At 34.0% G+C, this 57,671-nt stretch carries 41 protein-coding genes and 1 other RNA gene (1 of these 42 running past the window's edge); 14 read left to right on the top strand and 28 right to left on the bottom strand.

Annotation, left to right across the window (positions count from 1 at the left end; all coding sequences use genetic code 11):
• The 3 genes in view from ACE01P_RS11520 to ACE01P_RS11510 are tightly spaced (at most 34 nt apart) and all read right to left on the bottom strand, a layout consistent with a single transcriptional unit that may run on beyond the window.
• A protein-coding gene (locus tag ACE01P_RS11520; RefSeq protein WP_379697694.1) for a Ppx/GppA phosphatase family protein crosses the window boundary here: on the bottom strand, positions 1–781 show its 5' portion. 110 nt of this gene lie to the left of the window's left edge; the window shows 781 of its 891 coding nt (coding positions 1–781); its start codon is at positions 779–781; the stop codon falls past the left edge of the window.
• A gap of 34 nt (positions 782–815) precedes the next feature.
• Positions 816–2,894: a polyphosphate kinase 1 gene (gene ppk1 / locus ACE01P_RS11515; protein ID WP_379697691.1), complete on the bottom strand. Its 2,079-nt coding sequence runs from the start codon at positions 2,892–2,894 to the stop codon at positions 816–818.
• Positions 2,895–2,899: 5 nt separating this feature from the next.
• Positions 2,900–3,385 (bottom strand): SixA phosphatase family protein, encoded by a 486-nt coding sequence (locus ACE01P_RS11510; protein WP_379697688.1) that lies wholly within the window; start codon positions 3,383–3,385, stop codon positions 2,900–2,902.
• Positions 3,386–3,885: 500 nt separating this feature from the next.
• Here ACE01P_RS11510 and ACE01P_RS11505 point away from each other — a divergent pair, with 500 nt between their 5' ends.
• The 4 genes from ACE01P_RS11505 to ACE01P_RS11490 all read left to right on the top strand — a co-directional run bounded on the left by ACE01P_RS11505 (position 3,886) and on the right by ACE01P_RS11490 (position 16,310).
• Positions 3,886–4,434 carry a hypothetical protein gene (locus ACE01P_RS11505; protein WP_379697685.1) on the top strand — a complete coding sequence of 183 codons (549 nt, stop codon included), beginning with the start codon at positions 3,886–3,888 and terminating at the stop codon, positions 4,432–4,434.
• Between the two features lie 35 nt (positions 4,435–4,469).
• Entirely contained in the window at positions 4,470–13,295 is an 8,826-nt protein-coding gene (locus ACE01P_RS11500; protein ID WP_379697682.1) for a gliding motility-associated C-terminal domain-containing protein, read from the top strand.
• A gap of 138 nt (positions 13,296–13,433) precedes the next feature.
• Complete coding sequence (locus tag ACE01P_RS11495; protein WP_379697679.1) at positions 13,434–14,351, top strand: type IX secretion system membrane protein PorP/SprF; 918 nt, start codon at positions 13,434–13,436, stop codon at positions 14,349–14,351.
• Positions 14,352–14,363: 12 nt separating this feature from the next.
• A complete protein-coding gene (locus tag ACE01P_RS11490; RefSeq protein WP_379697676.1) occupies positions 14,364–16,310 on the top strand; it encodes an OmpA family protein in 1,947 nt (648 codons plus the stop codon).
• 116 nt (positions 16,311–16,426) lie between these two features.
• Here ACE01P_RS11490 and ACE01P_RS11485 read toward each other — a convergent pair whose 3' ends face one another.
• From ACE01P_RS11485 to pyrR, 7 genes are all read right to left on the bottom strand, one after another.
• On the bottom strand, positions 16,427–16,933 hold the full coding sequence (locus ACE01P_RS11485; RefSeq protein ID WP_379697674.1) for a CAP domain-containing protein: 507 nt from the start codon (positions 16,931–16,933) through the stop codon (positions 16,427–16,429).
• Between the two features lie 185 nt (positions 16,934–17,118).
• Complete coding sequence (gene pdxH, locus ACE01P_RS11480; RefSeq protein WP_379697672.1) at positions 17,119–17,763, bottom strand: pyridoxamine 5'-phosphate oxidase; 645 nt, start codon at positions 17,761–17,763, stop codon at positions 17,119–17,121.
• A 60-nt stretch (positions 17,764–17,823) separates the two neighbouring features.
• Positions 17,824–18,729: a ribonuclease Z gene (locus tag ACE01P_RS11475; RefSeq protein WP_379697669.1), complete on the bottom strand. Its 906-nt coding sequence runs from the start codon at positions 18,727–18,729 to the stop codon at positions 17,824–17,826.
• A 93-nt stretch (positions 18,730–18,822) separates the two neighbouring features.
• On the bottom strand, positions 18,823–19,155 hold the full coding sequence (locus ACE01P_RS11470; RefSeq protein WP_379697666.1) for a ribonuclease Z: 333 nt from the start codon (positions 19,153–19,155) through the stop codon (positions 18,823–18,825).
• A gap of 193 nt (positions 19,156–19,348) precedes the next feature.
• On the bottom strand, positions 19,349–20,275 hold the full coding sequence (locus tag ACE01P_RS11465; RefSeq protein WP_029273654.1) for an aspartate carbamoyltransferase catalytic subunit: 927 nt from the start codon (positions 20,273–20,275) through the stop codon (positions 19,349–19,351).
• 80 nt (positions 20,276–20,355) lie between these two features.
• Positions 20,356–20,997 carry a DUF6891 domain-containing protein gene (locus tag ACE01P_RS11460; protein WP_379697661.1) on the bottom strand — a complete coding sequence of 214 codons (642 nt, stop codon included), beginning with the start codon at positions 20,995–20,997 and terminating at the stop codon, positions 20,356–20,358.
• A gap of 80 nt (positions 20,998–21,077) precedes the next feature.
• On the bottom strand, positions 21,078–21,617 hold the full coding sequence (gene pyrR / locus ACE01P_RS11455; protein ID WP_144219125.1) for a bifunctional pyr operon transcriptional regulator/uracil phosphoribosyltransferase PyrR: 540 nt from the start codon (positions 21,615–21,617) through the stop codon (positions 21,078–21,080).
• A gap of 201 nt (positions 21,618–21,818) precedes the next feature.
• On the opposite strand from pyrR, the gene ACE01P_RS11450 reads away from it, so the two are divergent.
• Positions 21,819–22,754 carry a hypothetical protein gene (locus ACE01P_RS11450; protein ID WP_379697658.1) on the top strand — a complete coding sequence of 312 codons (936 nt, stop codon included), beginning with the start codon at positions 21,819–21,821 and terminating at the stop codon, positions 22,752–22,754.
• 138 nt (positions 22,755–22,892) lie between these two features.
• Positions 22,893–23,066, top strand: a complete 174-nt coding sequence (locus tag ACE01P_RS11445) for a hypothetical protein (protein WP_186296638.1) — start codon at positions 22,893–22,895, stop codon at positions 23,064–23,066.
• A gap of 46 nt (positions 23,067–23,112) precedes the next feature.
• On the opposite strand, the gene ACE01P_RS11440 is transcribed toward ACE01P_RS11445, so the two are convergent.
• The 3 genes from ACE01P_RS11440 to ACE01P_RS11430 all read right to left on the bottom strand — a co-directional run bounded on the left by ACE01P_RS11440 (position 23,113) and on the right by ACE01P_RS11430 (position 26,158).
• A complete protein-coding gene (locus ACE01P_RS11440) occupies positions 23,113–24,732 on the bottom strand; it encodes an ABC-F family ATP-binding cassette domain-containing protein (protein WP_379697655.1) in 1,620 nt (539 codons plus the stop codon).
• A 328-nt stretch (positions 24,733–25,060) separates the two neighbouring features.
• Complete coding sequence (locus ACE01P_RS11435) at positions 25,061–25,861, bottom strand: TlpA family protein disulfide reductase (RefSeq protein WP_379697652.1); 801 nt, start codon at positions 25,859–25,861, stop codon at positions 25,061–25,063.
• A gap of 66 nt (positions 25,862–25,927) precedes the next feature.
• Positions 25,928–26,158 carry a helix-turn-helix domain-containing protein gene (locus tag ACE01P_RS11430; protein WP_379697649.1) on the bottom strand — a complete coding sequence of 77 codons (231 nt, stop codon included), beginning with the start codon at positions 26,156–26,158 and terminating at the stop codon, positions 25,928–25,930.
• Positions 26,159–26,240: 82 nt separating this feature from the next.
• Between ACE01P_RS11430 and ACE01P_RS11425 the strand changes: the two genes are divergently transcribed.
• On the top strand, positions 26,241–26,471 hold the full coding sequence (locus ACE01P_RS11425) for a hypothetical protein (protein ID WP_379697646.1): 231 nt from the start codon (positions 26,241–26,243) through the stop codon (positions 26,469–26,471).
• A gap of 67 nt (positions 26,472–26,538) precedes the next feature.
• Here the strand turns inward: ACE01P_RS11425 and ACE01P_RS11420 are convergent, their stop codons facing one another.
• From ACE01P_RS11420 to ACE01P_RS11390, 7 genes are all read right to left on the bottom strand, one after another.
• Positions 26,539–27,237, bottom strand: a complete 699-nt coding sequence (locus tag ACE01P_RS11420; RefSeq protein WP_379697644.1) for a DUF3592 domain-containing protein — start codon at positions 27,235–27,237, stop codon at positions 26,539–26,541.
• A 58-nt stretch (positions 27,238–27,295) separates the two neighbouring features.
• A complete protein-coding gene (locus ACE01P_RS11415; RefSeq protein WP_379697641.1) occupies positions 27,296–27,985 on the bottom strand; it encodes a DUF3592 domain-containing protein in 690 nt (229 codons plus the stop codon).
• A 289-nt stretch (positions 27,986–28,274) separates the two neighbouring features.
• On the bottom strand, positions 28,275–32,999 hold the full coding sequence (gene chiA, locus ACE01P_RS11410; protein WP_379697638.1) for a T9SS-translocated chitinase ChiA: 4,725 nt from the start codon (positions 32,997–32,999) through the stop codon (positions 28,275–28,277).
• Positions 33,000–33,468: 469 nt separating this feature from the next.
• A complete protein-coding gene (locus tag ACE01P_RS11405; RefSeq protein ID WP_379697636.1) occupies positions 33,469–35,535 on the bottom strand; it encodes a beta-N-acetylhexosaminidase in 2,067 nt (688 codons plus the stop codon).
• 145 nt (positions 35,536–35,680) lie between these two features.
• Positions 35,681–37,618, bottom strand: a complete 1,938-nt coding sequence (gene nagB, locus ACE01P_RS11400; RefSeq protein WP_379697634.1) for a glucosamine-6-phosphate deaminase — start codon at positions 37,616–37,618, stop codon at positions 35,681–35,683.
• A 105-nt stretch (positions 37,619–37,723) separates the two neighbouring features.
• Positions 37,724–39,304, bottom strand: a complete 1,581-nt coding sequence (locus ACE01P_RS11395) for a RagB/SusD family nutrient uptake outer membrane protein (RefSeq protein ID WP_379697632.1) — start codon at positions 39,302–39,304, stop codon at positions 37,724–37,726.
• Between the two features lie 10 nt (positions 39,305–39,314).
• Positions 39,315–42,347, bottom strand: a complete 3,033-nt coding sequence (locus ACE01P_RS11390) for a SusC/RagA family TonB-linked outer membrane protein (protein ID WP_379697630.1) — start codon at positions 42,345–42,347, stop codon at positions 39,315–39,317.
• Between the two features lie 277 nt (positions 42,348–42,624).
• Here ACE01P_RS11390 and ACE01P_RS11385 point away from each other — a divergent pair, with 277 nt between their 5' ends.
• The 3 genes from ACE01P_RS11385 (at position 42,625) to ACE01P_RS11375 (ending at position 46,013) form a co-directional block, all read left to right on the top strand.
• Entirely contained in the window at positions 42,625–43,677 is a 1,053-nt protein-coding gene (locus ACE01P_RS11385) for a sensor histidine kinase (protein ID WP_379697627.1), read from the top strand.
• Positions 43,667–44,368, top strand: coding sequence for a LytR/AlgR family response regulator transcription factor (locus ACE01P_RS11380; protein ID WP_379697624.1), 702 nt, complete (start codon positions 43,667–43,669; stop codon positions 44,366–44,368). Before ACE01P_RS11385 ends, ACE01P_RS11380 begins: the two co-directional genes overlap by 11 nt.
• 175 nt (positions 44,369–44,543) lie before the next feature.
• Positions 44,544–46,013 carry an MFS transporter gene (locus ACE01P_RS11375; protein ID WP_379697622.1) on the top strand — a complete coding sequence of 490 codons (1,470 nt, stop codon included), beginning with the start codon at positions 44,544–44,546 and terminating at the stop codon, positions 46,011–46,013.
• 128 nt (positions 46,014–46,141) lie between these two features.
• Here the strand turns inward: ACE01P_RS11375 and ACE01P_RS11370 are convergent, their stop codons facing one another.
• The 5 genes from ACE01P_RS11370 to ffs form a co-directional block, all read right to left on the bottom strand.
• Entirely contained in the window at positions 46,142–46,639 is a 498-nt protein-coding gene (locus ACE01P_RS11370; RefSeq protein WP_379697620.1) for a hypothetical protein, read from the bottom strand.
• Between the two features lie 91 nt (positions 46,640–46,730).
• Positions 46,731–47,387: a fructose-6-phosphate aldolase gene (fsa, locus tag ACE01P_RS11365; RefSeq protein ID WP_274250812.1), complete on the bottom strand. Its 657-nt coding sequence runs from the start codon at positions 47,385–47,387 to the stop codon at positions 46,731–46,733.
• 230 nt (positions 47,388–47,617) lie between these two features.
• Positions 47,618–47,815, bottom strand: coding sequence for a hypothetical protein (locus ACE01P_RS11360; protein WP_379697618.1), 198 nt, complete (start codon positions 47,813–47,815; stop codon positions 47,618–47,620).
• A 5-nt stretch (positions 47,816–47,820) separates the two neighbouring features.
• Entirely contained in the window at positions 47,821–48,624 is an 804-nt protein-coding gene (locus ACE01P_RS11355; RefSeq protein ID WP_379697616.1) for an SDR family oxidoreductase, read from the bottom strand.
• Between the two features lie 174 nt (positions 48,625–48,798).
• Positions 48,799–48,896: signal recognition particle sRNA small type (ffs, locus tag ACE01P_RS11350), an RNA gene on the bottom strand.
• Between the two features lie 88 nt (positions 48,897–48,984).
• Between ffs and ACE01P_RS11345 the strand changes: the two genes are divergently transcribed.
• Both ACE01P_RS11345 and hutI read left to right on the top strand, forming a co-directional pair.
• Complete coding sequence (locus ACE01P_RS11345; RefSeq protein WP_379697613.1) at positions 48,985–50,037, top strand: glutaminyl-peptide cyclotransferase; 1,053 nt, start codon at positions 48,985–48,987, stop codon at positions 50,035–50,037.
• Between the two features lie 122 nt (positions 50,038–50,159).
• Positions 50,160–51,398: an imidazolonepropionase gene (hutI, locus tag ACE01P_RS11340; protein WP_379697611.1), complete on the top strand. Its 1,239-nt coding sequence runs from the start codon at positions 50,160–50,162 to the stop codon at positions 51,396–51,398.
• Between the two features lie 285 nt (positions 51,399–51,683).
• On the opposite strand, the gene ACE01P_RS11335 is transcribed toward hutI, so the two are convergent.
• Positions 51,684–52,562 carry a hypothetical protein gene (locus ACE01P_RS11335; RefSeq protein ID WP_379697608.1) on the bottom strand — a complete coding sequence of 293 codons (879 nt, stop codon included), beginning with the start codon at positions 52,560–52,562 and terminating at the stop codon, positions 51,684–51,686.
• A gap of 98 nt (positions 52,563–52,660) precedes the next feature.
• On the opposite strand from ACE01P_RS11335, the gene ACE01P_RS11330 reads away from it, so the two are divergent.
• Complete coding sequence (locus ACE01P_RS11330) at positions 52,661–53,698, top strand: formimidoylglutamase (RefSeq protein WP_379697605.1); 1,038 nt, start codon at positions 52,661–52,663, stop codon at positions 53,696–53,698.
• A gap of 134 nt (positions 53,699–53,832) precedes the next feature.
• Positions 53,833–55,080, top strand: coding sequence for a DEAD/DEAH box helicase (locus tag ACE01P_RS11325; protein WP_379697603.1), 1,248 nt, complete (start codon positions 53,833–53,835; stop codon positions 55,078–55,080).
• Here ACE01P_RS11325 and ACE01P_RS11320 read toward each other — a convergent pair.
• Both ACE01P_RS11320 and ACE01P_RS11315 read right to left on the bottom strand, forming a co-directional pair.
• Entirely contained in the window at positions 55,077–57,260 is a 2,184-nt protein-coding gene (locus ACE01P_RS11320) for a response regulator (protein ID WP_379697601.1), read from the bottom strand. The two genes, ACE01P_RS11325 and ACE01P_RS11320, sit on opposite strands and share 4 nt — an antisense overlap.
• Before the next feature lie 126 nt (positions 57,261–57,386).
• Positions 57,387–57,671: dicarboxylate/amino acid:cation symporter (locus ACE01P_RS11315; protein WP_379697598.1), on the bottom strand; the 285-nt coding region annotated here is incomplete at its 5' end.

Here is a 57,671-nt window from a genome sequence, read left to right as displayed (position 1 = left end):
TTGCATGGATAATAACGTCAGCACGGTCAGAGTTTAAACCTAATTCGGCAATTCTTTGCTCGTATGTCAACGAATTTAAGAAGGCATATTGCGAGTTAACATAAATGTACGAAAGTGGTTTTTCCTGCTGTTTTCCAGACATTTTAAACAACTTATTGATGTTTCCTCCAGAACCTATTAATGTTACTTCGTCATAATCGGCTGTATTGACTTTAATCCACTTTTCGATTTCATCCCAAACGACATCGTGCACCATATTGTTCAATAAACGAACCGTTCCTGCTTTGAAAGATCTTGAAGTAATCATTTTTCCGTCAGAGAAAAGGGTAAACTCGGTGCTACCGCCTCCAACGTCTACAAAAAGATACGTTTCGTCTGATTTAATTAAATGATGCAAATCGGTAGAAGCAATAATTGCCGCTTCTTTTTTACCGTCGATAATCTCGATTTTGATGTCGGCTTTTTTCTTAATTAAAGCCACTACTTCTTTTGCATTATAAGCCTCGCGCATTGCAGAAGTTGCAAACGCCATATAACGCTCTACTTTATGTACTTTCATCAAAAGGTTAAATGCTTTCATGGCATCAACCATTCGATCTATATTTTCTTGTGAAATTTCTCCAACTGTAAATGCATCTTGCCCTAAACGAATTGGCACACGAACAAGGGAACTTTTGTTAAACTGCGGTTCTTTTCCTTCTTGTTCCACAACGTTAGCGATCAAAAGCCTCATGGCATTCGAACCGATATCTATCGCTGCAAACTTCCTAATATTAATCATGCTCACTTTATGATTTGAAAATTGGTTTTTATTATTAATTTACTTTTTGAGGAACCTCTTCTAGTATTGCTACTTTATTCTGATAATATTTATACGTTTCAAATTGTGCTCTAAATGGGGCATGATGATTTTTCGGCTTATATTTATTATCTAATTTGTACGAATGATATCTTACTTTAACATTTCCTTTCCAGCCAATATTGAAGTTATCGATTAGTTCTTTCTTAATTTCAAGATCATAAATCGGACAGGTTACTTCTACCCTTGCATCAAGATTTCTAGTCATGAAATCGGCAGACGAAATGTAAACTTCTGTTAAACCAGCATTTCCGAAAATATAAACTCTCGAATGTTCTAAGTAATTATCAACGATACTTATTGCTTCAATGTTTTCGCTCATTCCAGGAATTCCAGGAATTAAACAGCAAATCCCTCTTACTTGAAGCTGGATTTTTACTCCTGCATTACTTGCTTCGTATAATTTATCGATCATTTTAAAATCAGATAAACTATTCATTTTTAACTTAATGTGTGTTTTTCTACCTGCAAGCGCATGAAGAATTTCACGATCAATCAGTTTTATGAATTTGGTTCTCGTATAATGAGGAGATACAATTAAATGTTTGTATCTGTGAACTCTATAATTGATATCGAAAAACTCAAATATTTTTGAGGTATCTTTTAAAATTCCTTGATGACACGTTAAAAGCGTAACATCGGTATAAATTTTAGCAGTCGATTCGTTGAAATTTCCTGTTGAAATGAATCCGTAACGACGATTTTTACCATCCTCCAATCTTTCTATCACACATATTTTACTATGTACTTTTAGGCCTTTCATTCCAAAAATAAGTTCAATTCCTTCCATCTGCATTTGTTCAGCATAAGAAATATTTGAAGCTTCATCAAAACGAGCTTGAAGTTCGATTTGAACCACTACTCTTTTACCATTTTTAGCCGCATTTATTAGAGAACTAATTACTTGCGAATTTTTAGCTAAACGATATAAAGTTATTTTGATGCTTGTTACTTTCGGATCTAAAGCTGCTTCACGCAAAAATTTAGTCAAATATGAAAAAGACTGATAAGGTGCGTGAACTAAATAGTCTTTTTTAGAGATTTTTTCTAAAATACTACCTTCCAAACTTAAACCTGGAACCGGCATAGGCTCATTTGGTTTATACAGTAAATCGTAACGTCCTAAATTTGGAAAACTCATATAATCGCGGCGATTATGATATCTTCCTCCCGGAATTATACTATCTGTTTCTACAATTTTCATTTTATCTAAGAAAAATTGCAGTGTATCTTCTTCAATTAAATTGTCGTAAATAAAACGAACAGGTTCTCCGATACGACGATCTTTTACAGAAGAAGCGATTTTTTCGAGCATACTTTTACTCAAATCACTGTCTATATCTAATTGCGCGTCTCGGGTAATTTTGATCATGTGAGCAGAAACACTCTTATAATCAAATATATTAAAGATGTTTTTCAGTTTGAAACGAATAACATCATCAATTAAAATAACATATTGTTTATCATCATCTGAAGGAAGGACGACAAACCTGTTGATGGTTTTTGGAATTTCTATTAAAGCATAGCGAACCTCATCATTAGCCAATTCTAAACGAACGGCCAAATATCCTAAAGTATCTTTTAGAATTGGAAAAACTGCCAAATCATTTAAGATAATAGTTACTAGTTCTGGACTTAATTTTTGGTTGTAAAAGTCTTTTAAGAAACACTCTTGTTTTGGGGTAATCTGTGTTTCGTTTACAATAAAAATATTTTCAGACTCTAACTCCGCTTCAATATTTCCTAGAATACGCAAACTTTCAGATTGTTGCTGAATTACGATTTCGGTGATATCTTTAATTAATTGGTGGGCAGAAATACCGCCTAAATATTTTTCGCCAGAAATACCCGAAAGGCTTAATCGCCGAATGGCTGCGTACCGAACTCTAAAAAATTCGTCTAAATTATTTGAAAAAATTCCAACAAAACGCAGTCTGTCTAAAAGTGGCACCGTACTGTCTGCAGCTTCCTGAAGTACTCTTGCATTAAATGCTAACCAGCTTTTTTCTCTATCGATATATTTCTGTTCGTACACTGTTATTATTTTAAATCTTTGGGGAAAATAGTTTTATGTGTTTTGCCCTTATGGATCGTATCCCAGCTTTCGGCGTCAAATTGTAATGACACAAAGCCTGAAGTTGGAACATTTTCTATAAAAACATCCCCAAATTTATTAACAAAATTTGTAATAGCCTCGTTATGTCCAAAAAGAATAACGCTTTCAAAACTATTATCACACGATTTGATAACTTTTTCGAGTTGCTTATCATCAAATGTATATAACTCGTCTTTGTAAACAATGCTTTCTATAGGATAAGAAATATTTTGTGCGAAAATCAAAGCTGTTTCTAATGCTCTAGCAGCAGTGCTACTCCAAATAATATACGTTTTAGGAAGATATTGTGAAATATTTAATGAAACGTCGTGCGCATCCAAAATTCCTCTTTTCATTAAAGGACGATCAAAATCTTTTAATGGTGCTTCCCAGCTAGATTTGGCATGACGAATTAAAATGAGATTTTTCATAAGCTGCAAAATTTAAAAACCTGACTTACAGGTTGCTTTTTTTAATTAAGTTCTAATTTACAAAAGATATTTTAAACCTTTTCTTTTTTTTATTTCTGTTAACATTCTAACGAAATTTTAACAGGAATACATTATTCGCAAAACCTTAACATTAACATAAAAAGAGAAACGCAAAAAAATGCTTTTTATGTAATTCATCCATTAAATCAGTATTTAGTCGATATTATGCATCTTTCTAAAATTTTAACTAAATACTTGATTTTTAATTATTTACAATATTCAAAACAAACTCATTTTCATTAAAAAAGCAAAAAAATGTACGAAAAAAATATACTTTTTTGAGTTAAAAAAAAGTGTTTTTGAGTCAATTTTTAATAAAAAAACAACACTTCAACGAGTTTTTAGGTTAGTTACAGATAAAAAAATCATATTAGAAAAACTCTAATATAACTTTGATTCTGTTAAAATTTCATAAATACTTTAAAATAAAATCTTAAGTTATGAAAACTAAATCTACTCTTGAAAAAGCAGTGAAATTTGTAAGCGATTGTATGTCAATTTTTTCTTGGAAGAATATTTTTGAGAAAAATTTATTGACGCTACTCATTCTTTTTGCGGCTACAATTTCATCAGCACAGTCAGGTTCGTGCAAGGCGACCTTGATTGTCGAAAACAACGGAAACATCAGGAGCACTCCTCTCGATGGAACTTACTACCCAATGGTCCTGACCAACAACAGCTCTTCTACAGACACTTTTGTTTTAAGCTCTAAGAACATTAATTCTTCTTGCGCGAATACTGACGGAAGCTCTACCGCTGGAAATGTTGCGGTCAATACTGATTTTATAGATTCTTCAAGAAGTTCTCTAAGTGAAATCACGCTTAGCGCTGGAGAATCTGTAAATTTTTATATCCACATTACGGTTCCTGCGGGTACCTCAGTAAAAAAATGGTCTTGCAACGAGATTACTGCAACTTCAAAAAACTGTAGCAACTATGCGGTTGATACTGTTTTACACACCTACATCATTAATCCGGTTAATGATTAAACGAGATATATCAAGTTCCTCTAAAATGATTTAAAATGGAAAAACAATTACTTTTTTTAAACAATTTTTTACGAGATATAAAAAAGATACAATTTCTTGTATTATTTCTTCTGTCATCATCAATAGGCTTAGCGCAAACGATAACTACGAACAAAACAGTAACAGCTAATGCAACTAATTGCGGCGTTGTAAATGTAAAAGTAGATATTACGGGTGCAAATCCTATTACCCGAAATTCGGATGTAATTTTGGCGATTGATGTATCAGGTAGTATGGGTAATACTATTTCAGGAGATTTTAAAACCTCGATGGATTACGCTAAAGATGCTGCATTGGCATTTCTTAATCAAGCAAAGGCAAATCCTCAAAACCGAATTGCCATTGTTGCTTATAGTACTACTGCTACATTAAAAATAGGTTTAACTTATTTGAATGCTGCTGGTGTAACACAGATAACAAATCAAATCAATTCTTTACAGGCTACAGATTTAACGAATATCTATGCTGGTATTGTAAGATCTGAAACAGAATTGGAAGCCAATGGCCGTTTTGATTGTAGTACTGCAAGAGCAATAATTCTACTTACCGATGGGGTTACAAACCGAACTGGTACGAACGGAAATACAAGTTGTAGTGTCAGCAAAAATTCTCAATGCGTTACAGATGCTATAAATGCAGCTACAAACGCTAAGACTACTACAAAAAATAGCGTTGTATACAGCAATCAAGTTTTTTCTGTTGGACTATTTGGAGGTATCAGCGGAAATATAAACACAAACAACAGCGATCAAAACATTGCTAAATACACTTTGGATGGTATTCAAGGAAGTGCTGCTTATATTACACAAAGCGGAGCTAATCTTACTACTATTTACAATCAAATTGCTACTCAAATCTCATGGGTTGCTCAAAGTTTGGTTGCTAAAGAAACCATTATTCCTGGCTTTACTATTAGCGCAATTACTACAACCAAAGGTACTGCTTCATTAGCTGGACAAGTGATTACTTGGAATACTGATTTCTTAAACTCAGAAACCATTACTTTAAATTATCAATTGACTCCAACAGGATCTGCTTGTGGAAATCAAACGGTTAGCACATCTACTTTGAATTATCAAAATTCATCGTGTGCCAATGATTCGAAAGCAATAACCAGTCCGAGTTATTTTGTTCCGTGTGCTCCTGTAATTACAGGAACTCTGACAGCATGTGGCTCTACTACTTTGACGGCTACAACAAATGCCGCTTCACCAACATATGTTTGGTACAAAGATAATTCAGTAATACCAAATGAAACTTCATCTACTCTTGTAGCTACAGCGAGCGGAGTTTATAAAGTGAAAGTGAAAAATGGCTCTACTAATTGCGAATTAACTTCTGCTGATGTAACTGTTTCAATTAGCCCAGCGGCTGCACTTGTAGCACCTGCTAATGCAAGTATTTCCGGATGCAACACTGCAGCAATAACAGGACTACCATTTAGCACTGCAAGCGCCAATATAACTCTTGCCCAATTAAACACTGCTGGTGGATCAATCTCTAATAGTGGTGCAATTGGATCTTACACAATATCTTATTCTGATGTTGCAACTGGAACTTGCCCAACTGTAGTTACTCGTACTTTTAAAGTTACGACAAGTTGTGGAAGTGTAACTGCCGTGCAGACTATTTCAATTAACGATACTACTGCGCCTACTTGGACAACTGCAGCTAATGCTCTAAATACGACTTTACAATGTAGTGATACAGCAGGATTGGCAACAGCACAAAATCAAGCGCCTGTTGCTACTGATAATTGCAGCGGAACAGTGACTTACACCAAAACAAGTGGAACATTCACAGCAGGAAATTGTATAAACTCTGGAACTTACACCAACACTTGGACTGCTAAAGATGTCTGTAATAATACATCTAACGTTTTCACTCAAGTAATCACTATTCAAGACAATACTGCTCCTACTTGGACAACTGCAGCAAATGAATTGAATGTTACTCTTCAATGCAGCGATACGGCAGGATTGGCAACAGCTCAAAATCAAGCTCCTGTTGCTACTGACAATTGCGGAGGAACTGTAACTTATACAAAAGTGAGCGGTGCTTTCTCAGCAGGAAGCTGTGCCAATTCTGGAACTTACACCAATACTTGGACTGCTAAAGATGTCTGCAACAATACATCTAGCGTTTTCACTCAAGTAATCACTATTCAAGATAATACTGCTCCTACTTGGACAACTGCAGCAAACGAATTGAATGTTACTCTTCAATGCAGCGATACGGCAGGATTGACAGCAGCACAAAATCAGGCTCCAGTGGCTACAGATAATTGCGGAGGAACGGTGACTTACACAAAAGTGAGCGGTGCTTTCTCAGCAGGAAACTGTGCAAATTCTGGAACTTACACAAACACTTGGACTGCTAAAGATGTCTGCAATAATACATCTGCTGTTTTCACTCAAGTAATCACTATCGAAGATACTACTGCGCCAACTTGGACAACTCAAGCAAATGCATTGAATACAACTCTTCAATGCAGCGATGCGACAGGATTGACAGCAGCTCAAAATCAGGCTCCAGTAGCTACAGACAATTGCGGAGGAACTGTAACTTACACAAAAGTGAGCGGTGCTTTCTCAGCAGGAAACTGTGCAAACTCTGGAACTTACACCAATACTTGGACTGCTAAAGATGTCTGCAATAATACGTCTAGCCTTTTCACTCAAGTAATCACTATTCAAGACAATACTGTGCCAACTTGGACAACTGCAGCAAATGAATTGAACGTTACTCTTCAATGCAGCGATGCGTCAGGATTAACGGCAGCCCAAAATCAAGCCCCTGTTGCTAGTGACAATTGTGGTGGAACTGTAACTTATACAAAAGTGAGCGGAACTTTCACAGCAGGAAACTGTGCAAATTCTGGAACTTACACCAACACTTGGACTGCTAAAGATGTCTGCAACAACACTTCTTCTGTTTTCACTCAAGTGATCACTATTCAAGACAATACTGCGCCAACTTGGACAACTCAAGCAAATGCATTGAATACAACTTTGCAATGCAGCGATGCGGCAGGATTGGCAGCAGCTCAAAATCAAGCGCCTGTGGCTGCTGACAATTGCGGAGGAACAGTGACTTACACAAAAGTGAGCGGTGCTTTCGCAGCAGGAAACTGTGCAAATTCTGGAACTTACACCAACACTTGGACTGCTAAAGATGTCTGCAATAATACATCTAGCATTTTCACACAAGTGATCACTATTCAGGATAATACTTCACCAAACTGGACAACTACTGCAAATGAATTGAATGTTACTCTTCAATGCAGCGATGCAGCAGGATTGACAGCAGCTCAAAATCAAGCGCCTGTGGCTACAGATAATTGTGGCGGAACCGTAACTTACACAAAAGTGAGCGGTGCTTTCGCAGCAGGAAACTGTGCAAATTCTGGAACTTACACCAACACTTGGACTGCTAAAGATGTCTGCAATAATACATCTAGCATTTTCACACAAGTGATCACTATTCAGGATAATACTGCACCAAACTGGACAACTACTGCAAATGAATTGAATGTTACTCTTCAATGCAGCGATGCAGCAGGATTGACAGCAGCTCAAAATCAAGCGCCTGTGGCTACTGACAATTGCGGAGGAACGGTGACTTACACAAAAGTTAGCGGTACTTTCACAGCAGGAAACTGTGCGAATTCTGGAACTTACACCAACACTTGGACTGCTAAAGATGTCTGCAACAATACATCTGCTGTTTTCACGCAAGTGATCACTATTCAGGATAATACTGCTCCTACTTGGACAACTGCAGCAAATGAATTGAATGTTACTCTTCAATGCAGTGATGCGGCAGGATTGACAGCATCTCAAAATCAAGCACCTGTTGCTACTGACAATTGCGGAGGAACAGTAACTTATACAAAAGTGAGCGGTGCTTTCACAGCAGGAAACTGTGCAAATTCTGGAACTTACACCAACACTTGGACTGCTAAAGATGTCTGCAACAATACATCATCAGTTTTTACACAGGTAATCACTATCGAAGATACTACAGTACCAACTTGGACAACTCAAGCAGGCTCTCTAAATGTTACTTTACAATGTAGTGATACTGCAGGATTGACAGCTGCCCAAAATCAGGCTCCTGTTGCCAGTGACAACTGCGGAGGAACAGTGACTTATACAAAAACAAGCGGAATTTTTAGTGTTGGCACTTGTGCAAATTCTGGAACTTACACCAATACTTGGACTGCTAAAGACATCTGTAATAATGCATCTGCTGTTTTCACACAAGTGATCACTATTCAAGATACAAGCATTCCAACTTGGACAACTCAAGCAGGTTCTTTAAATCGTACAGTTGAATGCAGCGACCAACAAGCTATAGCTTCAGCTCAGGCTTTATTTCCAACTGCTTCTGGAGCTTGCGATATTGATTTAACAAACATCACTAAGGTAAGCGGACAGTTTGTTGCTTCTCAAGGATGCGCAAACGCTGGAACATATACCAATACTTGGACTGTAAAAGATGATTGCGGTAACACTTCTGAAACTTTTACACAAGTAATTACAATTCAAGATACTACTGCTCCTACTTGGACAACAGCTCCAACAGCTATAAATGTAACTGTAGAATGTAATGACGCTTCAGGACTTGCAAATGCTCAAGCGATGTTCCCAACGGCTTCTGATTTATGTGATACTGATGTTTCTAACATCACTAAAGTTAGTGGACAGTTTGTTGCTTCTGAAAACTGTGCAAATGCAGGAACATACACTAATACTTGGACAGTAAAAGATGATTGTGGAAATACTTCTAATACTTTCGCTCAAATAATAACAATTCAAGATACTACTGCTCCTACTTGGACAACAGCTCAAACAGCTTTAAATGTAACTGTAGAATGCAGTGACGCAACAGGATTAGCGAATGCTCAAGCAATGTTCCCAACTGCTTCTGATTTATGTGATGCTGATGTTTCTAACATCACAAAAGTAAGCGGACAGTTTGTTCCTTCTCAAGGATGCGGAAATTCTGGCACATACACTAATACTTGGACAGTAAAAGATGATTGTGGAAATACTTCTAATACTTTCACTCAAATAATTACAATTCAAGATACTACTGCACCAACTTGGAATACTGTTGCTGGAACTTTAAATGTAACTTTAGAATGTAGCAATACTGAAGGACTTGCAGCAGCTCAAGCTCAGTTTCCAACAGCTTCAGATTTATGTGATGCTGATGTTTCTAACATCACTAAAGTAAGTGGACAGTTTGTAGCTTCTGAAAGCTGTGCAAATGCAGGAACTTATACCAATACTTGGACAGTAAAAGATGATTGTGGCAATACATCTGCAACTTTCACTCAAGTGATCACCATTCAAGACACTACTGCTCCAATGTTTACTGGCAATCTTCCTTCAGATATTGAAGTATCTTGCGATGCAGTTCCTGAGCCAGCAGAAATGCATGTTTCAGATAATTGTAATGAAGATATACCAATTGTATATTCAGAAACAAAATCAGGTATTGAAAATGATTGTCCTTCTAATTATACTTTGACTCGCACTTGGAAAATTAGTGACTGTGGAGATAATATCACAACTCATGTTCAAGTTATCACTGTAAGAGATAAAACAGCTCCAACTGGAACAGCTCCTCAAAGTGTAACCGTAGCTACTATTGATGCAATACCAGTAGGAAATCCATCAGATATTACAGATGAAGCCGATAATTGCAGCCCAACTGTAAATGTTACTGTTGCTGACACAAACAATGGAGGAAATGGTTGTGATGGAACACCATATATCTTAACCAGAACTTACACTTTAACTGACTGTTCAGGAAACAAAACAGAATTGGTTCAAACCTTTACAGTTGAAAGCAAAGTTACCGTTAGCGGAGTTCCAACAAACACAAGCTGTTTTGGAGGTACAGATGGTAGCATTGCTGTAACAAGTAGTCCTGGTTCAACTGTAGTAATTACAAATGAAAATAATAAAGTTGTAGGAAATACTAATTTGCCAGCAGGAACTTATACATTAACTGCAACTGCACCAGTAAACGGCGAAAATCAAGTTTGTACTGCAACTGCAACAGTTGTGATTACACAACCTACTTATACAGTAAAAATTTCTGGACAAATTATCAATATAGATACTAACACTCCAATCCCAAATGTACCTGTTACTTTAATTCCTCAAGGAACAACTCCAGGGCCAATACAAATGGTTATCACAGGTGCAGACGGAATGTACAGTTTCTCTGGAATGCCTGCAGGAGATTATTTAGTGCAAGTACAAGATGCTAATTTAAATAGTGCTTACCAATTATACCCAGTTGATTCTAGCTTGTTCTTTACAACTCTAGAAGATTGTAAAATCCAAACTCATAATTTCGAATATGGAACTTCAAAACTTCCTGTTCTTGGAGATTACGTTTGGTACGATACCAATAGTAACGGAATTCAAGATGAATGGTATGATGCCAATAATGATGGAGTTATAACTAAAAACATTCCAGATTCAAATGGAGCCGTTGATTACAGCTTATGGGAATGGATAGATCTTAATGGAGACGGAAGCTATACTGGCCCTCTAAATGTTGGAGAATTAAATGCCGGTGGTTTCGGAAATGCACTTAGTCCGAATGTAATTGTTGATGGTCCAAATGGATATCATAAAGAAGTTATTATAGGAATTGCAGGATTCTGGAGAGACCGTCCAGAAAGCGAAAATCCATATGGAGAATACACTGTAAAATTAGTTCGAGATGCAAATTTCGACACAATGGCTGCTAACTTAGGATTTACTGGCTTAGTGAAAGTTATTCCTTCAATGTCTGGAAAAAACATAACTGGAAAAACAAATAAAACGCAATTACATACCGTTTGTAAAACAACAACAGATAGCGGATATGTCGTAAATGTGACTCCAGAAGATTTGGTTCATTTAGATCTTGATTTCGGTGTAAGCTGTAAAGAATACAAAGATATTGTTGCTAATGATGACGCTGCAGGTCCAATTGCAGGAGTAAATCACACTACAACTAATGTTTTAAATGTATTAACAAATGACACCTTAGAAGGAAATCCGATAACTGCATCTGAAGTAATTATAACAACAGTAACACCAAATGAATTTTTACAATTAAATAGTGATGGATCTGTTGATGTATTGCCAAATGCTCCAATTGGGACTTTAACAATGGTATATCAAATCTGTGAAGCCGATCAGGCAGACAACTGCGATACTGCAACTGTTACTGTTACAATCGAAGCTCCTGTAATGACCGTTACTGCAAACTCAATATGCGTAAATGATGTTCCTTACATCGATTATGTGGTAACTCCTGTAAACTTTACTCCTGTAAATGGCGTAACAATTGCTTGGGCTGACAGTAACAACAATGTCGTAACAACAATGGAGAATCAGCCATTAAGTGGTCGTGTATTATGGCCAGGAGCAGTTGTAGACGAACAAGGAAAAGGAATTGACTGGCCAGGCTGGATTTTTGAAAACAACAGATGGGTTGAAGGAGCGGATGGATTTGAAAAATTACGTCCAACCACTAATGTAACTTTCACTGTTAATCCGAGTCAGACTATTACAATTAATTATCCACCGGCAGATCCTTATTGTACTGCAAGACCAACATTTGCAATAGTTGCTAATGATGATAATCCTGCACCGATAATAGGAGGTCCAACACAAACTACGGTAGGGAACGTTTTAACAAACGATACATTAAATGGTACTCCAGTAAATATAAATGATGTAACATTAACTACAACTGTACCTGATCCTACAGGATCAATAACAGTTAATACTGACGGAACTATAAGTGTTGCAGCAAATACACCAGGCGGCACTTATACATTGACTTACCAAATTTGCGAAAAGGCTGATTTTGGCAACTGTGATACTGCGATAGTGACTGTTATAGTGATTTCTCCTATAGTAGCAAATGATGATACCTTCAGTAATATTGGATGTAACTCTTTCGGAATAGTAGGTAATCTATTAAGCAATGACTTAATAGGAAGAACTCCTATAACAATAGATTTAGTAAACTTCACCCTTATTGCAGAAGGAAACAATACCAAAACAGATCCAAATATTACTGTTGATGGTTCTGGAAATCTAAATGTATCTAGCTTGACACCAGCGGGAACTTATACTTACAGCTATACAATCTGTGACAAATTAAATGCTGAAAATTGTGATTCTGCAACGGTTACAATTATAGTGATTCCAAAAGGTGTTGTAGAAGTTAGAGGCTCAGCATGTAACGATGATTCAACATTGGTTAACTTAAGTAGCCTGCTTCCTGAAGGAAGTCCTTTAACAGGAGTTTGGTTAGATAGAAACAATACCAATGCTCTTCAGGGAGGCATTCTTAATCCGTTTGGTTTAGCATTAGGCAATTACGCTTTTGAATATGTGATAGCCGATGAAAGATGTCCAAGAAGTGTAGTTTTAAACATGGAAATCAATGATGATTGTAAAGTCTTAGCTTGTGGTAATGTGTTAGTTCATAATGCTTTCTCTCCAAATGGTGATAACATAAACGATTTCTTCAAAATTGACAATATTGATGAAACAACTTGTTATCCAGGAAATACTGTCGAAATATATAATCGCTGGGGAGTTTTAGTTTTTGAAACTACAAATTACAACAATACAACAAATGCTTTTGATGGAACTTCAAGAGGAAGAACCACTGTTAAGCAATCTGATGGACTACCAACTGGAACTTATTTTTACATTATTACCTATAAATCTCTAGATGGAAACAACAATGTTCAAGATCACAAATTAAACGGGTATTTATATCTATCAAAATAACAATTAAAAAATACGCTGTAAAAGCTCTTTTACAGCGTATTTAAAAAAGTTGATTTTTTGACTAATCGCGATTAAGAACACATTGAAATTCAATGTTATAAAAAGTCAATAGTAATTATTAAATTAATAAAATCTACTATGAGAACAAAATTATTTTTCTTCGTCATTCTGTTAGTTACATGTTCAGGGTATTCACAGCAAGATGCACAGTATACACAGTATATGTATAACACAATAAATATAAATCCTGCCTATGCAGGTTCTCGTGGAGCATTTAGTGTTTTTGGCCTTTATCGTACCCAATGGGTAGGACTTGATGGAGCACCAGAAACAAGCAGTTTCTCAATCAATACACCAATAAACAATAGCAGACTTGGTGTAGGAGCCTCAATAGTTAGTGACAAAATTGGTCCAACAAATGAAAACAACATCTCAGCCGACGTGTCTTACACCATTCAGACATCGGCAGATTTTAAACTTTCATTTGGTATCAAAGGAACAGCAAATATTTTCAATTTAGATGTAAGCAAATTAAATCCTGGAGATCAAGGCGATCCTCAATTTCAGGATTTAAATAACAAATTTACTCCAAATGTTGGTGCCGGAGTTTACTGGCATTCTGATAAGGCATATATTGGTTTATCTGTTCCTAATTTTATTGAAACAAATCGTTATGACAATAATGATGTTGCAATTTATAAAGACAAAATCAATTACTACTTAATTGGAGGTTATGTATTTGATCTTGATAAATATCAATATATAAAATTTAAACCCGCTATTTTAACCAAAATGGTTCAAGGAGCACCACTGCAAGTAGATTTATCAGCCAATTTTATGTTCTACGATAAATTTATGATTGGTGCGGCCTATAGATGGAGCGCTTCTTTAAGCGCAATGGTTGGATTTCAAATCACAGACGGACTTTATTTAGGTTACGGTTATGATAGAGAAACCACCAAATTAAACAATTATAATTCAGGTTCACACGAAATTTTCCTGCGCTATGAATTCTTCTCAAACAGAGGCAAAATGACAACTCCTCGTTTCTTCTAAAAATAAGGTATCATGAAAAACTATACACTACTTTTCGTTACAATTATAGGCGCTTTTTCATTTAGCTGTTATGCTCAGCAGTCAAAGATAAATTCTGCAGACAAAAAATATGACAACTATGCCTATGTAGATGCAATTAAAATTTATGAAAAAGTTGCGAATAAAGGCTACAAATCTGAAGACATGTTTAAAAAACTGGGAAATGCCTATTATTTCAATTCAGATTTTGAAAATGCAGCAAAATGGTACGGTGAATTATTTGCAATGAACCCAACAAATGTTGAACCAGAGTACTATTTTAAATATGCACAATCTTTAAAATCAACTGGAGATACAGCTAAGGCAAATAAACTTTTGGAAGAATTTAATGCTGTCTCAAAAAATGATAATAGAGGTAAACTTTATAAAGATGATGTAAACTATTTGGACCAGATAAAAGCAAATTCTGGGAGGTACCAGATAGAAAACGCGGGTATAAATAGTAGGTACTCCGACTACGGATCATTTGTTTACAATAACAAAGTTTATTTTGCATCTGCGAGAGATACCGGAAATTTCACGCAACGCAAACACAAATGGACAGGAGAATATTTTACTAATATTTATGATGCTGATTTAGATCCCGCAACTGGCACCGCATCAAAAGTAAATAAATTTAAATCGGCCATTAACACCAAATTTCATGAGGCTTCTCCTGTTTTCACAAAAGACGGAAAAACAGTTTATTTTACAAGAAACAATTACATCGACGGAAAAAAAGGTAAAGACGAAAGCAAAGTCACTTTAATCAAGCTTTACAAAGCTGAGCTAGGAAAAGATAATAAATGGACGAATATTGCTGAGCTTCCTTTCAATAGCAATAATTACAGCACGGCGCACCCAGCCCTTAGTCCAGATGAAAAAACATTGTATTTTGCCTCTGATATGCCTGGCTCTCTTGGAGAATCTGATTTGTATAAAGTGAGCATAAATCCAAACGGTGGTTATGGTCCGCCTGAAAATCTCGGAAATACAATTAACACAGAAGGAAAAGAAACGTATCCGTACCTAACTTCTGAAAACGAGATTTATTTTGCTTCTGATGGGCATCCAGGTTTAGGAGGTTTGGACGTTTTTGTGGCCAATATTGATAATAATGGAAAAATAAGCAATATTCAAAATGTGGGAGCTGATGTCAATTCTCCAAAAGATGATTTCGCTTATATCATTGATCCAGAAACAAGAAGAGGTTTTTTCTCTTCCAATAAAGATGGCGGACAAGGTTCTGATGACATCTATAGATTTCTAGAAACAAGAAGACTAAAATGCATCCAAGAACTTTACGGCACAATAACAGATGCTGAAACAGGAGTTACACTTCCAGGAGCAAAAGTCACTTTATATGATGATCAGATGAATCTTAAAAATTCTGCCATTGCAGATGCCTCTGGTTTATACACTTTTGATGTAGAATGCGGAAAAACATATTATGTAAGAGCTGAAAAACCAGAATATACAACCAGAGAACTAAGTGTCACTATTGAAAAAGCAAGCGGCAAAACCAGTCTTCCTATTGCATTGGAAAAAGCGACTTGCAAGGTTACTGTGGGTGATGATTTAGGAAAATGTTTCGGAATCAAAATGATTTACTTTGATTTAGATAAATCTAATATTAGAACTGAAGCAGCTCTTGATTTAGAAAAAATACTAGTGGTTTTGAACGATTATCCAACTATGAAACTTGATATCCGTTCACACACAGACAGTAGAGCTTCTAATCAATACAATGAAGCTTTATCTGATCGTAGAGCAAAATCGACTGTTCAATGGTTGATTAAAAACGGAATCGCTCCAAACCGCTTGACCGGAAAAGGCTATGGCGAAACAGAGCTTGTAAACAAATGCTCAGACGGAGTTCCATGTACTGAGGCAGAACATCAAGCCAATAGACGAAGCGAATTTATTATTACCGCTTTATAACCCAAAATAGATTAACAAAAAAAGGCTGCCTATATGGCAGCTTTTTTAATTTAAAAAGTCGTTGCAATTCTATGAATTACAACGACTTTTAAAAAACCAACCTGTTCAATATTCTTTTATAACTTAACAAAAATGTTAGTGTAATATTTTTTTCCTGTTGCAGCATCTGTTGTTACAGATAATCCGAAATGGGTAAAATCGCCAACTATATTTTCTTTGTGACCTGGACTATCAAGCCAAGCTCTTACAGCTGCCTCTGGAGTTTTGTAATTGTAGGCAACATTTTCCCCCACTTTTTTTGCTCCTAATACGCTAGTCATATTATTAGATCTGGCAACAAAATCGTTATGATCTACAACATTATTCTGAATCATGTATTTATTATGCTCTTCACATTTATAAGAAATGTGATTTACTCTTTCTAAAGTATTTAAACCAATACTCACACGGTATTCGTTTATCAACTTCATTGTCTCTATTTCGGTATCGTTGTAGGAGTAGTTTGCAACAAGTGCTTGTGTTGGACTAGTGGTATCCAAGCTTGCTTCAGCGGTATCAGCAGAACATGCGTTCATTGCGACTAAAATCGCAATGAACAACATGGTGCGCATAATCTTTTTCATAATCATCAGCATTTAGCGGGTTTAAAGTAAATGTTGGGGCAAATCCTTTAAATTTATTTTTGAATTAAATTTAGTTTGTTTTTGTCTATACCAAACATATTCAATTCACCGTTAAAGTGCAAAATTAATCGACGAAATACACGTATTTTTATTTTTACTATATAAATTTCCTACGTAAAACACTTTTAAGAAGACAGTCTTTCTATCTTCCAAGAAAAATCTGACTGACTTGTATATCGAATTCTATCGTGAAGTCTATTTGGTCTTCCTTGCCAAAATTCAACTTGTAACGGAGTCACAATATAACCTCCCCAATTTTCGGGTCTAGGAATTGATTTTCCTTCAAATTCAGTTTCCAGTTTTTTTAAGTTTTCTTCTAAAAAAGTTCGTGACGGAATCACTTCACTCTGATGCGAAACTATAGCGCCTAGCTTACTGCCATCAGGACGTGAATCAAAATAATTATCAGAAATAATTTCAGATGTTTTCTGCGCGATTCCTTTTATAATAACCTGACGTTCCATTTCTTGCCAGAAAAAAGACAGACAAATATTCGGATTTGCTTCAATAGCTTTTCCTTTTTCAGAATTATAATTGGTATAAAATATAAATCCTTCTTCCGAAAATTTCTTCAATAAAACCACACGAGATTTTGGAAAACCATCCAATCCAATTGTCGAAACCGTCATGGCATTCACCTCCCCGCTTCCGCCAAAATCCTCAACCTCATGAAACCATCGGTTAAAAAGATTAATCGGATCTTCCGGAATATTAGTTTCTAATAATTCACTTTTCTCGTAAGACTTTCTATAATTGCTTAAATCGTTCATGATTTATTATTTTAGATTGCTAATTTTAGATTTCTCTAAATCCAACTCATAATTTATAACTTATAACTCAAAACTAAGACCGTCATCTCCCAAAAGAACATTTGGAAAAACTTCTTCCGCTTCTTTCTTAAATGGCTCTATTCCATCGTAACGTGTTGAATAATGACCTAAAATTAATTGTTTTACGTTTGCTTTTAAAGCAATTTTCGCTGCTTCTTTTGCAGTTGAATGCAACGTTTTTTCAGCTAATCTTGCTTCCGATTCTAAAAACGTTGATTCGTGGTATAAAACATCTGTATTCTGAATAATCGGAATTATCGCTTCGTTATAAACCGTATCAGAGCAGAAAGCATAACTCTTTGTTGGCGGCGGATCAAAAGTCAGTTTTTCATTTTCAACCACAGTTCCATCATCAAGCGTAATATCGCTTCCGTTTTTGATTTTCTGATAATAAGCCACATGAATATCATAACGCTGAACTGCTTCAACATCTAATTTTCTTTCATCTGGTTTTTCTTGAAAAAGAAATCCGTTTGTGTAAACGCGATGTTTTAACGGAATCGTTTTTACAATAACCTTTTTATCTTCAAAGATAACTTCGCTTTCTTTCGATTCTAATTCGTGGAAAAACAAAGAATACGTTGTCCAAGATTCCGTCAATTTTAATTGAAGCAGAATCAGTTCTTTAATTCCTTTAGGACCGTAAATATGTAAATCTGTAGTTCTTCCTAAAAGTGAAAAAGTTGAAATAGTTCCAATCAATCCATACAAATGATCTCCGTGAAGATGTGAGATAAAAATGTGATTGATCTTCGAGAATTTAATCTTGTTTTTACGAAGCTGTACCTGAGTTCCTTCGCCACAGTCAATTAAAAACAATCTGTTCTTAATCTCTAAAACCTGCGAAGTCGGATTAGTAAGCGTTCTGGGAGTTGCGGCATAACAGCCAAGTATAGTTAATTTCATTATTAATTTTAGATTTTAGATCGCAGATTTTAGATTACAAATATTTTAGATTCAGCATTCAAAAATCTAAAATCTAAAATCAGAAATCTAAAATCAAAAACCTAGGTCTCTTTCGATTTCTTCCATTTCGATAATATCGTGTGCTTCCAAAAGAGAAGGAACTACCGCCAATTTATCTGAAATAGCATTAAAATCAAGATCTGTTGCTACTATAACAAACGATTTTTTTGCTTTTTTCTGAACTTTAGAAAGCGGTAAAAAAGCTTTTAAATCATTTTCTGAAACATTAGAATCTGAAGATAAATCGATTATAATATTTTGTTTTTCAAAGGTTTTAATTTGTTGCGTTACTTTTTCCAAGAAAGCATTTACATCTCCTTGTGTATCTTTAATAGTAACGGTATGTCCTTTTTGATCTACTTTCATTTTTTAATTTATGGGGCTTATAAAAATTGATTTTCTGAGAGCTAAGGTACGAAGTTTTTTTATAGTTTTCAGTCGCAGTCACAGTATTCAGTTTTTTACTATGACTGTAAACTGTCTGCTTAAAAGGGTTTTCAGTCTTTGTTTTTAAGTTTTCAATAACTGAAAACCGTGACTGTGACTGAACACTTAAAGCCTACTGAATCTTAGATGCCAAAAGATAAATAACCGCCATTCTAATTGCTACACCATTCTCAACCTGATTCAAAATCACAGAATGATCAGAGTCAGCAACTTCAGAAGTAATCTCTACTCCTCTATTTATTGGTCCCGGGTGCATGATTACGATTTCTTTTCCAAGAGAATCCAAAAGCGGTTTATCAACTCCGTATTGCTGTGCGTACTCACGTGTTGATGGGAAGAAATTCACATCCATACGTTCGTTTTGTACTCGAAGCATATTCGCGACATCACACCATTCTAGAGCTTTACGTAAATTCGGTTCAACCGTAACTCCAAGAGATTCAATATATCTCGGAATTAGCGTTTTTGGCCCACAAACTTTTACTTCAGCACCTTGCATTTGCAAAGCATATATGTTTGATAAAGCTACTCTCGAATGCAGAATATCACCCACAATCACCACTTTTTTTCCAGCCACATCGCCCAATTTTTCTCTGATCGAATAACTGTCCAATAAAGCTTGCGTTGGGTGTTCGTGCGCGCCGTCACCTGCATTTACGATACTCGCTTTGACATTTTTAGATAAAAAATAAGCCGCTCCGGGATTGGAGTGGCGCATTACAACCATATCAACTTTCATCGAAAGGATATTATTTACAGTATCAATCAAGGTCTCTCCTTTTTTAACCGATGATTGAGCTGCAGAAAAACTGATAACATCAGCAGATAAACGTTTCTGCGCTAATTCGAAAGAGAGTTTGGTTCTGGTACTGTTTTCGAAGAAAATATTGGCAATGGTAATATCTCGTAATGAAGGAACTTTTTTAATTGGCCTATTAATGACTTCTTTAAAATGATCTGCCGTTTCAAAAATCAGGTTAATATCATTCTCGTTGATATATTTGATTCCTAATAAATGATTTACGCTTAATTCTTTCATTTTTCTTTCTTTAATATTATTTGTCAAATTCTGAATGACGAAATAGTCGGCATTCAATGCTTCTTTAAAGAGCTGCTACTCTATTGGATCATTCTGTCTATAACTTCACTGTAATCTTGCAAATCTCTTCCGTCTTCATCATAAATCTGCTGCCATCTGAAACCCGGAATTTCAATTTTCCTTTTAGCAGATCCGTCCCAGTTGATTTTAAATCCATTATTCTTAAGAACTTCAGCTACTTTGTTACCCACTTTTACAGTAGTTTCTTCATCTGAATTATCTACTTTCTGAAAAGCGATAAACAAACTCGGTTCCTCTTGAATTACAGCTCTAGCCAAATCTTGTTCGTGATAAAAGCAATAACCGTCAGATTCGACTCCGTTATTTCTAAGATCTCTTTCAACCTCAACCACTTCGTATTCGCCGTCGCTTGTTGTATATCCAGCATTATGAAGCGCAATGATATTCTGATCGCATAAATCATCAAACGCATTTATAAGCTTTTCAGTATCTGTTGGGCTTTCCCAATTTTTACTTTCTTCTAATAACTTTTGGTATTCTTCGTCGATTTTTTCAAAAGCCCAAGCTTCAGAAATTTCATCTTCAAATTCGTTGTCTTCGATCTCTTCCATGATGTTATCCTTGATATCATCAATAGAAAGAAACCCCATTCTAACCTGATTAAAAATTGACTCGTAAATAAACTCTTCGTTCTCTGTCATTCTTTATTGTTTAATCATTTAATTAATTAATCGTTTATGTCGTTTTCCCGATTAAACAATTAACCGGTTAACCGATTAAACTAATTTGTCACTAAGTGAACTACGTCTTCGCCGTCGTTTTCTTTCCAGCTTACAATCACTTTTTCGCCATTAATAGCATCTACCTGACGACCACGATAATCAGGCTGAATTGGCAAATGACGGCTGAAACGTCTGTCGATTAAAACCAACAATTCAATTTCTGAAGGTCTTCCAAAAGATTGAATAGCAGTTAATGCAGAACGAATGCTTCGGCCTGTAAACAAAACGTCATCAATAAAAATGACTTTTTTGTCTTCAACTATAAAATTGATTTGAGTTTTGTTGGCTTCAAGTGGTTTTTCTGTACGACGAAAATCATCTCTAAAAAAAGTAATATCCAAATAACCCAAAGAAATTTCAGGAACTTGGTATTCGTTTTCTAATATTTGTTTTAAACGTTCAGCTAAAAAAACGCCTCTTGGCTGAATTCCCACTAAAATAGTATTTGAAAAATCAAGATGTTTTTCGATTAACTGACAAGCCAAACGGTGAAGTATGATAGTAACTTCTTTTGAATTAAGTAATACTTTCTGGCTCATAATTAATTGTAATGATTGATCGGGCAAATATACGGAATCTGATTTTATTTGTTGGGGTGTTGAGCGGAGAAATGTTTTCTTGATTACATTAATAATTGAATTTGATTTTATAAGATTATTGCTATTATTTTAGATTAAAAATATAAATTAGCATTTCTAGAATAAAACTTACAATATTACATCACTTCTTACTAAAATTTCATGGACGTTTTAAATTCCTTTTTTAGCAACATCAAAGACAAACTTACTAATCCATTCTTCGGAACTTTAATAATAGTTCTATTAATACATCATTGGCAATTATGGTATGCTATTTTTAATTTTGATAATGATTGCACATTAAATGACAAAATTGCTTTTATAAAAAATTATACTGCAACGGATTTAACATCTTGGTGTGTTTTATCCGATGTGTTGCATGCAATATTTTTTATGTTGTTAGGCTATTTAATAATTATAGCAACTAGAAGTTTAGTTTTATATATTGAATTTGGACTCATGCCGTCTATTACTGGTAAAATTGTAAATAAAGATGTCGTGAGAAAAAGTGAATACGATGATGTAGTTAAAGAACGTGAGCAATATTTTGATCAATATGAAGAACAAAGAAAAAATGTTAGACTTTTTTCTAAAACAATTGATGAACAAACTGAACAAATAAAATCAAAAGATAGCGATTTACTAAAACAAAGTGAAACTATCAGTACTTCAATAAAAGATCTAGATTACACCAAGAAAAAATTAACCAAAGAACAAGACGAAAAAGTAAAGCTATCAGATGAGATTAAACAATTAAATAATTCTCTAGATCAACTAGAGAAAGACTTTGATGTAAAGGTAAGACAAGTCCAAATTTTCAATAATTTATTTGATGGAGAAAATACAGCTTTTTATTACGCCCCTGAAAATTTCCCTCCAACAGTTATTAATAAAGTTCGAGAACTTAAAAGTGAAGGAAAATGGCAAACTTTTCTATCGCTAGCACGTTTTTTCTACAATGGTGGATCAATAGGGGGCGAAGCTTTATCTGAAATGATTGATAAAGGAATAGCATTTGAAAGAGGTAGTCGTCAAGATTTTACTCCAATTGGAGAAATAATTTGGAGATATCATGATATTTTTGAAGATTATAATTGAGAATTAAGTGGATTTATTAAAATAGCTATCCATAGTAAACATTCGAACTCCAAATCCTAAAACATTTCCAAAAAATTCTATAACACATTTTCCTGATTCTTGAAGTAATTTTAATAATGAATTTAAAAACTCAAAATCATGCAAAATAAAATACTTAGATTGTTAATGGTATTCGTAATACTGTTTTCATTTACAAGCTGTGAATTAGTTGGAGACATTTTTAAAGCCGGAATGGGATTCGGGATTTTTATCGTAATTTTTATTATTGCGATTATTATCTGGATCTTTGCTAAAATGTTCGGTAAAAAATAAGACATAAAAAAATCCCCGTTATCTTCATAACGGGGATTTTTGTTTATTAAAGATTGTACATCTTTTTTCTTTGTTCCTGAATCTTTTCATCATCAAGATATTCGTCAAATGTCATGTAACGGTCGATAACTCCGTTTGGTGTCAATTCTACAATTCGGTTACCAACAGTTTGAGCAAACTCGTGGTCATGTGTTGTGAAAATCACAGAACCTTTAAAGTTTTTCAATGAGTTATTGAAAGCTGTAATAGACTCCAAATCTAAGTGATTTGTTGGCTCATCAAGCATTAAAACGTTAGCGCGCTCCATCATCATTCTAGAAAGCATACAACGCACTTTTTCTCCTCCTGATAAAACTCTAGATGTTTTTAAAGCTTCTTCTCCAGAGAAAATCATTTTTCCTAAGAAACCTCTAATGAAAACCTCATCACGCTCTTCTTCCGTTTTAGCGTACTGACGTAACCAGTCTACTAAACTTAAATCATTTTCGAAGTAATCGTGGTTTTCAGCTGGCAAGTAAGCTTGGTTGGTTGTAATTCCCCAATCAAAGTTTCCTGTATCTGCTTTTTGTTCGTTATTTAAAATTTCGTAGAAAGCAGTTGTTGCACGAGAATCTTTAGAGAAAAGAACGATTTTATCGCCTTTTGCCATATTCAAGTTAATATCCTTAAATAAAACTTCCCCATCTACAGAAGCAGATAAGTTTTCTACGTTTAAGATTTGATCTCCAGCTTCACGATCCTGATCGAAGATAATCGCAGGGTAACGACGGCTTGAAGGTTTGATTTCAGAAATATTCAATTTCGAAATCATTTTTTTACGAGAAGTTGCTTGTTTCGATTTCGCCACGTTTGCACTAAAACGACGAATAAATTCTTCCAACTCTTGTTTCTTCTCTTCTGCTTTTTTGTTTTGCTGCGCACGTTGTTTTGCCGCTAATTGGCTAGACTCGTACCAGAATGTATAGTTTCCTGAGTAGTGATTGATTTTTCCGAAATCAATATCAGAAATATGTGTACAAACCGCATCTAAAAAGTGACGGTCGTGAGATACAACGATTACAGTGTTTTCGTAGTTTGCTAAGAAGTTTTCTAACCAAGCGATTGTCTCGAAATCCAAATCGTTGGTAGGCTCATCCATAATCAATACATCAGGATTTCCGAAAAGTGCCTGCGCCAAAAGCACACGTACTTTCATTTTTCCTTCCATATCACTCATTAAAGTGTAATGATCTGCTTCTGTGATTCCTAAGTTAGACAACATCGCAGCAGCGTCAGAATCGGCGTTCCATCCGTTCATTTCTTCAAATTGAACTTGCAATTCTCCAATTCTATCAGCGTTTTTGTCGTTGTAGTCTAAATAAAGTTCATCCATTTCTTTTTTAACAGCGTACAAAACTTTATTTCCCATCAAAACCGTTTCCAAAACCGTATGCTCATCGAACAAGTTGTGATTTTGAGTTAAAACCGACATACGTTTTCCCGGTTCTAAGTGAATATGTCCAGAAGTTGGATCCATATCACCTGAAATGATTTTAAGAAATGTAGATTTCCCAGCACCATTGGCTCCAATAACGCCGTAAATGTTTCCGTGAGTGAAAGTTGTATTTACTTCGTCAAACAAAATTCGTTTGCCAAATTGAACTGATAAATTATTGACTGTTAACATGAATGTCTTTTTAATTAATTTGGTGCAAAAGTACGGAAAAAGGTTCAGAGTTGCAAAGGTGTAAAGGTGCTAAGTTTTTTTTCTTTGAAGAAGTATTTTCTCGCAATCCCGATAGCTATCGGGAGCGAAGACGCAAAGTTTTGTTTTGCCACACGCACTATCACACAATCTTGTCATTTCGACGAAGGAGAAATCTCCGCAAGAAACTCTACAAAGATTGGCTTATTGTTGCGGAGCTACTTGCGGAGATTTCTCCTTCGTCGAAATGACAAAAATGGGGTTACTTTGCTATAAAAACCTTGCGCCTTTGCGACTCTGCGAGATTCTATTACAGTTTGCTTTCTTTCGCTAAAGCGACTTCTAAACTTTCAAAATTAGGAAGCACTTTTGAAATTATGCCTTCTTTATTAATAATAAAATGTGTTGGGAAAGAATTCAGCTGTAAAGCATTATTCATGTATTCTTTCATATCTGGAATTACTGAATAGGACAACGGTTTTCTCGCTAAAAACGTTTTTAATTGTTCTGGAGAATCTTCGGCCAAACTCATGAAAACAATGTCTTTTCTATCTTTGTAATCTTCAACTAATTTATTGACTTGCGGAAACTCTCTAATGCAAGGCGTACAGTGAATGTACCAGCATTTTATGACGATGATTTTTCCTTTCATGGATTCGTTGGTAACCAAATTTCCGTTTAAATCTTTGAATGAAAATTGTGGAAAAGCAGTTCCTTCCATCTTGTAGTTTTTGTAAGCATCAAAACCAATTTGATTGATTGTTGCTTTTATACTTGTATCTGTTTTGGGCTGAATTTTGAATAGTTTATAAACGTAAATATTCGCTTCTGATTTTAATCGAACTGGAATGAAATTTCCGTTTGCCAGTTGATCTAAAAAAGCTTCTTTTGAGATTTCTTTTGATTGAGAATCAAGTGCAGTGAAATCTCTGGAAAGCATTATTCCTTTATTATAAACCGACCATTGCTCATAAGTTTTCTGAATTTGTAAGGGATCAACTTCTGGATTTCCGAATTTATTTTGAGCTGTACTTATTGTAAAAATAAAGAGAAGTGTAATTAGAGGAATGAATTTCTGCATGGATTCTGAAACAATTGTATTTGATTTCAAAAGTAGTGAAAGTTTTTTAACCGCAAAGACGCAAAGGTTTACGCAAGGTTCGCAAAGTTTTTTTCTTTATTTTGATTGAAAACTGAGTAATTCAGCAAGTTCAATTTTAAAAGCATTTGCAATTCTTATGAGTGTTTTTATACTTGTATTTATTTTTGCTCTTTCAATTCTACTAATTTGATTTCTGGGAATATCGCATTCATTAGCTAACTGCTGTTGAGACAAACCTTTTTTTTCACGTAGTCCTTTTATGTGAAGTCCAAGATTTACAATAAAAATTTCTTCTGAAATATTCATAAGTCAAAAGTCTTAATTATTTTTAAAAAAAATTGACACAAATATGTATCAAACCTTATATATTTGCAAAAAACATAAGATTATGACTACACAAAACCTTTCACATGAAACTCAAACTAGACTAAACAATCTTTTTATAGATGAAATTGATTGTAAAGAAATGGCAAAAATAATACGAGAAGTAAATAATGCACTTTCACTATGTATTATGAGAGATTGCGAAACCATCAAATTTGGTGTAAAGAATATTGATGATAGTTTTTATTGGCTTAATAAACTCGCAGAAGTTTTAGATCCTTATTTGGATGCTTAGAAATTGTTTAAAAACAAAAAAACCTGGCAGTAAAACTACCAGGTTTCTCTTTAGAGTTATTTCTTTTTTAGTTTTTTAGAACTGGTAAAAAAGATGTATCCATAATATATTTTTTAGGGTCTTGCGGATCAATCAAAACTCTTATTTCTTCAATATTTAAAAAATCAGTTGGGTCAAACCAAATATTATCGCTTTTAAAAACATATAAATCTTTTGTATGCGGGTCCTGCCATTGGCTACAAATTTGAAACGGATTTCTTCCGTTTACAGCATAACCAGTATTTAACTGAACTTGCGTGAATTTTGTTGAAATGGGTTTACCTGTTTCTCGCAAATTCTCTGTTTTCTTATTTTGCAACCATGCAATTACAATTATTACAGAACCGATTATAAAGAAAATAGCTCCCAATATGCTTAAAATTAACGGCCCTAACCATAAAGAAAAGAATCCATTAATACTTGCATCATGCGGATTTTGCGGATCATATAGCATTTCAACATTTTCTCCTTCACTGTAACTTGGAGGATTGCTGCTAACTGATGAAAAATATTTAATCTCTTGCCCCTTTTTTGTTTTAAAAACAACGACAGGAGCATAAGTGGTTGATTTATCAGATCTTTTAGCAATTAACTCGACAACAGTTCCTTGAACACGATCTGCCTTGTCTAAAAATTCCTGTTTGCTTTGATAAAGGTAAAATGCGCCAGCAAGCAAAGCCACTCCTATTGCAGAAAAAAGATACTTAATAACAGATAAGACTTTCATAAATTACATTGATTAGGTTTGCAGTAAAAATAGTATGAAATATATTTATTAGCAATATCTAAACAGGCAAAAACGAAATATCCATATAATATTTGGTCGGATTATTTGGATCAATCAAAACGTTAATTTCATCTGTTTTTATATATTCAATTGGATCAAACCAAATATCATCACTTTCAAAAAAATAGGTTTTATTCGTTTTTGAGTCTATCCATTCACTACAAATAAAATAAGGATTTCTTCCGTTTACTACTAAACTATAATTTAACTGTACTTCTGTAAATTTTGTTGAAATGCGTTTCCCATTAGACATAAGATATTCTTTTTTCCTTTGCTTTTTAATTCCGTTAAGAATAATTAAAAACCCAACCAAAAAGAATGCAGTTCCCAAAATCCCAATAATTAATGGCGCCAACCATAAAGATTCAAAATCATTAATATCTGCCTTATTTGGTTCTTCGGAATTGTATATAACTTCCACTGTTTCTCCTACACTATAACTTGGCGGATTACCACTTACTGACGAAGGAAACTCAATTTTATGATCTTCTTTTGTAATAAAAGAGATGACTGGGGTATACATTATTGAATTATTTGACCTTTTACTAATTAATTCAACGACGGTCCCTTGTGCAGTCTCTGCGCTTTTTAAAAAAGTTAGTTTACTAAAATAAAGATATATGGCGGTAAATAATAAAACCATGCCAATAGCTGTAAAAACATATTTGATAATCGAAATAATTCTCATTCTTACTCTTTTAAAATTTGCACAAAAATAATTTCATTGGTTTTATTTGTTAATCAAAACAAGCTTTTTTTCTATTAAAAAAAGACATTTTCTAACTCTTCTTTTGCTATCAAAAAATAAAAAAACCTGGCAGTAAAACTACCAGGTTCATAATGTGCGTCTTTAGGCAAAAACCAAATAACAAATTACCTAAAGCCACATTTGTTAGAAATAAAATAGATTAAAACATAAATAACCAAACTCAATTTTAATCGTCCCGTTTTTTTATTTCTAGATTTTCAATTCTTTTTTAGTTTAAAAAGTTCATTACTTTATATGATTTTCTGTTTCCAGATTTATCAGTTACGATCACAACAAACACTTGTTTACTTGCAAAACTGTGGCTGTGAAGCAAAACCTCTTTGTTGTTTTGAATATTTCTATGACTTACAATAGTTTGTCCAATTGTGTTAAATACGTCAACTTGAGCAATATCTTCATTGTCATTTGAGACAGCCAAAGCATTGTCTTTAAAATAAGCCACCGTTGTATTATTCGATGCAGAAATAGTATCAACTGCTAATACTTTTGCCGTTGCTTGTGATGCAAAATAGGCCGCATAAGCTTTAGATAATTCAGATGAATTTCCACAAGAAGAGGCATCCCAGTTTACAGACCAAGTCATCAAACCTCTTAAAGAAGGATATGGTCCGCCAGGCTGCATTGTGTATGTTCTTCCTGTAAAATTGGTTCCGTTTCTTAAATAATCCATAGCATTAATTCCCTCTGTAGGCGTTAGATAACCGCTACCTGCTGCACTTGGACAAGCTGGCAATGCAATAAGAACTTTTGAAGCTGGCAAACCATCAAAATGCATTCCTGTTGAAGCGATGTTATATCCTTTAATCACCATATCAGTTAAGGCTGTTACCATGTTTGATTTCTTCGCTGTACCATAATATTGGCCATCTAATCCGTTTTCTCCACCTGTATTATACAATTGTACCGCTAACAAGTCTAGCTCATTACGTAAGTTTTGAATAATTGGCAAGAATGAACCAAAAGTATCTGTATAAGTTGTATATCCTCCTTGTACATATTGTGTTTCTGGAGCTGCAGTTAATAAGAATCCAGGGCCATAATAAGCTTTCAATTCTTTGAAAGCATCTACTACGTTTTTTAATCTTGGATAAGCAGAAATACCCGCGTAAGAAATATCTCTTAAATTTCCTGCGCTAAAATTCATCGATCCACCTTCAAAATCAATATCAACTCCATCAAATTGATATTCGTCAATAATTGCTTTTAGACCATTAACAAAAATATTTTTCTGCGTTACATTGTCTAAAACAACATGCCCATTTTGACCTCCGATAGAAACAATAACAGGAACACCACTATCTCTTAAAGCTTTGATATCGTTTTTCAATAATTGTTTATCGAAAACACCATTAGTCAAATATCTAGTGTCATTTGTAGTCAATATTGGCGTGTAACCATCACGATTTACTGTTTCTACAAAAGAATAATCCACTACGTTAAACTTGCTTCCGACCATTTGAGAAAAATATAAAAACGGAGCACCAGCATTTTCCCAAGAATGCGCATATCCTAAAATGATTTTAGATGGAAGTGGAATAAATCTATTAGTTCCTACAGTAGCAATTTTAATGGTATTATTTAATGTAGTCACACCTGATTTATTATCAGTTGCTTTAATTACAATTGGATAATCTTGATAAGCAGATGGAGTAAAATTATACGTATAAGTATTATTTGTACCAGCTGTCATATTAAATGTCCCTCCGTTGATTGTAATTGTAACTCCTGAAACTGTTCCGTCACTATCAACAGCTGTAACTGAAATTGGCACCACTTGAAAAGTGTTTTGATATACCGTAGTATTCGATGGTGAATTCCAAGTAATTACAGGCAATGCATTCGGACATGTAGTTCCTGAACATTGCAGAGCAAAATCTTTTGTACTTACTGCTGTTGCACCGCTTGAAGCCGTTACTGTTGCTTTCAACGTATAATTTTTGTTGAAATCTGCCGCAACTGGCGTCCAGCTTGCTACATATTCTGATCCAGAAAGTGTTGCAGTAATATTTTGTGAGTTGATATTGAATACAACCGACGTAATTGTCAAACTAGCATCTACACTTGCTGTCGCTTTAAGCTGAATTGCAGTTCCTGGAGCAATAGCTACACTTGCCGTTGATGGACTTGTAATCGTTATCTGAGGCGGTGTAGATTGATTTGTGTTGAAATTGTAAACTGTTGGCGTTGTTGGAACCGCAAAATTTGCCAAATTGTTTGGAAAATAAGCTACTTCCCCATTTTGCCATGAGTTCAATTTCAAACTTAAAATTTGCGTGTAACCTGCTACAACTGAATTATCGAAAGTATAATTTCCTGATGCATCTGTTGTTGCTAAAACACTTTTCCAATTGTGTGTGTTATCTGTCCAAGGTAAAACAATTTCTACTTTAGCGTTTGCCACAGGAGCTGAACCATTTTTAACTGTTCCGCTGATCAAGTTTGTCGCTGCTGCTAATGCTACTTTTGCAGTTGCAGTTGTATTAAAATTGTAAACTGTCGGAGTTGACGGAACTGGGAAGTTTGCCAAATTATTTGGATAATAATTTACCTCTCCGTTTGACCAAGTATTTAATTTTAAACTTGCAACTGTTGTATAACCGTCTGTAACAGAATTATCAAAACTGTATTTTCCTTGCGCATCTGTTGTCGCGATAACGCTTTTCCAGTTGTGCGTGTTATCCGTCCAAGGTAAAACCAATTCTACTTTTGCACCTGCGACAGGAGTTGATCCATTTTTCACAGTTCCGCTAATTTTGCTTGAACTTACGACAACATCTTGTGTGAAGTTCAACGTTTTATTAGCATTCAAATTAGAATAAACTGTTGAAGCTGGAGTAAATGTTTGTCCTGTCAAAGCTGCTGTTATCGTGTAATTTCCGCCAGAAGGCAAAGTAAGCGAATAAGCTCCACTCGCATTAGTAACCGCTGCATAACTTCCTCCTGTAAAAGAAGCTGTAACTGTTACGCCAGAAACTGGAGTTGTATTGTTTGAAACCGTTCCGCTTACAGTATAGTTTACAACCGCTGCACCTTGAGTAAAGTTCAACGTTTTATTAGCATCAATTGCATTATAAACTGTTGAAGCTGGTGTATATGAAAATCCAGATTTCGCTGCTGTAACCGTAAAATTAAGACCAGCTGTTAAACCTGCAATGCTGTAAGTTCCGCTTGCATTTGAAACTGCTGTTAAAGTTGTACTTCCTGAAACTGCTGAAACTGTTACGCCAGAAACTGGTGTTGATCCGTCTAAAACAGTTCCGCTTACAGTATAAGTTGGCTGCGTTCCATTGATTATAACTCCCGTTTGATTTGTTGTAACGTTTGTCAACGAAACTGGAACAAATGTATAACTTGCTTTTAAAGCTGTTACTGAATAGTTTTGTCCAGAAGTTAAACTATTGAATGTAAAGTTTCCTGTTTGAGAAACTACTGTTTGAATAACTGCATTAGAGGCATTACGCAATTCAACAGTAACATCTGTCACTAAAGCAGATCCATTTTTTACAGAACCCGCAATGCTTACTGTTCCTGGAACTACGCTTCCAAAAGAAGTATCAACTTGATTCAATAATGAATTTGGAATTGAACCTCTTGTATCTTGAGATAATTCCCAAATCATACCTCCCGCTAAGTTTTTAGATTTAATGTATTGTACTTTTAAATCCATAGATTGCTTATCTTCATAAGAGATAAACTCTTTTCTAGTAGCATTATATAAATAAGGAACTTTTGTTGTATTGTCAAAATAACGAACCCATCCTGCCGAAGCCGCAGATGGCGTTACCATCATTGTATTTGGGTCTAAATAAGCGTGTGAATTAGTAACTGGATTTCCTACTAAATCACAGATTTCAATACTTCCTGATTTTTCACAAGCTCCAGAACCATCCCAAGTTCCTGTTGGATTTTGCGGATTTGTACATCCTGGAACATTATATCTTGGTGCTGAAACAAATAATCCGTTTGTAGAATTTGCAGCAACGTTATCGAATTTTTTTCCGTAGAAAGGCAATCCCATGATCAATTTATTTGCTGGGAAACCAATTACGTTTAAATATTGATTGGTTAATTCGTCTAATGATTCCGATTGCGTTGCGCCATACAACGGATCGTTTGGATTTCCGCTCGCATATAAAGGAGCATTGTAACAAGTTTTATCGTACCAGTTTCCTCCGAAATCATATCCGAAATAAGTAATATAATCACAATATGTCGAAATATCTTCGCTCATACCATATTGAGATCTGTTGTTTGGTCCTAAATACTGTTTAGAAACATTTCTAACATTATTTCCTGCAGCAATCGTAACCAGTTTATTTGGCATTGCCTGACGCATAGCTTTTAATAAGTAAACCAAATTTTTGTTGTCATCAGGACTGTATTTTTGTGGAGGAACAGGCGCACCATTTACTATTTCTGTACCGTCAGTTCCGCCCGAAAGAGGATATTCCCAATCGATATCAAAACCGTCAATAAAAGGATAAGTCGTAATGAAGTTTGCCATATCTGCTGCTAAAGCTGCTCTTGCTACAGGACTTGCAGCAATTGGAGAAAGATCTTGTCCTTTTGTCCAGCCTCCAACAGAAATTAAAATTTTTAAATGAGGATACTTTTCTTTTAATTTCATTAAATCATAAAAGTTCCCTTTCACAGGAGCATCCCAAGGAATTCCGCCTTCCATATGCTCAAAATCAGCATAAGTGTCTAAACATTTTAACTTTGTATTCTCTGGATGGGCAGGATCATAAGTAGTGCCATAAAAAGAATAATTTAAATGCGTTATTTTACTTCCGTCAATTTTCGGAACGTTGAAATCCCGGGCATAAATAGACCATTGCGCATAATACCCCACTACTTTTTTTCCGTGAGCTGGTTGAGCCAACGCTAGTAAGGGAAACAGTAACAAAAAGAGTAATCTGTAATAATGTTTCATAGTTAATAAATATTAGTTAATAGAAAATAAATAATTGGGCCACAGAAGCTTAAATTCTTCTGGGTTTCGCTCAACTGCAGATTGGAACCCCGCCGTCGATTGGAAATAAACTCAAATTACATTCTATAGATAAATATTACTATTTCTGATTCATTCATAATCATTAGTAAATAGTAGTGATTGATATTTATTTATAATTTTTAAAAAAATTAATCTTAAATACAAATGATAAATTTGGGACTAATCATCAATCTATACTCTCGTTATTTTGTCATGTTTTATTGTATTCTTCTTATTTGGTTTTTAAAAGGTTAATAATTATTCTCACGGCTTATATTTTATTATTCGAATGAATTATGTGCTGATTACTTAAGAAATCTTGGCTATAACTATCTCTACCGAGGAACTCCGGCAGAGATAATTAAAAGCCTGATTAATGTAACTCTAATAACACTAACTCAACCAAAATTTATATCAGTTTCTTTAAGCTTTCATAAACTGACAATTCTACGTCAGCATGGTCTTTTGTATTGCATTGCTCTATTAAACTTTTTAAATCTGCTGATTTTAAAGTCGATTTGTTATCCAAAACAAGCAATAATTCTTGTGATGCATCACTTAATTTTTTAGACAAAGGCAAAATTGGCTGCACTAATGGCGCATTTTCGCTTAGCGTTGTCAAATCTTTATGAACTGCAATCCATTTATTAAAAAAGGCTGTCACTTTTGCTTTATTATCTGTCGATTTATTGGCTAAATATTGATTAACTGCTGCATCAAAAGCAAGCGCATCTTTTGCATCTGGTCCGCATGCATCTGCAAACAAAGTAAATGGAGAATACATTTGGTACTCTGTTCCTCCTTTGTTACGAGTATATCCTTTTAAAGGCTCGCTTACTTTAGAAAATTCTTCAAGCGCTTGAATATTTTGATTGTTGGCAATATTTCTTAAAATCACATCTTTGTTACGAATGTGTGTAATGCCTAATTCCTCTAATCTGAAAGAAATATTTTCTAAACGCTTACGCATATTTTCTACATCTACTACATCTTCAGCAGACCAAAGTCTTTCTGCAATTGCAGCTGTTCTTGGCCAAACTCTAGAATCAATGGTTGTTGGTGTAGCCAATTCTGTCCACATTGTAGCTTCTCCACCCAAAATTCTTGCTCTTTCATCACTTGTCAAATTCGCTCCTTTTGGCATCGGATCGTTTAAATAATGACTTGCAATTGGGTACATCAAATCGATATAATAACCATTTGAAAGAACCGTTTTGTATCCTTTTTTAACTGCATCTACTAGAGATTGTCCTGCTGGCATTCCTTCATTTGGACCTCTCCAAGAATGTACGATCGCTTCTTTAGACAAATCTTTCGTCAAGATTTCTTCCCACCCCATTAATTGCTTTCCGTGTTTCTTTAACATTGGAGCCAATTGCATCGTGAAATACGTTTGTAATTCGTGGTTGTTTTTTAAATTATGTTTCTTTTTGAATTCTTGAATTTTCGGATTTGCATCCCAATCTTTCCCTTCATTTTCATCTCCTCCAATATGGAAATAAGTACCTGGAAATAATGGGCAAACCTCATCAAAAACTTCACTTAATAATTGGTATGTTTTAGGATTTGAAGGATCTAATGTTGGCGAAAAAATACCAGCATTTCTTTCAATTCCATAGGTAGCGATTGCTGTACCTTGAATATTTTTTTCGGATGTTCCTCCTGTCAACGTAATTACTTTACTGCCAATTTCTGGATAAGCCGTTAAAATTGCAGATCCGTGACCTGGAACATCTATTTCTGGAACAATCAAAATACCGCGCTCATCAGCATATTTTACGATATTTTTAATTTCCTCTTGTGTGTAATACATTCCATCTGAAGCTAATTGAGTAAACTTTGGATGTTTTTTCATTTCGATTCTCCAGCCTTGATCATCAACCAAATGCCAGTGAAAAACATTCATTTTCATTGCGGCCAATGCATCGATATTTCGTTTAATTACGTCAATGGGCTGAAAATGTCTTGAAGCATCAATCATTAGACCTCTCCAAGTAAATCTTGGGAAATCTGAAATTTTTGAAACTGGAAAATAAAACGATTTTGAATTGTTTTGAAGCATTTGCAATAAAGTCTCCAAACCATGTAAAGCTCCTAAATCGCTTGAAGCGTTTAAAGTGATTTTGTTTGAAGTGATATCCAAATGATAGCTTTCATCTTCGTATAAACCAATTTTTCCGCTTTTCGTGCAATTGATTTGTAATTCCGCATTCGGAACTTCATTTAATTTGGTTATAAAACCTTGTTCAAAGAAAATACCTGTTCTACCATCTAATCGGCGTAAAAAACGCGTTACTCCTCCAAATATTCTGTCATTTGGATTTCCTGTAATGTTTACTTTAAAATTTTTAGTTAAATTAAAATTACCTTCGTTAATAACAACATTTTGAGGCCAAGGCATAAGATTCAGCTGCTCTTTCTGGACTTGAGCACCTGCAGTTAAACCTGCAAATAATAGTACAAATAAATATTTCATTTTTCTTTTTTTTTGGTTGGATAATTTAATTACCCCAATTTATATAAAAAAGACAAAACTCAGAATGAATTCTGCAATACCTCACTTTTACAAGTAATCATCTGAATTTTGCCATTTGATTCATTTACAAACGAATCACAAAATTTTAATAATCAAAACGTTTAAATGCTTCAATCGCTTCATATTCAGCCAAACCTAACTCATCATATAAAATGGCTGTATTTTTATTTCGATCTTCTGCCCTAACCCAGAATTCACGAGAATCATTACCTTGAAACATTACCCTGTCCTTTTGAGATTGGTGATGCAAAATCGCATGACGTTTCAACAAAACCTCTGATGGGCTTAGCGGAACTGCCATATTAATTTCATGAATATCCCACTCGTGCCAAGCTCCTCTATAAAGCCATAACCAGCAATCATCCATGTATGGTTCTGGTTTAAGTTCTTTTAAAGCGGCAAAAATAGCATTTAAACAAACCTCATGTGTTCCGTGCGGATCTGCCAGATCTCCTGCAGCGAAAACTTGATGCGGTTTAATTTTTGCAATGATATCTTTTACAATAGCAATATCTTCTGGTCCTAACGGATTCTTTTTAACTTGTCCAGTTTCATAAAAAGGAAGATCTAAAAAGTGTGTGTTTTCATCTTTCAGTCCGATATATCTTGTCGCTCCGTAAGATTCTCTTCTTCTGATAAGTCCTTTTAATTTTCGTACTTCTAAAGAATCGATCTGATTTTCAGATTTGTTATTTAAAAATTCGATTACCGATTTGAAATTAATATCTGATTTTTCATCTCCAATAAAATCACTTGCTACTTCTGCAAATTTTAATGCTTCATCATCTGAAACCGCAATATTTCCTGAAGTCTGGTACACTACATGAACATCGTGTCCTTGTTTGATTAATTTAGAAAATGTTCCTCCCATAGAAATCACATCATCGTCTGGGTGCGGACTAAAAAGAATCACTCTCTTTTTTGCCGGATTTGCCCTTTCTGGACGAAATGAATCATCTGTGTTTGGTTTTCCTCCTGGCCATCCGGTAATCGTGTGCTGTAAAATATTAAACATATTAATGTTCATATCGTAAGCAGAACCTTCTTGAGCCAAAAGATCAGACATTCCGTTATTGTTATAATCACGGTCAGTCAATTTAAGAATAGATTGTTTTGTTTTTTGACACAACCAAACGATCGCTTTGCTTTTTAATTCAGGTGTCCAAAGGCATTCTCCAACTAACCAAGGCGTTTTGAAACGTGTTAATTCTGATGCTGCAGACTGATCTAAAACAAAAGTTGCATTTGGATGATTTTGTAAAAATGTTGCTGGAACTTCAGAGCTGATATCACCTTGAATAGTTCTTTTGATAATGTCTGCTTTGTTTTGCCCCCAAGCCATTAAAACAATACGTTTTGATCTCATGATAGTTGAAACTCCCATTGTGATCGCACGTTTCGGTACATTATCAATACCATTAAAAGCTGATGATGCATCGACTTTTGTGATATGATCTAAGGTAATAATTCTTGTTCCTGAATTGATATGCGAACCAGGCTCGTTAAATCCTACGTGCCCTGTTCTTCCAATTCCAAGCAATTGAAAATCAAGACCACCCGCATTTTTAATATTCATTTCATAATCGATACAATATTGATTGATTTCCTCAATTGCTATTGTACCGTCAGGAATATTAATATTTTCAGGTTTGATATCAATATGATTAAAAAGATGCTCATGCATGAAATAATGATAGCTCTGATTGTTCTCCTTTGTCATCGGATAATATTCATCCAGATTAAAAGTGATAACATTGCTAAAACTAAGTCCTTCTTCTCTGTGCATTCTCACTAGTTCTTCGTAAACTTTGATTGGAGAAGAACCTGTTGCCAAACCTAAAACACAAGATTTATTTTTCTCCTGTTTAGATCTAATTAGCTGCGCAATTTCCTGTGCTACAATTACAGAAGCTTCAATAGAATTTTTAAAGATTTCGATATGAATTTTTTCAAATCGAGTTTCTTCAAATTTTCCCGCGCTTTTGTAACTAATATCAGGTTTTATTTCTAAAGCACTTTTCATTTCTTTTCTTTTTTGTAGTAATTACCATTTTGGTTTAAGAATGGTATAGATAGCTTTCACCATCTATACCATACTACTAACCAAACTTAATATTCCATTTTTTTCTTAGAAGTTAGGAGTATTAACATCCCACCAAACTCTTGTTCCTCCATTGTCTGGACCTCCAAGTTTTGCAACACCCGTAGCAACTCCACCAGAGTTTCCAGCTTTTTCAGACTGTACAAAGTTGACCCTTCTTACACCGAATTCAGTTGTAATTGTTCCTCCGCTATAATTTTTAACAACTGGGAATAATTTAGGATACCCTGTTCTTCTATAATCAGACCAAGCTTCTTGTCCTTCTGGGAAACCAGCAATCCATTTTTGAGTGATAATTTTTTGAAGTTTAACCTCATTTGTAGCCGCAGCATCCCATGCAACAGTAACATTATTTACTGCTGGCGAATTGTTTTCTGGAAAATTAGGATCTACATAAGCGACTGCAGTTTTAGCATTATCAGCAATATAATTTGCTGCACCTGAAACTCCTCTTTGCTCAAATGAAACTTTGATACCTGCTTCATATAAATCTTGAGCAGAACCGCCCATATCCCATCCTCTTAAAGCTCCTTCTGCTCTTAAGAAATAAGCTTCTGCAGCGTTCATAAGGTAGATTTCTTTTGATCTTACAACAGCTCCAATTCCTGAGAAATCTTGGTGATCTGATTTTCCAACAATATTAATACCTGTACGAACACCTTTGTATTCTCCAGGAAATTGAGTAGACGTATCAAAATAAGAAGCAATTCTAGGGTCTTGGTAACCTTTTAAAATAGACTCCATATCTGCCGACATACGAATGTCTAACCATGAACCACTAAGTGTTGCAATTGGGTTTGTGTAAACTGGAGAAACGACTTTAAATGAATCATCATTAACTTTCATTACTCCAAATTTTTGAGCAACAGCTTTTTCAGCTTCTGTTTTTGCCAAAGCTGGTTTAATTTTCACAATACGCATTGCTAATCTTAATCGTAAAGTATTAGCAAATCTTACCCATGATTCGTACTTTCCTTTGTAGCCTGTCATATCAGTAGACTCGAATGTCGAAGCTTCACCAGCATCAATTCTTTTTGTTAATTCTGCTACAGCTGTATCTAATTCAGCAAACATTTGAGTATAAACTTCTTCTTGAGAATCATACGCAATAGTTGCATCATCCGTTCCGAATTTAGAATAGATAATTGGTCCAAAAGTATCTGTCATTCTATGCATTCCTTCTACTTTCAAAATCAATGACAAAGCATAAAACTGATCGTATTTTCCTTTAGATTTATTCGCTATATCGTATGCATTAAACATTACATTTTTATAACCATAATCCCAGATAAACCCGTTCCAGTTATCCAACAATGCATAAGTCGTATTATTTACACCACTCTCAAAACCAGTTGGAGTTGCCATATAACCTGACCAAATATCTGAGTTTAAGCCTTGTTGCAATTGATAAACCCATTCTGGAGTAAGAACTTGGATATTGTTAAACATTGGAGCAAATCCTCCTTTGATATGATTAAAATCTTGCTCAAAATCAGGAAGTGTAATCCCATTTGGATTAGTATTGATATCTTCAAAATTATCTGTACACCCCGCAGCTGCGAGTAACAAGGTACAAATAGTTGCTTTTGTTATATTATTTAGTTTCATGTGTTTAGAATTAGAAAGTTACATTTAAATTAAGACCAATACTTCTGGTAGATGGTAAACCATAAATATCAACCCCTTGTAAACCTTGACCTGTACTTAATGCAATATTTGGATCGAAAGGAGCATCTTTATAAATAAAGAATAAGTTTCTAGCTATAAATGAAATACTCGCTGTTTGGATAAATGGTAATGTTTTAGGATTAAAATTGTAACCAATAGAGATCTCTCTAACACTTACATTTGTTGCGTCATAGATATATTCTCCTGTAACACCAGCTCTACCTCCAACTGTCGTATAGTAAGACTGCGCATCCATAGTTGTTACTGCTGTACCATCAGGCATCACTGCATTTATTTTAACACCACCTGCATTTCTTGCATCACCTGTAGCTTTAGAAACACCAAATGCATCATTTTGTGCTTGTGTTAAACTCATTACATCTCCTCCAAAACGTCCATCGATTAAAACATTTGCGAAGAAAGATCCTAGTTTGAAAGAGTTAGAAAAACCTAACATAAAATCAGGATTTGAATTTCCTAATTCAACAAATTCTGTTTTTTGAATTTTTCCATCACTATTCAATAAAATTCTTCCTTGAGCATCTTTCAACATTTTGTAACCTTCAATAACACCGTAAGGTCTTCCTTCTGTCAAAGTATATTTGTAACCGTTAACTCCAGGATCTGTTAAGTTTACTTTTCCTCCTAATTCTTCTGGAATTTCTTTTACTTTATTTTTGTTTTGTGAGAAGTTAATAGCTGAATCCCAAGTGAATTTATCTCCTCTAATGATTCCTGCATTTAATACAACCTCAAAACCTTTATTTTCTATACTTCCCGCGTTAATACCATAGAAATCAGCACCTGCACTATTTCCAACTGGAGCAACAACTTGTAAATATTGGTTTTTAGTTTCTGAATTATAGTAAGACAATTCAAAACCTAATCTATTATTAAACATTCTCCACTCAGTACCAAACTCGAACTCTGATTTAAGCTCAGGTTTTAATGTAGTTCCTGGTTTTGGTGCAACTAAAGGATTATATTTTGATCCACTTCCGTTCGGATAGTAGTTTGTTGGAGTAGAAATGAAAGGATAGATATCATTACCAACTTGTGCATAAGTTCCACGAACTTTACCATAATTAATCCATTCAGGTAAAGTTGCCATCTCGCTGATGATTGCAGTTAAACCAACAGATGGATAAAAATAGCTTGATGTACCTGTATTTACTAAAGTAGATGACCAGTCATTTCTTCCTGTAAGATCTAAGAATAACATGTCTTTGTAACCAAATGTAGTAGCTGCAAATACTGATTGTACTTCTCTTCTTGAATCAATTGTTTGGTAGTTACCGTCATTATTATTGAAATTATGCAATGTAAACCAGTTAGCATATTTCAATCCTCCTCCAATACCAGAATCTAATATCGTTTTTTGATTTGTCAAAGTGTTAGTCACACTTGTACCAACGTTTGCGTTAAAGTTAAAATCAGATCCAATTTTTGTATTGATTGTAGCGATCAAATCAGCATAACGTTGTGTGCTCAAAGAATTTTCGCTAATATATCGACCATTAGCATGAGATAAAGTTCCTTGTGTAGTAGCAAATATTCTCTTATCGAATAAACTTGTAACTCTATTATAGCTGTATCTTGAAGCAATAGATAACCAATTAGTTGCTTTATAAGTTAAAGACAAAGCTCCATTGAAGAAATCATTTTTATCCTCAGATTTGTTTCTGTTAATTGCCCAGAATGGATTTTGCATAATATCTCTATTAGTCATCCAATTTTGAGCCATTAAATTTCTTGAAGGATCAAATTCTTCATAATTATCTTTATAATAATTAAAATCATTTCCTCTTGGCATCAAATAAACACCTGTAAGCGGGTTAAAGTAGAATCCATTAACTGGCTTATTTGCAATAGTTTGACTTGTATAATTTGCATTTGCAGCAAATAGAAGTTTATCATCAAAGAACTTAGCAGTCTGACGAATACCAAAGTTATTTTTCTTCAAATTATTACCTGGAATAATACCACTTGCAGAAGTATTTGCATAAGAAAATGCTGTAGAAGAATTTTCAGAACCAATTGAATATCCTAAAGATGTAATTTGTGTTGTTCCTGTAGTAAAAAAGTCTTTTACATGATCAACAGACTTTCCTTTTGCTCCCCAAGATTCATCAGCGCCATCAGCAGCAAGATAATCTGTTTGAAATTTAGGAAGATAAGCTGCCGTTTCAAATGTTGTTACAGAAGAAAGCGTAACATTTGCTTTTCCTGTTTTTGCTTTTTTAGATGATAATAAAATTACACCGTTTGCTCCTTGAGAACCATATAATACAGAAGCTGCAGCACCTTTAAGAACTGTCATACCTTCGTAATCATCTGGATTTACTAAAGAGATTACGTCTCCTCCATCACGGTTACCTCCTGCTAAACTACCAAATGTATCGTTTGGCTGACCAGAACCTGAATTCAACATCGGAATACCATCAATTACATAAAGAGGCTGGCTATTAGATACAGATGAATTTCCACGAATTACAACTTTTGTAGAACCTCCAGTACCCCCAGCACTTTTAGTTACAGCAACACCCGCGATTTTACCTGCAATAGTATTGATAACGTTGGCATCTTTTACACGTACTAACTCATCTCCTTTAAGCTCCTGAGCCGCATAAGTTAATGACTTTCTTGTCTTTTTGATACCTAAAGAAGTTACAACAACCTCATTTAATGCATTTGAAGCTCCTTGAACCATCTTCACATTAATTGTAGCAGCGTCTCCTACAACTATCGTCTGAGTTTCTAGTCCTACGTAAGTGAAAACTAAACTTTGACCTTTTTGAACTTCAATCGAATACAATCCGTCAAAATCGGTAGTTGTTCCCTTTTGACCTCCTTGTACAGCAACAGAAGCTCCTGGTAATGGCATACCGTCAGAATCTGTAATCACACCTTTGACATTTTTTACCTGTGCAAGCGAAACTTGCGCAGTAAAAACAATCATAAAGATTAAGAAAATTTTTTTCATGTTTATTTTTATTTTGTTAGTTATGAAGTAAAATTATTCTTAAGGCATTGTTAAAAAAAATAAATTAAACCAACGACAACAAAATTTAAACGAACGACATAAATTATTCAATAATGCGTTTTACGAAAACGTTCTATTAGAAAAAATAGATACCAATTTAGTTTTAAATTAAAATTTTATTCAAAAAAATTGGCTTTTTGCAGTTAATTGTTTAAAGTTGCACAATATTTCAATATTGTTAAGAAAAACAAAAAATCACTAAATAACTTACATTCAGTTGAAAGAAATCAGAAAAGTTAAATTTGACATTAAACTTCAAAATCATGTTTGGTTTTGGGGCATATATTTTACTTTAAACTTTTTAAGATGGGGTGCATACTTTAATGATTATCCATATGCCTTCAAATCAAACCTAATTGAATTTTCATTGGTTATTCCTTTAGTGTATTTGAATTTATTTGTTTTAGTTCCAAAATATGTATTAAAACAAAAATACATAATGTATACTTTTTTATTGCTTTTGAGTTTATTTGGAATTTATTTAGCTAAAACTGCATTAACCTATTATATCATATCCGAAAATATTTGGCCTGAAGCCAATAGAGAATATCATCCTTTTGAGATTAATCACATTGTTGCAGTTTGCATTGGAGAATTGTATGTTCTAGCGATGGCATCTTCTGTTTATCTAACTTTAACTTGGTTAAAAGAACGCGAAAGAAACAGATCTTTACGAGAAAATCAATTTAAGATCAAACTGAAATATCTTGAGAATCAGATTCAGCCGCATTTTTTCTTTAATACATTGAATAATCTATATGCCTTGTCATTAGAATCATCAAAGAAAGTTCCAGATGTAATTATAAAACTTTCTAATTTAATGGAATATGTTTTGTATGATGTAAAAGGAACCAAATTTGTTCCGTTGATTAAGGAAATTGATTATATCCAAAATTATATTGAAATCGAAAAGCTTCGTTTTGAAAATGTTGAAGTAACCATAAATCTAGAATCCAATATAGAAGATGTTGTTGTACCGCCTTTAATCTTTATTTCGCTAGTAGAAAATGCTTTTAAACATGGAGGATTAAACAACAAAAATTTAAAAATAAAAATCAATTGCAAAGTTATAGACAACAAAATACTTGATTTTGAAATCTTAAATAATTTTGTAATTTCACAAAATCATAATCCAAAAAAAGGAATTGGATTGGTAAATACAAAAAAGAGACTAAAGCTGATTTACAAAAGCAATTTCAGCCTAAAACATCAAACCAAACTAAATTTCTACATAATTAGATTACAAATACCTACTCAGAATGAAAATTAAATGCGTGTTAATTGATGATGAGCCACTAGCTATTAAAGTCCTGGAAAATTATTTCACCAATTTTACAGACTTTGAAGTTATAGCCACATTCACTAACTCTTTAGAAGCACTCGATTTCATTAACAGCAATGCTGTCGATGCTGTCTTTCTAGATATTAACATGCCTATGATGACTGGTTTTGAACTTATTAGTTTAATAGAAAACAAAACGAAAGTTATCATCACTACTGCTTTTAGAGAATTTGCAGCTGAAAGTTATGATTTGGATGTTTTAGATTATTTGGTAAAACCAATTCCGTTGCCGAGATTTATCAAATGCATCAATAAAATTACTACCGAGTACAATCTCAAAAACAATATTAAAGTCGAAACCGCAAAAGGCGATTCTCATATTTTTATCAAAGTCGATAAAAAAATGATGAAAATTAATATTGAAGAAATTCTATTCGTTGAAGGAATGAAAGAATACATCAAAGTTGTCACACCAGACAAAACCTATATTACCCATAAATCTCTTACATCATTATCTGAAGAATTACCTGCAGACCGCTTCCTTAGAATACATAAATCTTATGTAATTGCCCTAAATAAGGTAAAATCTATAGAAGGAAACCGTGTTCAAATACAATCTTATAACATTCCGATAGGCCGAAATTACAGCAAAGAGGTTAAAAACAAGATATTGGAATAAAATATAATTACGAATTACATTTTCTAACTGGGTTAAAATTAACACTTTGTTGAAAAAACATAGTCGTTGGTTTAAATTTAACATTATTTATACCTTTTTATTTTTTTTTGATAATCCTAACAAATATATTTACGGTCTTCAAAAAACAATAAAATAAAAAATTAACCTTATTATTATGAGTTCAGAAAATGTTCAAACCAAATGGGGGCAATTTATCTCTTTGATAATCGTCTTCTTCTTTTGGGGTTTTGTTGGTTCTGCTAATGACATCCTGATTCCAGTATTCAAAAAAGTATTTACGCTATCGCAAGTACAATCTCAATTAGTAGCATGGGCTTTCTACGCTGCTTATTTTGTTGGATCAATTATATTTTTTATCGTTTCTTTAAAAGTAGATGTTTTACAAAAATACGGATACAAAAAAACGTTATCAGCAGGATTAGTTTTATCAGCAGTAGGTTCATTTTTATTTGTTCCTGCAGCAACAATCCAAAGCTTTCCTTTCTTTTTAACAGCTTTATTTACAGTAGGTTTAGGATTCTCTATCCAGCAAATCGTTGCAAATCCTTTGGCTATTAAAATGGGAAGTCCAGAAACTGGGGCACACCGTTTAACTCTTGCTGGCGGAATCAACTCTTTCGGAACAACAATCGGAGCTATTTTATTAGGTATCGCTTTATTCGGAATGGGAGACAACAAAAAAACGGCTCTTTCATTAGAAGATATTAAATTGCCTTTCATCATTTTAGGTCTTGCATTTATTGCTGTTGCAGTATTTATGAATTTCTCAAAAATCGAAGACCCTGTAAAAGAGGAAGAAGCAATAATTGCAGACAAACACAGTAAATTCAACATTCTTGACTATCCACAATTATACTTGGGTATGTTAGGAATTTTTATTTATGTTGGAACTGAGGTAACTATCATCAGTAATTTACCAGCTTTACTACACACTAACGAATTCGGAAACATCTTAGAAGACGCAATTGCACCATTTATCGCGCTTTACTGGGGTAGTTTAATGATTGGTCGTTGGAATGGTGGAGCAAACGTATTCAACACTTCAAACTTGGTAAATACAGCTCTTAAATTTATCGTTCCAGCTGCGGCATTTGGAGTAATCATTGGAGCAAATATTTTTGCTGCGCACGATGTTTCTTCATTCTACATTTACCCATTCTGGATTTTACTATTTATTGCTGTAAGTTTTGTTGGTGGTAAAAACGCTGGAAAAACATTAATGCTTTTTGGAATTTCAGGATTAACCATGATGGTTTTAGGATTAGTATGGCCAAACCCAGAAATTGCTAAATTTTTCTTTATCTCTGGCGGATTGTTCTTATCTATCATGTGGCCTTCAATCTTCGATTTAGCGATTGCAGGATTAGGGAAAAACACAGGAAAAGCATCTTCTTTCTTAATCATGATGATTCTTGGTGGTGGAGTAATTCCATTAGTACAAGGAAGTATCTGTGATTTAGATGCAACAAATCCAAACGGAATTTTCGGTATCACATACACTCACTTCTCTTACATCGTACCACTTCTTGGTTTTGCGTATTTAGGATTCTACGGTTTCTACTGCCCTAAAATCTTAAAAAGACAAGGAATCAGCCACATAGAAAGTGCTGGTGGCGGACACTAAATACTAGAAATATCAATATAAAAAAATCCAAATTCCTCCCGAAGCCTCGGACTCCAAAGGAATTTGGATTTTTTTATTTCCAAAGGAAAAAACTTTGAACCTTTGCAACTCTGGGCCTTTGAACCTTTTTATTTCGCATTAATAATATTACTCAAATTCTTCTTAAAAACAGCCTTATTTTGCACCGTTAAAGAATAAACAACATCTTTATCCGCATGAACTATTACTTTGTCTATATCAGCATTTAAAAGCGCTTGAGGATCCTTTATTTTCAAAGTGCAAGCTCCATCAAAAAAGCCATCATCTTCTATCGTTTTCCTAGCTTCTATTTTTGTACCATCACTTAAGATCGCCGAGATAGTCATTTCGCTATTTAATGTTTTCGAATAAAATCCATCCATCACTAACATTAAACGATAAGTATTTTTCAATTCTGGTCCTTTAAATTCATGTCTCGTAATATTATATTTGAGACCTTTCGCCAGGGTTTGAAATTTAACAGAACAATCCAATTCAAAAGTAGCAACATCGCCTGCCTCATTTACTAAAGTAATAACCTTAGCGGCTTGAGCGTTTATCGATAAACTAGCTACAAAAAAAGACAACATAAGTAGGATAACTTTCATATTTAACTGTTTAAGATTCAATATAAAAGTAAAAAAAAAGGTCTTTTCTCGTTAGAAAAAAGACCTTTTTTATTTTGTAAGTATCTAAGGATTATTTGTTTCCTTTTTCAAAGTCAGCTACGAACTGAGCTAAACCGATATCTGTCAATGGGTGTTTCAATAAACCATAAATTGCAGAAAGAGGTCCAGTCATAACATCAGCACCAATTTTAGCACAGTTTACAATGTGCATTGTGTGACGTACAGAAGCCGCTAAAATTTGAGTTTCGTAACCGTAGTTATCATAAACTTCTCTAATTTCTTGGATTAAATTTAATCCGTCAGTAGAAATATCATCTAAACGTCCAACGAATGGAGAAACATAAGTAGCTCCAGCTTTAGCAGCCAATAAAGCTTGTCCTACAGAGAAAACAAGAGTTACGTTAGTTTTAATTCCTTTATCAGAAAAGTATTTTGCTGCCATAACACCTTCCTTAGTCATAGGAAGTTTTACAACAATCTGCTCGTGTAATTCAGCTAACTCCTCACCTTCTTTAACCATACCTTCAAAGTCAAGAGCATTAACTTCTGCACTTACATCTCCTTCTACAAGGTTGCAAATGTCAACATAATGCTTAAGGATATTGTTTTTTCCAGTGATTCCTTCTTTTGCCATTAATGATGGATTAGTTGTAACACCATCCAAAACACCTAAAGCTTGTGCTTCTTTAATTTGAGCTAAATTAGCTGTGTCTATAAAAAATTTCATAATTATTTGTTTAATTAAAAATGGTTTGTTCGTATTTATATTTTGTAAAACTTTCTTCAAATAAAGTGTTCAAAGAAAATCTTGCTGCAAAATTACAAAATCAATATCAATAACGTTTTTAAAATTAAAACCATTTTCAAATTATATGTTAAAAATAAGTGTGTTTTTTACATTTTTTAATCAATCACTAGATTTGATACGTTTTTTCTTTTGCAATTAATGAATGAAATTTATTTAGAATTGTTTCTATTCAATTCTTTCAATTCATCTCTAATTTCTTCCAGAACCTTTAAAGTTTCTTCTTTATAATGTTCCGTATTATTGATTTTATCACTTAAAGAAGCGAATATTTTTCGAATTACAAGCCAAATAACAACTAAAAATAAAACTCCTAAAATAGTAGGTAAAAATTCACTAATCTTATCCATGACATTTATAATTTATAATGATTCATTAGCATTTTCTCATACATTTTATCAGGAAGCGCACGTTTCAAAACAATTGAAAACTTTTGCATAAAAGCTCCGACTTTATAATGTACATTTGGCTTTTTGGTCTGAATGATTTTGTAAACTGCCTCAGCCATTTCATTTGGATTGCTTCCCGCATCAACGTGATCGTTCATTGTTGCCAGAACATCTCCATAAACCTTTTCGTAAGCAGAATCTTTAATAACTGGCGCATGATAACGCCCAGCTGCAATATTAGTAGCAAAATCTCCAGGCGCAACATTCGTAATTTCGACACCAAAAGCTTTTACTTCCATTCTTAAAGCTTCAGTAATTAATTCTAAAGCTCCTTTTGATGCAGAATAAACGCTTCTGTATGGAAGTCCCATATAACCGGCAATCGAAGTGATATTAATAATTAGTCCAGAATTTTGCTTACGCATTTGCGGTAATGCAGCTTTCATAACCTCAATTGGCCCGAAAAAATTAGTTTCAAAATTGTTTCGAATTTCTTCGGTCGGAATTTCTTCCAAAGGCCCTGTAATTCCAACTCCAGCATTGTTAATTACAATATCCAATCTGCCAGAAGTTGTTATAATTTTATCTACAGCAGTTTTAATAGAGTTAGAATCTCTAACATCTAATGCAACCAAAGGAAACACTGAATTTAAAACTTTCTCAGGATTTCTGCTTGTTCCGTAGACAACGAAACCTTTTTGGTGCAAGAATTCACCAATAGATTTTCCAATTCCTGATGATCCTCCGGTAATTAAAACGACTTTACTCATTTTTTTAGTTATAAGTTATAGATTATGAGTTATGAGTTTTTGGGAATTGAGTTTATTATTAAAGCACAGAGCTCAACTTTTAACTTCTAACCAACAACATCAAACTTCAGATAGGGTCAAAAATAAAAAAATCCTCCTGAAAAGGAAGATTGCAAACTAATTAAATTCTAAAAAAAATGGCAAGCGACCTACATCGCACCGCTCAACCACGTACCCTTGCTATGTTCCCATCCTGGGGGAGTCTGCAGGAGCTGGTCGTGTAGGACTTGCCGGTGCAAATATACAACCTTTTTATATTTTTGCAAGACCTTTGCGACAATAAAAATATCGTCGTATATTGCCTTATTCAAATTTTAAACTATGAAAAAATATAACTTCCTAGCTGTCATTTTATTAGGAATTACATTAATTGGATGTGGAGAAAAAAATAAAGGTGAAAATTCTTTATTTACCATCGATGATTCTGCTTTTCCAGCTCATCTTACGCAAAAAGAAGCGCTAAATATTGCAATTTTGAACCCAAAATCGAAAGAAATTGACAGCGTTGCCTACTTCGTAAACGACCAAAGAGTTGGAGGAACAAAAGGTGCTGAAAATTTTAGATTTGAATTAATCGATCAAAAATTAGGATATCAATACCTAAAAGCGAAAGTTTATTTTGGCGGAGATTCTTCTGATGCAACTACTAGAATCGAAGTAGTTTCAGATATTGAACCTAAATTATTAAAATATAAAATCGTAAATACTTTTCCTCACGACAAAAAAGCTTTCACAGAAGGTTTAGAATTTTACAAAGACACTTTATATGAAAGCACTGGGCAAGAGGGAGCTTCATTCATAAAAAAATACGATTATAAAACTGGAAAGGTTTTTCATCAAATTGATCTTGACCAACAATATTTTGGAGAAGGAATTACATTTCTAAATGATAAATTATTCCAACTGACTTACAAAAACAAAAAAGGTTTTATCTACAATGCTAAAACTTTAAAGCTTGAAAAAACTTTTGATTACGAAAAAGATATCGAAGGTTGGGGAATGACAAATGACGGAAAGCACATTTACCAAACAGATGGAACTGAAAAAATTTGGAAAGTTGATCCAGCTACTCAAAAAATGATTGATTACATTAACGTTTATTCTGGTGCTTCAAAAATTAAAGCCGTTAATGAAATTGAATGGATTGATGGGAAAATTTATGCTAATGTTTGGTTTAAAGATGCTATTGCTGTTGTAAACCCAAGTTCTGGTGCTGTTGAAGGAATTTTAAATTTATCTGATTTAAGAAAAACAATGACAGATATTACAAAAGACGATGTTTTAAACGGTATTGCATACAATCCTAAAACTAAAACTATTTTTGTAACTGGTAAAAATTGGAGTAAAATGTTCGAAATTACAGTTTCAGAATAATCCATAGATAAAAAAACAATTTTACGAATTTCACAGATTCCCATCGATTTATACGAGGAAATTTGTGACTCGACCGCAGGGAACTGGCGAAGCAAATTTGTGTTTTATAACAATTCTTACTAATGATCACTTTAATCACAAACATACAAGAGTTACTTCAAGTTCGCGAAACTTCGGTTGCCAAAGTATCTGGTTCTGAAATGGCCAAACTTCCAACAATTAAAAATGCATTTTTAGTTTTAAAAGACAATTTAATTGAAGATTTCGGTTCAATGGATAATCTTCCAAAAATAAACGCTGACGAAATTATTGATGCAACTGGAAAAGTTGTACTTCCGTCTTGGTGCGACAGCCACACTCATATAGTTTATGCTGGAAATCGTGAGCAAGAATTCGTAGACCGCATCAACGGACTTTCTTATGAGGAAATTGCTAATCGTGGTGGCGGAATTTTAAATTCAGCTAAAAAATTAAATGAAACTTCTGAAGAAGAAATTTACGAACAATCTAAAATTCGTCTTGAAGAAGTCATGCATTTAGGAACTGGAGCTGTTGAAATTAAATCAGGCTACGGATTAACAATTGAAGGCGAGCTAAAAATGCTTCGCGTCATTAAAAAATTATCCGAAAATTATCCGATTTCAATAAAAGCTACTTTCTTGGGCGCACATGCTTTTCCTACGCATTATAAAGAAAACAAAGCAGGTTATATTGACGAAATCATTACTAAAATGATTCCTGAAATTGCTAAAAATAAGCTTGCAGAATATGTAGATATTTTCTGTGAAAGCGGTTACTTTTCTGTAGAAGAAACAGAGAAAATTATGCAGGCCGGAATTGATTTCGGCTTAAAGCCAAAAATCCACGTCAATCAATTTAATTCTATTGGCGGAATTCAAGCTGGAGTTAAATTTAAAGCGCTTTCTGTAGATCACCTTGAAGTTATGAATCCAGAAGATATTGAAGCATTAAAAGACACAGAAACAATGCCAGTTGCTTTACCTTCTTGTTCTTATTTCTTAAGTATTCCGTATACGCCAGCGCGCGAAATGATAAAAGCAGGTCTTCCTTTGGCATTGGCTACAGATTTTAATCCTGGTTCTACTCCATCAGGAAACATGAATTTTGTTGTGGCCACAGCTTGCATCAAAATGAAAATGACACCAGAAGAAGCCATTAATGCCGCAACAATAAACGGCGCCTATGCGATGGGACTTTCAGAAACCCACGGAAGTATTACAAAAGGCAAAAAAGCCAATCTGATTTTGACCAAACCAATTTCTTCTTATTATCAGATTCCTTATGCATTCGGAAGCAATCTTATAGAATCTGTTTTTGTTGAAGGCAAGATTTTAAAATAAATCATTTGTCAAAATAAAATAAAACAATTGATTCAATAATAAAAATCGAATTTGATCTGCCAAAATCTTTTTAAATCTGCGTGAAACATTTTACGCAGATTTTTTTTCATGCAGATTTAAACAGATTTAAACAGATGTGCACAAATTAAATCAGCAAAAAATCATTTCCTTTATCATTAGACACCGCCAGCACCTAAGTTACTTAGAAAAATTATTCCATAAAAAAAGGTCTGTGAAAATCACAGACCTTTAATATCTTAAGTGGTATTTTTCCCTTAGGCTAAATTATCTTAAACTAAAACTAGTTTTAGAAACCAATTCGTCATTATCAAAAACATTGATGAAGTAAGTTCCTTTAGCAAAATCTTTACCTGGAAGATCTTCACTCACATTAACGCTTTTGTTTTCATATTTTACAGTAGTTTTAAAGCTGTAAGTCAATGTGTTCTCTCCAAAACTTTCTGTTTTCTTTTCGCCTAAAACATTGTTTTTAGCATCAATTACCTGTACATAATAAGTTTTGTCACCAGATTTTGCAATTTGGTTTTCAGCAATTGTAAAACTAACTTTTAAGATATCAGCACGACTAGCTTTATCTGTTTCAATTTGTTTACCTGAGCTTTTCAATTTGTAAGCTGAAGTTTTAGTATTTAAAACTGATAATTTAGAACCTCTTTCTACAGTTTTAGCTAGCTCTTCGTTTTGACCAACTAATACTTCGTTATATTTTTTAGATTCTCCTAAAACTACAATAGTACTATCTCTTTGAGTAGTTAAAACACCATTTTGTTTTTTCAACTCATCGTTTTCAGCAACTAAAGTTTTCATTTTGCTTTGCATTGCTTGAACTTGAGATCTGTATTTAGAAACATCTCCTTTAGACTTGTTCAAATCATCCATTAAAGCCACAACTTTGTCTCTCTCTTGGATTAATTCGTCAGACATAGAAGTATTTTCAGCAATTGCAGCATCATAAGTCGCTTTTAATTCCTGTAAATCTTTCATTACAGACTCTTTTTCTGTCAAAGTAGTTGTAAGTTCTGTCTTAACTACGTCTGTATCAGAAGATAATTTAAAAATATACACTAAGCTACCGATAAGTAGGACTGCTAAAACTGCGATTACCGCTTTTAGACTTGAATTGTTGTTCTTTGGGTTTTCCATATTTAAATAATTTTCTTTAATAACAAATTTAAGAATTAATATAAGGTAATAACGTAAGTTTCTACAATTATATTATTTTTGGAAAATAAATTTTTTTCATGGAAAAATTAATCCCATTCACTATAAATGATTTAGCAAAAATCACAAATCATAGAAGTGGTGAAATAAAGTTCGGAGAAAAAATGATTGTCGTTCCTCCAGGGGCTGACATAGTTAATTTTCTTAAAGAAAGCGAAGCAAAATATGTGCTGTTAGGAATTCCTGAAGATATTGGTGTGCGTGCCAATTACGGAAGGCCTGGAGCTGCTTCTGCATGGCAAAGTGCGATAAAAAGTATCGCAAACATTCAGCATAATAGATTTTCTAAAGGAAGTAACATTATTGTTTTAGGACAAATCAATGTTACGACAGAAATGCGTGAAGTAGAAAATCTTGATTTTAATGACATCGATGATCGTTCAAAATTGAGTCAGCTGGTTGAAAAAATAGACAAAGAAGTTTCTCATGTCATTTTTACTATAATTAAAGCTGGAAAAACACCAATTATTATTGGCGGAGGTCATAACAATGCCTACGGAAATATTAAAGGTGCCGCTCTTGCGAAAGGAAAACCGGTAAATGCTATTAATTTTGATGCACACTCTGATTTCAGAATTTTAGAAGGCCGTCATAGCGGAAATGGTTTTTCATACGCTTACGAAGAAGGTTTTTTAAAGAAATATTTCATTTTTGGTCTTCACGAAAATTACACTTCGAAAAGCGTTTTAGATATTATCAAAAAATTGGAAGACCGCGTTCGATATAATACGTACGACAGCGTCAACATCAGAAAAGAAAAAGATTTTAATCGTGAAATGATTACAGCTTTGGATTTCATTAAAAATGATGCTTTCGGAATCGAAATCGATCTTGACGCAATTCCGAATATTGCCAGCAGCGCTATGACTATCAGTGGTTTTTCTGTTGAAGAATTGAGACAATTTGTTTCTTTCTTTGGCGAACACAAACATGCTGCTTATTTGCATATCTGCGAAGGCGCACCAGATTTAGACAATTCTCCCAATAATAATTTAATTGGAAAATTAATTGGTTATTTGGTAACCGATTTCATCAAAGCGAACATTGAACCCGCTTGATTTTAAATATCCTATTTGATTATGCTGTAGGGCTTGTTTCCCAAATAAAAGCAAATTCAAACAAACGATTGAACGAATAAACATATCTTTGCAAGCATTTTAGTAATTAAAACTAAAATACTAATACCAAAGATATGTTATTCGAAGATCTATCACTTTCAAAAAGTATACAAAAAGCCGTATTTGAAGAAGGCTACTTAAATCCGACTCCGATTCAGGAACAATCTATTCCGATTGTTTTATCAGGAAGAGATTTAATTGGCTGTGCGCAGACAGGAACAGGGAAAACGGCAGCTTTTGCTATTCCAATCATACATCAATTACACCGCATTGTCGGTTCATCAAAAAAAGCAAAACAAATTCGTGCGCTTATAGTTACTCCTACTCGTGAACTTGCGGTACAAATTGGAGAGAGTTTTGATACCTATGGTAAGTATACCAACTTAACACAATTAACCATTTTTGGAGGAGTTTCTCAAAATCCACAAGTTGACGCTTTAAAAAATGGAGTTGACATTTTAGTTGCTACTCCAGGACGCTTGCTTGACCTACATAAACAAGGTTTTCTGGATTTAAATCACTTGCATACTTTGGTACTTGATGAAGCTGATCAGATGTTGGATATGGGGTTTATAAACGATGTCAAAAAAATCGTAAAACTAACTCCAAAAAACAGACAGACTTTACTTTTCTCTGCAACAATGCCGATTGCAATTCGCGAACTTGCCGAAATGTTTCTTCAAGATCCAGAAAAAGTGGAAGTTTCTCCAGTTTCTTCTACAGCAGAAAATGTAGAACAACGCATTTATTTTGTTGATAAAACTGAAAAAAGAAATTTATTATACACTTTAATAAAAGAACAAAACTTATCAAACGTACTTGTTTTTTCCAGAACAAAACACGGTGCTGATAATGTTGTAAAAGCGCTTCGCAAAAAAGATATTCCGGCGGAAGCTATTCACGGAGATAAATCTCAAAATGCTAGACAAAGAGTTTTAGATGCTTTCAAAAACAAAGAAGTTGGTGTTTTAGTTGCGACTGATATTGCTGCACGAGGAATTGATATTGAACAACTTCCTTACGTAATCAATTTTGACTTGCCGAATATTCCTGAAACTTACGTTCACCGTATTGGCCGAACAGGTCGTGCAGGAAACGGCGGAATCGCGATTTCTTTCTGCGGAAAAGATGAGCTTCCTTATTGGAAAGACATTCAAAAATTAATAAAAGTTGATGTAAAAACGATTGCCGATCATCCGTATCAATGGCATTCTGGAAGTCCAGAAGCTGGAGAAAAGCCTAAAAACTCAAACAGAAGCGGTGGCGCTCATAAATCGAGAAAATCAGACAATTCTAAGAAAAACAAAAAACGCTGGTACTAAACAGCGTTTTTTTCGTTTATCAAGAAATTGATTATTTTAAATAATTTAACCGGTTCAAAAGGTTTAATTATAATATCATTCATTCCGGACGAAATTGCTTCATCTGTAATTTCGTCTTTATCAAAAGCCGTCAAAGCAACAATTGGAGTTTCTATCCCTTGAAGACGTATTCTTTTCGTCGTCTCGAATCCGTTCATTAAAGGCATATTAATATCCATTAAAATCAAATCGAAAGTTTCATCTTCTAAAACTTTAAGTGCCGCAAAACCATCATCAACCACTTTGCAGGCATAATTATTTTTTTCAATAATTTTCTTTGTAACAAGCTGATTAATCAAATTGTCTTCAACGACTAAAATTTTATAAACTTCGCTTGAAGTCAAATCAACTTCAATCTCATCAATAATGCTTTTTGTTTTGGCCAAATCATGCTCAAAAGCAATTGTAAACGAAAATGAAGTTCCTTTTCCTAAATCACTGTCCAAAGTAATAGTACTTCCAAAAAGCCCCAAAAGCCTTTTTACAATACTAAGTCCTAAACCAGTTCCTTGATAATCTTCGTCTTTTCTACCAACTTGAACAAATTTTTCAAAAATCTTGTTCTGATCTACAATTGCGATTCCTATTCCGTTGTCTTTTATTAAAAAATCCAAATAATGAAGCTTTCCCTCTACCTTATTGAGTTTTACAATAATTTCAACTTGTCCGTCTTTTGTAAATTTCAACGCATTACTTACCAAGTTCATTAAAATCTGAGCCAAACGCAGTTTATCCCCAATTAAATACTCTGGAATATACGGATCTATACAAATAGAAATGCTGTTATTATTTTTCTGAGAAAGAAAAGAAAGCGAATTTTTTATCATCGTTATTTCGTCAGAAATATTGAAAGTCAAGCTTTCAAGTACGATTTTATTTTCTTCAATTTTATTGATCTGCAAAATATCATTTACAAGCGACAATAGATATCGAGCAGAAAATTTTAGCGAACTTAAATGCTGGCTTCTCGAAATTTCTTTATGTTCTTCGAGCAGCATATTGGTGATTCCTACAACACCATAAAGCGGAGTGCGTAATTCGTGGCTTATCGTTGATATAAATTGTGTTTTGAGCAAAGAGGCTTCTTCTGCAATTTCTTTCGCTTTAAGAAGCTCTAAATTGTGTTTTTTCTTGTAAGCGATATTCTTTATCAAAGTGACAATTAAAATCAAAAGAATCAGCGAAATTAAAATAAAAAGAATCACAATGATTTTTGATTTTCTTAAGCTTTGAGACTGCTCTACTTTTTCGCCCTCCACTTTATCAATCTGCCTTTTGTATTCGTCCAATTCAAGACTTAAACCTGCCTGAGAAGCCTTTTTAAGTTTTTTGACATCATACAAATTATCAGAAAGATTATAATGGCTAACTAGCGCATCATAAGCTTCTTTGTGCTTATTAATTTTATTTAAAAAATGAGAATATTCTAAATAAGCATGAGCTAAATCTGTCTTTTCTTGACACTTTTTTCCAGATTCGATTGCACTCAAAAAATAAGCATTTGCTGCTTTATTATCATTTTTGTAACTAGAATAAATACCATTCAACATATCAACGATAACTTCTGTTGTTCCGTCATTGTATTTAATTTTAGTACTATTTACATACTTCAAAAAAAGATTTCCCTGTTTGTAATTTCCAATGTCAAAATAAGCCCATGCAATATTAACATTGGTAAAATAAACCTCCTTTAAATCGTTTATTCTCAAAGCATAAGCAACCGCTTTCTTATAATTTCGGATCCCTTCGTCAAACTGCTTTTTTTCAAAACAATACATGTTCCCTAAATTATTATAGAGAAGACATTTTATAGAATCATTATCGGTTTTATTAGCGTAGTACAAGCCTTTTTTGTAGAAAAAAATTGCTTTATCAAACTCTGATAATTCGTTATAGTTAGCCGCTATAATATTATACGCACGAGCTGTAAGGCAATAATCTTTTATTGCTGTTGCATCATTTAATGCTGCTCTGGAATAAATAAGTGATTTTTCGAAATTAGATTCCCTAAAATTTAAAAGTGCTTTCTTGACAGTCTTATCAATTTTAGGATCGAGGTTACAATTGGATTGCGCAATTGCTGAATTGGCAAAGCAATTCAGAACCAATAGAAAAAGTAAAAAAATCCGTTTGTGGGGCATTAATCGGCTAATTTGATCAAATATACACTTTAAAATAAAAAAAAGCTGCATTTCATAAAAAAATACAGCTTTTCAAAATATTATTTCAATAACTAAGCCAAAAAGATTAAAATCTTAGCTATTTTATTATTCTTTATTATCCTCCCATTGTCCTACAACAGAAGTTGCTAACGCATTCCCTAATACGTTTGTAGCACTTCTAAACATATCGCAAAAGTGGTCAATTGGAAGAATTAATGCAATTCCTTCAATCGGAATATCAAACATACCGCATGTTGCTGCAACTACAACCAAACTTGCACGCGGCACACCTGCAATACCTTTACTGGTAAGCATTAAAACTAAAAGCATTGCCATTTGCGTTCCCAAATCCAAATGCACATTATAGAATTGAGCAATAAAAATACTGGC

The organism is Flavobacterium sp. HJSW_4, assembly GCF_042436695.1.
Taxonomy (GTDB): Bacteria; Bacteroidota; Bacteroidia; order Flavobacteriales; family Flavobacteriaceae; genus Flavobacterium.
Note: the sequence above shows the minus strand (reverse complement) of the source record. Positions and strands in the feature narration are given on the sequence as shown.

Coding starts and splice junctions, on each gene's coding strand:
- pyrR (WP_144219125.1), bottom strand. CDS start 21,617: ATGAGCCAGAAAGTATTACTTAATTCAAAAGAAGTTACTATCATACTT.
- ACE01P_RS11380 (WP_379697624.1), top strand. CDS start 43,667: ATGAAAATTAAATGCGTGTTAATTGATGATGAGCCACTAGCTATTAAA.
- ACE01P_RS11370 (WP_379697620.1), bottom strand. CDS start 46,639: ATGAAAGTTATCCTACTTATGTTGTCTTTTTTTGTAGCTAGTTTATCG.
- ACE01P_RS11325 (WP_379697603.1), top strand. CDS start 53,833: ATGTTATTCGAAGATCTATCACTTTCAAAAAGTATACAAAAAGCCGTA.
- ACE01P_RS11415 (WP_379697641.1), bottom strand. CDS start 27,985: ATGAGAATTATTTCGATTATCAAATATGTTTTTACAGCTATTGGCATG.
- hutI (WP_379697611.1), top strand. CDS start 50,160: ATGATCACTTTAATCACAAACATACAAGAGTTACTTCAAGTTCGCGAA.
- ACE01P_RS11355 (WP_379697616.1), bottom strand. CDS start 48,624: ATGAGTAAAGTCGTTTTAATTACCGGAGGATCATCAGGAATTGGAAAA.
- ACE01P_RS11330 (WP_379697605.1), top strand. CDS start 52,661: ATGGAAAAATTAATCCCATTCACTATAAATGATTTAGCAAAAATCACA.
- ACE01P_RS11395 (WP_379697632.1), bottom strand. CDS start 39,304: ATGAAACTAAATAATATAACAAAAGCAACTATTTGTACCTTGTTACTC.
- ACE01P_RS11450 (WP_379697658.1), top strand. CDS start 21,819: ATGGACGTTTTAAATTCCTTTTTTAGCAACATCAAAGACAAACTTACT.
- ACE01P_RS11485 (WP_379697674.1), bottom strand. CDS start 16,933: ATGAAAAAGATTATGCGCACCATGTTGTTCATTGCGATTTTAGTCGCA.
- ACE01P_RS11375 (WP_379697622.1), top strand. CDS start 44,544: ATGAGTTCAGAAAATGTTCAAACCAAATGGGGGCAATTTATCTCTTTG.
- ACE01P_RS11500 (WP_379697682.1), top strand. CDS start 4,470: ATGGAAAAACAATTACTTTTTTTAAACAATTTTTTACGAGATATAAAA.
- ACE01P_RS11335 (WP_379697608.1), bottom strand. CDS start 52,562: ATGGAAAACCCAAAGAACAACAATTCAAGTCTAAAAGCGGTAATCGCA.
- pdxH (WP_379697672.1), bottom strand. CDS start 17,763: ATGAACGATTTAAGCAATTATAGAAAGTCTTACGAGAAAAGTGAATTA.
- ACE01P_RS11420 (WP_379697644.1), bottom strand. CDS start 27,237: ATGAAAGTCTTATCTGTTATTAAGTATCTTTTTTCTGCAATAGGAGTG.
- ACE01P_RS11405 (WP_379697636.1), bottom strand. CDS start 35,535: ATGAAATATTTATTTGTACTATTATTTGCAGGTTTAACTGCAGGTGCT.
- ACE01P_RS11425 (WP_379697646.1), top strand. CDS start 26,241: ATGACTACACAAAACCTTTCACATGAAACTCAAACTAGACTAAACAAT.
- fsa (WP_274250812.1), bottom strand. CDS start 47,387: ATGAAATTTTTTATAGACACAGCTAATTTAGCTCAAATTAAAGAAGCA.
- ACE01P_RS11440 (WP_379697655.1), bottom strand. CDS start 24,732: ATGTTAACAGTCAATAATTTATCAGTTCAATTTGGCAAACGAATTTTG.
- ACE01P_RS11465 (WP_029273654.1), bottom strand. CDS start 20,275: ATGAAAGAATTAAGCGTAAATCATTTATTAGGAATCAAATATATCAAC.
- ACE01P_RS11320 (WP_379697601.1), bottom strand. CDS start 57,260: ATGCCCCACAAACGGATTTTTTTACTTTTTCTATTGGTTCTGAATTGC.
- nagB (WP_379697634.1), bottom strand. CDS start 37,618: ATGAAAAGTGCTTTAGAAATAAAACCTGATATTAGTTACAAAAGCGCG.
- ACE01P_RS11460 (WP_379697661.1), bottom strand. CDS start 20,997: ATGACAGAGAACGAAGAGTTTATTTACGAGTCAATTTTTAATCAGGTT.
- ACE01P_RS11495 (WP_379697679.1), top strand. CDS start 13,434: ATGAGAACAAAATTATTTTTCTTCGTCATTCTGTTAGTTACATGTTCA.
- ACE01P_RS11470 (WP_379697666.1), bottom strand. CDS start 19,155: ATGAAAGTAGATCAAAAAGGACATACCGTTACTATTAAAGATACACAA.
- chiA (WP_379697638.1), bottom strand. CDS start 32,999: ATGAAACATTATTACAGATTACTCTTTTTGTTACTGTTTCCCTTACTA.
- ACE01P_RS11430 (WP_379697649.1), bottom strand. CDS start 26,158: ATGAATATTTCAGAAGAAATTTTTATTGTAAATCTTGGACTTCACATA.
- ACE01P_RS11360 (WP_379697618.1), bottom strand. CDS start 47,815: ATGGATAAGATTAGTGAATTTTTACCTACTATTTTAGGAGTTTTATTT.
- ACE01P_RS11345 (WP_379697613.1), top strand. CDS start 48,985: ATGAAAAAATATAACTTCCTAGCTGTCATTTTATTAGGAATTACATTA.
- ACE01P_RS11505 (WP_379697685.1), top strand. CDS start 3,886: ATGAAAACTAAATCTACTCTTGAAAAAGCAGTGAAATTTGTAAGCGAT.
- ACE01P_RS11510 (WP_379697688.1), bottom strand. CDS start 3,385: ATGAAAAATCTCATTTTAATTCGTCATGCCAAATCTAGCTGGGAAGCA.
- ACE01P_RS11445 (WP_186296638.1), top strand. CDS start 22,893: ATGCAAAATAAAATACTTAGATTGTTAATGGTATTCGTAATACTGTTT.
- ACE01P_RS11490 (WP_379697676.1), top strand. CDS start 14,364: ATGAAAAACTATACACTACTTTTCGTTACAATTATAGGCGCTTTTTCA.
- ACE01P_RS11390 (WP_379697630.1), bottom strand. CDS start 42,347: ATGAAAAAAATTTTCTTAATCTTTATGATTGTTTTTACTGCGCAAGTT.
- ACE01P_RS11475 (WP_379697669.1), bottom strand. CDS start 18,729: ATGAAATTAACTATACTTGGCTGTTATGCCGCAACTCCCAGAACGCTT.